General features: G+C 40.0%; 44 protein-coding genes, 1 other RNA gene and 2 pseudogenes (1 of these 47 cut by a window edge). 29 read left to right on the top strand and 18 right to left on the bottom strand.

The window, feature by feature from the left end; translation table 11 throughout:
- Positions 1–58: 58 nt before the first annotated feature.
- On the top strand, positions 59–496 hold the full coding sequence (gene fur / locus FTU22_RS00935) for a ferric iron uptake transcriptional regulator (protein ID WP_078193101.1): 438 nt from the start codon (positions 59–61) through the stop codon (positions 494–496).
- A 77-nt stretch (positions 497–573) separates the two neighbouring features.
- On the opposite strand, the gene FTU22_RS00930 is transcribed toward fur, so the two are convergent.
- Positions 574–1695: a PilT/PilU family type 4a pilus ATPase gene (locus tag FTU22_RS00930; RefSeq protein WP_078193100.1), complete on the bottom strand. Its 1122-nt coding sequence runs from the start codon at positions 1693–1695 to the stop codon at positions 574–576.
- Between the two features lie 27 nt (positions 1696–1722).
- Positions 1723–2760 (bottom strand): type IV pilus twitching motility protein PilT, encoded by a 1038-nt coding sequence (locus FTU22_RS00925; protein ID WP_078190026.1) that lies wholly within the window; start codon positions 2758–2760, stop codon positions 1723–1725.
- Positions 2761–2885: 125 nt separating this feature from the next.
- Here FTU22_RS00925 and FTU22_RS00920 point away from each other — a divergent pair, with 125 nt between their 5' ends.
- A complete protein-coding gene (locus tag FTU22_RS00920; protein ID WP_180026560.1) occupies positions 2886–3572 on the top strand; it encodes a YggS family pyridoxal phosphate-dependent enzyme in 687 nt (228 codons plus the stop codon).
- 193 nt (positions 3573–3765) lie between these two features.
- A complete protein-coding gene (locus tag FTU22_RS00915) occupies positions 3766–4566 on the top strand; it encodes a thioesterase family protein (protein ID WP_078193098.1) in 801 nt (266 codons plus the stop codon).
- Positions 4567–4614: 48 nt separating this feature from the next.
- Here FTU22_RS00915 and FTU22_RS00910 read toward each other — a convergent pair whose 3' ends face one another.
- From FTU22_RS00910 to FTU22_RS00900, 3 genes are all read right to left on the bottom strand, one after another.
- A complete protein-coding gene (locus tag FTU22_RS00910; protein ID WP_180092428.1) occupies positions 4615–8226 on the bottom strand; it encodes an AAA family ATPase in 3612 nt (1203 codons plus the stop codon).
- 9 nt (positions 8227–8235) lie between these two features.
- Complete coding sequence (locus FTU22_RS00905) at positions 8236–9483, bottom strand: exonuclease SbcCD subunit D (RefSeq protein ID WP_180092425.1); 1248 nt, start codon at positions 9481–9483, stop codon at positions 8236–8238.
- Between the two features lie 138 nt (positions 9484–9621).
- Positions 9622–9999: a VOC family protein gene (locus FTU22_RS00900; RefSeq protein WP_111885263.1), complete on the bottom strand. Its 378-nt coding sequence runs from the start codon at positions 9997–9999 to the stop codon at positions 9622–9624.
- 169 nt (positions 10000–10168) lie between these two features.
- Here FTU22_RS00900 and FTU22_RS00895 point away from each other — a divergent pair, with 169 nt between their 5' ends.
- The 3 genes from FTU22_RS00895 to FTU22_RS00885 all read left to right on the top strand — a co-directional run bounded on the left by FTU22_RS00895 (position 10169) and on the right by FTU22_RS00885 (position 12959).
- Positions 10169–11113: a GGDEF domain-containing protein gene (locus FTU22_RS00895; RefSeq protein WP_180092422.1), complete on the top strand. Its 945-nt coding sequence runs from the start codon at positions 10169–10171 to the stop codon at positions 11111–11113.
- 394 nt (positions 11114–11507) lie between these two features.
- On the top strand, positions 11508–11957 hold the full coding sequence (locus tag FTU22_RS00890) for an ABZJ_00895 family protein (RefSeq protein WP_180092419.1): 450 nt from the start codon (positions 11508–11510) through the stop codon (positions 11955–11957).
- A 66-nt stretch (positions 11958–12023) separates the two neighbouring features.
- Complete coding sequence (locus tag FTU22_RS00885) at positions 12024–12959, top strand: TIGR01777 family oxidoreductase (RefSeq protein WP_180092416.1); 936 nt, start codon at positions 12024–12026, stop codon at positions 12957–12959.
- A gap of 21 nt (positions 12960–12980) precedes the next feature.
- Here FTU22_RS00885 and thiO read toward each other — a convergent pair whose 3' ends face one another.
- Both thiO and hemB read right to left on the bottom strand, forming a co-directional pair.
- On the bottom strand, positions 12981–14105 hold the full coding sequence (gene thiO / locus FTU22_RS00880; protein WP_180092413.1) for a glycine oxidase ThiO: 1125 nt from the start codon (positions 14103–14105) through the stop codon (positions 12981–12983).
- A 137-nt stretch (positions 14106–14242) separates the two neighbouring features.
- Positions 14243–15256, bottom strand: coding sequence for a porphobilinogen synthase (gene hemB / locus FTU22_RS00875; RefSeq protein WP_180092410.1), 1014 nt, complete (start codon positions 15254–15256; stop codon positions 14243–14245).
- A 107-nt stretch (positions 15257–15363) separates the two neighbouring features.
- Here hemB and FTU22_RS00870 point away from each other — a divergent pair, with 107 nt between their 5' ends.
- The 3 genes from FTU22_RS00870 to FTU22_RS00860 all read left to right on the top strand — a co-directional run bounded on the left by FTU22_RS00870 (position 15364) and on the right by FTU22_RS00860 (position 18808).
- Positions 15364–15861 (top strand): thioesterase family protein, encoded by a 498-nt coding sequence (locus FTU22_RS00870; RefSeq protein WP_078193090.1) that lies wholly within the window; start codon positions 15364–15366, stop codon positions 15859–15861.
- Between the two features lie 262 nt (positions 15862–16123).
- Positions 16124–17275, top strand: a complete 1152-nt coding sequence (locus tag FTU22_RS00865) for an efflux RND transporter periplasmic adaptor subunit (protein WP_180092406.1) — start codon at positions 16124–16126, stop codon at positions 17273–17275.
- 6 nt (positions 17276–17281) lie between these two features.
- A complete protein-coding gene (locus FTU22_RS00860; protein ID WP_180092403.1) occupies positions 17282–18808 on the top strand; it encodes a DHA2 family efflux MFS transporter permease subunit in 1527 nt (508 codons plus the stop codon).
- 72 nt (positions 18809–18880) lie between these two features.
- Here the strand turns inward: FTU22_RS00860 and glpK are convergent, their stop codons facing one another.
- Positions 18881–20365: a glycerol kinase GlpK gene (gene glpK / locus FTU22_RS00855; RefSeq protein ID WP_180092385.1), complete on the bottom strand. Its 1485-nt coding sequence runs from the start codon at positions 20363–20365 to the stop codon at positions 18881–18883.
- 128 nt (positions 20366–20493) lie between these two features.
- Here glpK and ssrA point away from each other — a divergent pair.
- Both ssrA and FTU22_RS00845 read left to right on the top strand, forming a co-directional pair.
- Positions 20494–20853, top strand: a transfer-messenger RNA (tmRNA) gene (ssrA, locus tag FTU22_RS00850).
- Between the two features lie 182 nt (positions 20854–21035).
- On the top strand, positions 21036–22172 hold the full coding sequence (locus FTU22_RS00845) for a tyrosine-type recombinase/integrase (protein WP_180008250.1): 1137 nt from the start codon (positions 21036–21038) through the stop codon (positions 22170–22172).
- A 117-nt stretch (positions 22173–22289) separates the two neighbouring features.
- On the opposite strand, the gene FTU22_RS00840 is transcribed toward FTU22_RS00845, so the two are convergent.
- On the bottom strand, positions 22290–23051 hold the full coding sequence (locus tag FTU22_RS00840) for a hypothetical protein (RefSeq protein ID WP_180092381.1): 762 nt from the start codon (positions 23049–23051) through the stop codon (positions 22290–22292).
- A gap of 255 nt (positions 23052–23306) precedes the next feature.
- Between FTU22_RS00840 and FTU22_RS00835 the strand changes: the two genes are divergently transcribed.
- From FTU22_RS00835 to FTU22_RS00820, 4 genes and pseudogenes are all read left to right on the top strand, one after another.
- On the top strand, positions 23307–25670 hold the full coding sequence (locus FTU22_RS00835) for a hypothetical protein (protein WP_180008253.1): 2364 nt from the start codon (positions 23307–23309) through the stop codon (positions 25668–25670).
- A 526-nt stretch (positions 25671–26196) separates the two neighbouring features.
- A complete protein-coding gene (locus FTU22_RS00830) occupies positions 26197–27123 on the top strand; it encodes an inovirus-type Gp2 protein (protein ID WP_180008254.1) in 927 nt (308 codons plus the stop codon).
- A gap of 77 nt (positions 27124–27200) precedes the next feature.
- Positions 27201–28160, top strand: coding sequence for a hypothetical protein (locus FTU22_RS00825; protein WP_180008256.1), 960 nt, complete (start codon positions 27201–27203; stop codon positions 28158–28160).
- 141 nt (positions 28161–28301) lie between these two features.
- A pseudogene (locus FTU22_RS00820) lies at positions 28302–28544 on the top strand (helix-turn-helix transcriptional regulator).
- A gap of 14 nt (positions 28545–28558) precedes the next feature.
- On the opposite strand, the gene FTU22_RS00815 reads toward FTU22_RS00820, so the two are convergent.
- Positions 28559–28783, bottom strand: a complete 225-nt coding sequence (locus FTU22_RS00815; RefSeq protein ID WP_180008258.1) for a hypothetical protein — start codon at positions 28781–28783, stop codon at positions 28559–28561.
- Positions 28784–29524: 741 nt separating this feature from the next.
- Here FTU22_RS00815 and FTU22_RS00810 point away from each other — a divergent pair.
- The 13 genes from FTU22_RS00810 (at position 29525) to FTU22_RS00750 (ending at position 46533) form a co-directional block, all read left to right on the top strand.
- Entirely contained in the window at positions 29525–30676 is a 1152-nt protein-coding gene (locus FTU22_RS00810) for a hypothetical protein (protein WP_180092378.1), read from the top strand.
- A gap of 147 nt (positions 30677–30823) precedes the next feature.
- Positions 30824–31192: a hypothetical protein gene (locus FTU22_RS00805; RefSeq protein WP_180092376.1), complete on the top strand. Its 369-nt coding sequence runs from the start codon at positions 30824–30826 to the stop codon at positions 31190–31192.
- Positions 31193–31288: 96 nt separating this feature from the next.
- Complete coding sequence (locus tag FTU22_RS00800) at positions 31289–31636, top strand: hypothetical protein (RefSeq protein ID WP_180092373.1); 348 nt, start codon at positions 31289–31291, stop codon at positions 31634–31636.
- A gap of 78 nt (positions 31637–31714) precedes the next feature.
- Positions 31715–32761 carry a DUF932 domain-containing protein gene (locus FTU22_RS00795; RefSeq protein ID WP_180092370.1) on the top strand — a complete coding sequence of 349 codons (1047 nt, stop codon included), beginning with the start codon at positions 31715–31717 and terminating at the stop codon, positions 32759–32761.
- Positions 32762–32913: 152 nt separating this feature from the next.
- Entirely contained in the window at positions 32914–33957 is a 1044-nt protein-coding gene (locus tag FTU22_RS00790; protein WP_180092367.1) for a YqaJ viral recombinase family protein, read from the top strand.
- Between the two features lie 112 nt (positions 33958–34069).
- Positions 34070–34963, top strand: coding sequence for a hydrolase or metal-binding protein (locus FTU22_RS00785; RefSeq protein ID WP_180092365.1), 894 nt, complete (start codon positions 34070–34072; stop codon positions 34961–34963).
- A gap of 92 nt (positions 34964–35055) precedes the next feature.
- Complete coding sequence (locus tag FTU22_RS00780; RefSeq protein WP_180092363.1) at positions 35056–35286, top strand: AlpA family transcriptional regulator; 231 nt, start codon at positions 35056–35058, stop codon at positions 35284–35286.
- A 69-nt stretch (positions 35287–35355) separates the two neighbouring features.
- Complete coding sequence (locus FTU22_RS00775; protein WP_180092361.1) at positions 35356–35940, top strand: bifunctional 2-polyprenyl-6-hydroxyphenol methylase/3-demethylubiquinol 3-O-methyltransferase UbiG; 585 nt, start codon at positions 35356–35358, stop codon at positions 35938–35940.
- Complete coding sequence (locus FTU22_RS00770) at positions 35933–36940, top strand: HNH endonuclease domain-containing protein (protein WP_180092359.1); 1008 nt, start codon at positions 35933–35935, stop codon at positions 36938–36940. The genes FTU22_RS00775 and FTU22_RS00770 overlap by 8 nt, the downstream gene beginning before the upstream one ends.
- 123 nt (positions 36941–37063) lie before the next feature.
- Complete coding sequence (locus FTU22_RS00765) at positions 37064–38905, top strand: DUF262 domain-containing protein (RefSeq protein WP_180092357.1); 1842 nt, start codon at positions 37064–37066, stop codon at positions 38903–38905.
- Positions 38906–39008: 103 nt separating this feature from the next.
- Positions 39009–41888, top strand: coding sequence for an ATP-dependent DNA helicase (locus tag FTU22_RS00760; protein ID WP_180092354.1), 2880 nt, complete (start codon positions 39009–39011; stop codon positions 41886–41888).
- Positions 41889–43826: a site-specific DNA-methyltransferase gene (locus tag FTU22_RS00755; protein ID WP_180092351.1), complete on the top strand. Its 1938-nt coding sequence runs from the start codon at positions 41889–41891 to the stop codon at positions 43824–43826. It abuts the gene before it with no gap.
- Complete coding sequence (locus FTU22_RS00750; RefSeq protein WP_180092348.1) at positions 43819–46533, top strand: TnsA endonuclease N-terminal domain-containing protein; 2715 nt, start codon at positions 43819–43821, stop codon at positions 46531–46533. The genes FTU22_RS00755 and FTU22_RS00750 overlap by 8 nt, the downstream gene beginning before the upstream one ends.
- Positions 46534–46911: 378 nt before the next feature.
- Here the strand turns inward: FTU22_RS00750 and FTU22_RS00745 are convergent, their stop codons facing one another.
- The 5 genes from FTU22_RS00745 to FTU22_RS00725 form a co-directional block, all read right to left on the bottom strand.
- Positions 46912–48624, bottom strand: coding sequence for an electron transfer flavoprotein-ubiquinone oxidoreductase (locus FTU22_RS00745; protein WP_180092345.1), 1713 nt, complete (start codon positions 48622–48624; stop codon positions 46912–46914).
- A gap of 95 nt (positions 48625–48719) precedes the next feature.
- On the bottom strand, positions 48720–49910 hold the full coding sequence (locus FTU22_RS00740) for a CaiB/BaiF CoA-transferase family protein (protein WP_180092342.1): 1191 nt from the start codon (positions 49908–49910) through the stop codon (positions 48720–48722).
- A 1-nt stretch (position 49911) separates the two neighbouring features.
- Positions 49912–50754: a hypothetical protein gene (locus tag FTU22_RS00735; protein WP_180092339.1), complete on the bottom strand. Its 843-nt coding sequence runs from the start codon at positions 50752–50754 to the stop codon at positions 49912–49914.
- Between the two features lie 31 nt (positions 50755–50785).
- The gene (locus tag FTU22_RS00730; protein ID WP_257224550.1) at positions 50786–51598 is read right to left on the bottom strand and encodes a CoA ester lyase; all 813 of its coding nucleotides are present in this window, start codon (positions 51596–51598) and stop codon (positions 50786–50788) included.
- Positions 51599–51610: 12 nt separating this feature from the next.
- Positions 51611–52771, bottom strand: coding sequence for an acyl-CoA dehydrogenase family protein (locus tag FTU22_RS00725; protein WP_180007401.1), 1161 nt, complete (start codon positions 52769–52771; stop codon positions 51611–51613).
- 112 nt (positions 52772–52883) lie between these two features.
- Here FTU22_RS00725 and FTU22_RS00720 point away from each other — a divergent pair, with 112 nt between their 5' ends.
- Positions 52884–53819 (top strand): LysR family transcriptional regulator, encoded by a 936-nt coding sequence (locus tag FTU22_RS00720; protein ID WP_180007402.1) that lies wholly within the window; start codon positions 52884–52886, stop codon positions 53817–53819.
- A gap of 114 nt (positions 53820–53933) precedes the next feature.
- On the opposite strand, the pseudogene FTU22_RS00715 reads toward FTU22_RS00720, so the two are convergent.
- The 3 genes and pseudogenes from FTU22_RS00715 to FTU22_RS16445 all read right to left on the bottom strand — a co-directional run.
- A pseudogene (locus tag FTU22_RS00715) lies at positions 53934–55172 on the bottom strand (MFS transporter); the annotation flags it as partial.
- A 361-nt stretch (positions 55173–55533) separates the two neighbouring features.
- Positions 55534–56727 carry an acetyl-CoA C-acetyltransferase gene (locus tag FTU22_RS00710; protein ID WP_180007404.1) on the bottom strand — a complete coding sequence of 398 codons (1194 nt, stop codon included), beginning with the start codon at positions 56725–56727 and terminating at the stop codon, positions 55534–55536.
- A 12-nt stretch (positions 56728–56739) separates the two neighbouring features.
- Positions 56740–57671 carry the 3' portion of an acetyl-CoA hydrolase/transferase family protein gene (locus tag FTU22_RS16445; RefSeq protein WP_373687079.1) on the bottom strand. Its footprint extends 310 nt past the window's final position, so only the last 932 of its 1242 coding nucleotides appear in the window; the start codon falls outside the window, past its right edge; it ends in the stop codon at positions 56740–56742.

The raw sequence follows: 57671 nt of genomic DNA, 5'->3' as shown, positions 1-57671 counted from the left end.
ACTGCATCTACACTTTGTTGCATATTCCAACTTTAATTTTGTTGAGAGACCTTTTTTCATGCCTATTTCAAATCAAGATTTACGTAAAGCTGGACTTAAAGTTACACTTCCACGAATTAAAATATTGGAATTGCTTGAAAATTCAAGACAACATCACTTAAGCGCAGAAGATATTTATAAGACTTTACTTGAACAGGGTGAAGATGTGGGTTTAGCAACTGTGTATCGCGTGTTAACACAGTTTGAAGCTGCAGGTATTATTCAACGCCATCATTTTGAAAACAATCATTCTGTTTTTGAGATTATGCAAGAAGATCACCATGACCATATTGTGTGTCAAAACTGCAATAAAGTGGTGGAATTTACTAATGATGTGATTGAGCATGAGCAACATCAAGTGGCAGAAAAATTTGGTTTCCAACTTACAGGTCACTCATTAAATCTTTATGGCTATTGTGATGCGCCTGAATGCCAAGAAGCGTATCGTAAAAAATAATCCGATGCGGATGAGAATGAATAAAAAACAGACTTCATATGAAGTCTGTTTTTTATTTCCGAAAGCATTATGCAAATTTAATGTTGACCATCAAAGGTAATATTTGAATTTGCACGCAGTAAATGCTCACCGCCTTCTTCAGACAATTTAATTTGTAGACGCAGGTCGTTCGGTGAATCGGCATGTTTGAGCGCATCTTTGTAGCTAATTTGCTTGGCTTTATAAAGGTCATATAAAGCTTGGTCAAAGGTTTGCATACCCAGTTCACGAGAACGCTTCATCAGGTCTTTAATTTCGTGCACTTCACCCTTACGGATTAAATCTGAAATTAAAGGTGAGTTGATCAAAATCTCAATGGCAGCACGACGTGAATTACCATCAATGGTTGGAATCAACTGCTGCGCAACCATTGCTTTTAAGTTCAAAGATAAGTCCATGAATAGCTGACTATGACGATCCGCTTCAAAGAAGTGAATGATACGGTCGATGGCCTGGTTGGCGTTGTTGGCATGCAGTGTTGCAAAAACCAAGTGACCGGTTTCAGCAAAGGCAATCGCATAGTCCATGGTTTCACGTGAACGAATCTCACCAATCAGAATCACGTCAGGTGCCTGACGTAGCGTATTCTTTAAGGCAACTTCGAAAGAGTCGGTATCAATACCCACTTCACGTTGGGTAATGATACAGCCTCGGTGTTGGTGTACAAATTCAATCGGGTCTTCAATTGTAATGATATGACCTTTGCTATTTTCATTACGATAGCCAATCAAAGATGCCAAAGAGGTTGATTTACCTGTACCCGTTGCACCTACGAAAATGATAATTCCACGCTTGGTCATCGCTAATTCTTTTAAAATCGGCGGTAATTTCAACTCATCCATCGTTGGAATGACGGTTTCGATACGACGCAGCACCATACCTGGCTGGTCACGTTGTTGAAATGCGCTGACACGAAAACGAGCAGATTTACTGGTATTGCTAATGGCAAAGTTACATTCACGCGTATCGGCAAATTCCTTACGCTGTTTTTCAGACATTATCGAATGTAAGATTTGACCGACAGTCGGCCCTGGTAACTTAGTCGAGCCAATTGGCAAAATTTGCCCATTGATCTTAATCGAGGGTTCAACATCGGCTGTAATGAACAAATCCGATGCTTTTTTCTCCACCATATAATCAAGTAAGCCGTTAAAATCCATAACGATCGCCCCAAAAAAATAAAAAAATTACAAGAAAGATTCGGGTTGCTTCGCTGCAGTCCGTGCAGTCTGCGTACTAATAATGCCTTTTGCGACAAGATTTTTTAGGCTTTGATCGAGTGTGGTCATACCGTAGTTGGCACCCGTTTGAATCGCAGAATACATTTGCGCAACTTTGTTTTCACGAATCAAGTTACGGATCGCAGGAATACCAATCATAATTTCATGCGCAGCCACACGACCGCCACCATTTTTCTTGAGTAGGGTTTGTGAAATTACGGCTTGAAGTGATTCGGATAACATGGCACGAACCATGTCTTTTTCTTCAGCAGGGAATACGTCAATCACACGGTCAATGGTTTTTGCGGCAGAGGTTGTATGGAGTGTACCGAAGACCAAGTGACCGGTTTCAGCAGCTGTCAGCGCCAAACGAATGGTTTCAAGGTCACGCATCTCACCGACTAAGATAATATCCGGGTCTTCACGCAGTGCGGAACGAAGTGCTTCGTTAAAGCCGTGCGTATCACGGTGTACTTCACGTTGGTTGACCAAGCATTTTTTTGATTCGTGTACAAATTCGATCGGGTCTTCGACCGTTAAAATATGGTCATAACGGTTGTCGTTGATGTAATCAACCATCGCAGCAAGCGTGGTTGATTTACCCGAACCTGTTGGACCGGTCACCAATACGATGCCACGTGGATATTCACAAATATCTTTGAAGATTTGGCCCATGCCAAGATCTTCAATGGTTAGTACTTTTGAAGGAATGGTACGGAATACGGCACCAGCACCACGGTTTTGGTTAAATGCGTTCACACGGAAACGAGCCACACCAGGTACTTCAAATGAAAAGTCAGTTTCTAATTTTTCTTCGTAATCACGACGCTGTTTATCGTTCATGATGTCGTAAACCAATTTGTGCACTTCTTTGTGTTCAAGAGCAGGAAGGTTGATACGACGAACTTCACCATCCACACGAATCATTGGTGGCATACCAGAAGATAAATGTAAATCCGAAGCGTTATTTTTGGCAGCAAAGGCCAATAGTTCTGTAATGTCCATAAAATCCCCGAGATAAAAATTAAATCTTAATTATTTTGATAGAATAATAAGGCTTTCCCACAGCTTAACCAACACTTAGTTGCAGGGCAATGCAAAAAAAGATGAATGAAATGAGAACCCCGTCAATGAATAAACTTCAAGAAGCACGAAATCAAGTCTTGCAGCAAATTGAGCAGGCTTGCCAACTTGCGGGTCGACCACAGCAATCGGTTGAATTGTTGGCTGTATCTAAGACGCATCCTGCTGAAATGCTAAGAGAAATGTATGCAACGGGGCAACGCTCATTTGGTGAAAATTATCTGCAAGAAGCGCTTGAAAAAATTGAGGCTTTGGCAGATTTAGAGATTGATTGGCATTTCATTGGTCATGTACAGCGCAATAAAACCAAACATTTGGCTTCAAACTTTGCTTGGGTGCATGGGGTAGACCGTTTGATTATTGCGGAGCGTTTATCAAGCCAGCGAGAAGCGACGCAAGCACCTTTGAATATTTGCCTACAAGTCAATATTGATGCGCAAGATACGAAGGATGGCTGTCAGCCGAATGAAGTAGCAGATTTGGTCGCACAGATTTCTACGCTACCGAATTTACGCTTACGTGGACTGATGGTGATTCCTGCTCCAAACAATCCGCAAGCGTTTGCTGATGCCAAAATGCTCTTTGAACACGTCAAAGCACAGCATGCGAAACCTGAAGATTGGGATACATTAAGTATGGGGATGTCAGGCGATATGACTGATGCGATTGCTGCGGGTTCAACGATGGTTCGCGTGGGGACAGCATTGTTTGGCGCACGTGATTATTCAAAATAGGACAGAAGATTCAGCCTGCTTTCAAAAACTAGGCTTATAAAGTGTAAGCACAGCAGATAAATTTTCACAATAGATGAAACCTATGGGTTCAAAGTGAGCCTTTTAATTTGAACTTTCCATTAAAGTTGAGTACAAAATAATCAGGATGTTTTTGATATTGAAGTAATTCACACTTGGACAAATAGGGAAGTTCATGACGGCATATTATCAGTTGATTCAACGCGACGTAGATGCGCAAGGCTGTGTCACGGCACATTACCATTCGACCAATTTAGCACAAGGTGCATGGAATGCACATGAGCAACACATGGCACCAGCTACAGGCATTATTTGTGCTGAATTAGACCGTTTTTCACCACGTCATGATATGCGTATCGGGCGCATTAGCCTCGATATTTTGGGCTTAATTCCTGCTGGCGAGTTTGAAATAATCACGCAAGTGATTCGTCCGGGAAAAACCATTGAACTGATTGAATCTGAAATGCGGGCTCAGGGCAAAACCTGCATTGTGGCACGCACTTGGCGCATGATGACGCAAAATAGCCAGTCCGTGAAAGGTTTGGAGGATGCTGATGTGACTGGGCCAGAAACTGCGCCGATTTGGGACGGTATCCGTCAGTGGCCGGGGGGATATATTCAGTCGATTGAAGCAAGAAGCCATGGGCGCCGTGCAGGTCAAGGCATTGTGTGGCTGAGAACACAGCATGACATGGTTGAAGGTGAGCCGACTGCTGATTTTGTCCGTTTAATGGGCATGGTTGATACCGCCAATGGTATTGTTCCGCGTCAGGATTGGCCATTTGGCTGGGGCTTTCCAAATCTGGATCTACAAATCCATTTGCACCGTTTACCACAGGGACAGTGGTTAGGTCTGGAAACCGTGCAGCAGTATGGAGCGGATGGTGTTGGTTTGAGTAGTTCTGTATTGCATGATGTCCATGGCCCATTTGGGCGTAGTGAACAGATTTTAACGCTACGTCCACTCGGGACGTAATGATCTAGAGAATCAAAAATTATAAAGCCTGCTTTAAGCAGGCTTTTTTTAAGATACGATTTGGATGGTGCTTGTACCTGCTCCGACAGGATTGACTTGAATTTGCACAGGGATTCGTTCGTGCATTTCTTGAATGTGAGAAATTAGCACGACTTTACGCCCTTGGTTTTGTAGCTGATCCAGAGCATTCATCACCATATGTAACGAGGTAGGGTCAAGCGTACCAAAACCTTCATCAATAAACAGTGATTCGAGCTTCATGGAGCCTGACGCCATATTGGCAATCGCTAAAGCCAGCGCTAAAGATACCAAGAAAGTTTCACCACCAGATAGGGAGAGGACAGGGCGGACTTCGCTGTTCATATCGAGGTCGATAATCGCTAGACTTAAACTGTCAGGAATACGATGTAATTGATAGCGCTGTGAAAGAGGCTGTAATTGTTGGTTAGCATATTCCACCAAGATATCCAAATGATGCTCTTGGGCGATTTTCTTAAATTTCGTGCCTTCTTTGTGCCCAATTAAGTCGTAGATGCGACCCCAACGATATTCTTCAGTTTTGATTTGCTCAATCTGTGATTGATATTTGGCGTAGTTACTTTGATTATTAGCATTCATACGCAGTTGCGCATCAGCTTCGTTAAACGCATTTTGCTGCTGCGCTTTCTCCGATGCCAATGTCATCAGTTTGCTTTGTAGCTCTTCAAAGCTGAGTTCAGGCTGTTGTTTGAGATGCTTTTGATATTGTTCTTCAAGCGTTTGCCATGAAGTCTTGGCAGTATCCAATGTGTACTGATGATTCAATAAGTTGTGACGGATGTCTTGATGCTGGTCATGGTTAATCGTCAAACATTGTTCAATAAGACTTGGATAGAAATCAGGATGCGTTTCTTGCCATGTTGCAATGTGTTGGCTTGCCTGCTGAAGCTGTTGTGTATTTAAGCTGATTTGACTATTTAAATTTTGCTGTTTTAAAAGCAATTGCTGTAATACGTCTTCAGAGCCTTTGAGCTGCTGACGTATTTCAGTAATTGCGTGTTGTAATTGCTGCTGTTCTCGATCAAGCGTTGCTTGCCATTCGCTGACATACTGATACTGACGACCTGCATAGGTTTCGGTCAGAGTATTGAGTTGTTCACGTAAGTGTTTACCAGCGCTAGAAATCTCTGCCAATTGATCTAATTTTTCCTGAGATTGTTTTTGTAAAAATTCAAGTTTTAATTGCTGTTGATTCTGTTCAGCCTGCAACTGCTCACACTGTTTTTGTTGCTCATTGATCAGCGTTAATAATTGCTGACGTTGTTGTAATTCCTGCAAGATCTGTTGAGCATAATGAAGTGGATGCGCCTGCCAATGCTGTTGCTGCATGGTATTAAGTTGCTGAGTAATAGGTTCGATCAGGTATTCGAGTTGTTGTCGCTGTTGTAAACCATATTGTAGTTGTTCAGCTTGTCGCTGTGTTGAACGCCATGTTTGGAGGGTGTGTTGATCTTGCTGTAAATCATCAAGCAGTTGTTGCGTTGTTTGCGTTGTTTGCGCTAAAGCCACTTGAATCTGTTGTAAAAGATCAGCAGAAGATTGCTGTGTATCAAAGTCCAACTGCTGTGATCGTAGTTCATTGTCAAACTTATGCTTCTGCACGCTGATGCTTTGTGAGAGTTCATCAATTTGACGCTGTTGTTGCTGTGTCGTTGCTTCGATTTTTGAAGATTGTATTTCTAATTGATTCAGCTGTTTGCACAGATGCTCGTGATCTTTTTTGGCTTGCTGTAATTGTTGGTCTTGCAATTGTTCCAAAGCATGCTTCAGCAAATCTTTATGTTCCACAAAGGGATGAGCATGGCTACCACAGACCATACAGGCTTCATTCGGTTTCAGTTGGGCGCGTAAATCTTGCACACTCTGATGTTGCAGCAAACGCTGCTGTTCGAACATTTGCTCGAGTTGTTGCAGAGACGTTTGGCTAAGTTGTACGTGTTGCTGCTGTGTAATGGTCTGCTGTTTTAAATCCGCTGCAATTTTTGCATCGGCTTGTAATTGTCGTTGCAATTGCTGACATTGTTGCTCGTGCTGTAAGAGGTGTGTGGCTTGTTGTTCAAGACGTTCCAAAATGCGAGTAGCTTGATCTTGCTGCTGCAATGTTTGCTGAGTTTGCTGCGTTTTTTTCTCAAGTAAGGCAATGTCTTGGTATTGCGCTGACCATGACTGCATACGTTGTTTGAGGTCAGTGTATTGTTGTTGCAAGCTCTCTACTGACTGTTGCAATAATTCAGGTTGTTTGCTGTTCAAAGCTTGATATTGCTGTACATAATCATCTAGACGTTGTGCAGTGGTGGCAAATGTTGCATCAAAAATTGCCCATTGCTGTTGTTGCTGGAGTTGTTGTTCGAGTTGTTGCTTGCGTTGCAGCGCTTGATTTAAGTTTGCTTGCTGCTGAGCGCATTGTTGCTCAAGGGGTTGAACGTGGTGATGGGTAAATTGTTGTTGCTCAAGCTTAACACTCTGATGTTGCTTAATTTTGCTTTGAATATCGTGATCAAGTTGATACGCAATTTCTAATTGCGGTTTAAGCTGTTCGAGGTGTGTTTGCCATAATTGCGCATTTTGCTCAGCTTGATGTAATAGCTGTAGTGCTTGTTCGTGTTGCGATTGAGCCTGTTGTAACTGCGGCTGAAAATCTCTCAGTGCTTGTGTCAATTGATTAAGTTGCAGTTGAGCAGCATTTTGTCTCTCATACTGTGCACGAATCGGCTGAAATGAATCCAATTGTGCTAATAATTTTTTTTGTGGTTGCAGTTTTAGATCAGCGTCCACTTGAACATCATAGACTTCTTTTTTCGCTTGAACACTTGCATATAGCTCATGTTTATCTTTGTGCCATTTCAGATCATTTTCGAGCAATTTTTCGGATTGTGCTAAATGATGTAAGGCAAGTTTTATGGCGTGATGTTGTTGATTGAGCGTGGCGAGTTCATCTTCCGATAAAATCTCTAAATGTCCAATATGTTTTTCTAAGTCGGCACGTTGCTGTTTGATTTCACTATATTTATCTGCTGCTTTTTTACTCACTTCGCTAAAAATTTGCGAATTCGTGAGATATTCCAACAAGTCGGCACGTTCATGATCTTTGGCTTTTAAAAATGCCCCAACCTCAGATTGTGCCAATAACACCGCACGAGTAAATTGCTCAAAACTTAAACCAATCAGCTTTTCGATCAGTGGAGTGACTTCAGAGATTTTTTGCGTCAGGGTCGTACCGTCATCAAGGCAGATGACAGCGCGCTCAACTTTGAGATTACCATCGATTTTTTTACGCGCACGGCTAATGTCCCAACGCGCTTGGTAGCGTTTGCCATCCAGGGCAATAAATTCGAGTTCAGCAAAACCTGAAGTCGTCCCACGGCGCAAAATATTTTTGGAATCTTTAATGGAAATATCTTTACCACCAACATCACGAATACTGCCCGCAGCGCCACGCAGACGAGGTACTTCGTCATAGAGGGCTAAACACATGGCATCGAGTAGCGTGGATTTACCTGCACCTGTTTTTCCCGTAATCGCAATTAAACCTGCTTGAGATAATGGACTATTTTCAAAATGGATATGTTGTTCACCCGCCAAAGATGCCAAGTTGTTTAAACTGAGTCGTAAAATTTTCATGGCATATCCTTATTGTACTTTTTGATCCAAATCGTGTTGCGCGGCTTCGAGCAATGTTAAAAAATCACGTTTAACCGATTCATCTTGCTCATAGCCCATCTTTTCCCAAAGATTCAAGAACAGTCGTTCAGGCGTTGGTGGTTTAAGATCGACTGTAGTGAAAGTGTCATGTTGCTCAGTTTGCTTTTGATAGATGCGCGCAATCCGCAGCAAACGATAACGATTTGGAGGTAGTGCCATTTCAATTTGCTGACGTAAATCGACAGGGGGCGGTGCATCGGTGGTGTACTCGATCTCTAAAAAATGTCGCGCATTCAAATGTTCAATTTCACCTTGCGGTAAGGCTTGTACAGCACTAATCAAATCTTTTAATTCTTTACGAATCCGAATTAAATCAACGGTACGAGGAATAATCAGCGATTCGTATTGGCAGCGCTCAGTTACGCTTGCTTTAGGATCAATACGGACATCGACCACTTGATGTTTATAATTTCGTTCACTAAATGATAATGGAATAGGTGAACCACTATAACGAATATGCGTCTGTCCCACTTTTTGCGGTTTATGCAAATGTCCAAGTGCCACATAATCAATCACATCATCAAACAATGCTGTTGATAAGGCTTCTTCATTACCGACCACAATCGGGCGTTCCGAATCAGACGTTTCACCACCTTGCATATGTGCATGTGACATCAGAATCAAAGCCTGATCAGGCTGTTTACGAGCTTTTGCTGCCGCAATCAACTGCTGATGTAAATAAGCAATGGCATTTTGACTGTTGGTGGTTTGCTCATTTAAACCTGTGATTTCAGCACTGCGTAAATAAGGTAAAGTTAAACACCATGCAATGATGTTTTTATTAGCATCATAAATCGGGACAAGTAAACGATCGAGGTCAAATTGCTGGTTTTGTTTTGAAATAATCCCCACGGCTTTGGCATTAAACTTCGCTAAAAAAGGCTCAACCTGTTCAATGCGATAACCCGAATCGTGGTTACCTGCAATCATCAAGGTTTGCATATGTGGAGCAATAGCATGGGCATCGGTTAAAAATTGATACAGTTGTTTTTGTGCACTGGATGCTGGATTCACCACATCAAAAACATCGCCTGCAATGAGCAGGGCATGTGGCTGTTTTTGTGCTATTTGTTCAAGCAGCCAATTGAGAAACTGTTCATGTTCGTAGTCACGTGAGTGGTTATAGAAAAATTGTCCTAAATGCCAATCAGAAGTATGAAAAAAACGAACAGTCATGCAAGCCCCAAAAATCAAAAAAATTGATTGGGCTCTAAAGTATCACAGATGGTCACGTTTTCGAGGGCGATTAATCATTCATACGTCAAACTAAGTCGTTCTCGACAAGTAGAAGCTCCCCAATCAAAAACCAAGTGTTTACTGTGCATTTGGATCGACTTGCACAAGGCCAAAGGTATTGTGGTCTGGGTCTAAGAAATAGCCTTGCCAACATTGACCGGGGATCGCAAATTTTTCCATGGCAATTTGACCACCTTGCGCCAAAATTTTCTCAGCGATTTGGTCGAAATCTTCAACTTCAAAACTACAGGTAAATGCATTGGTGCCGCAGTGCGTCGGTGGCGTCTGAGCAGGGCGTTCTAACAAGCCACCATGAATACCTTGAGTTTCAATACGGAAGTACTGAATTGGTAGCCCTTCAACTGGGGTAAATGTCCAACCGAAAACTGCAGAATAAAAGGCCACTTCACGCTTTGGATCGGAACTTTTAATTTCAAAATAGTAGAGCTGGTTCATTGTTGTTATATTTTCTTTGATGGATTACACATTTCAAATAGTAGAGATCTGAAATTAGGTTAAAAAATACCAAGAACTAGGAATATAAAATGTTGTTCTAATCCTGTATATAGGTGAATTATTGTACAGCGGGTATATTGCCTGCATTTGGGGTAGCAGGAGATGCAACATGCCAAATAATCCTTTTGATGAAGAAAAACTTGCAAATAGTATGGTGTATAAGACTTTATTAGAGTTTACATTAGCCATTCCTTGGTGTATTGATTGGGACAGTAAAACATTTAGTTATATTGGACCGCAAATTGAAAAGTTACTCGGTTGGAAACAAAGTAGTTGGAAAACGGTAGATGATTGGGCATCACGTATGCACGAGGAAGACCGTAATTATGTACTGAATTATTGTGTTTCACAGTCGATGGCTGGTATAGATCATGAAGCAGATTATCGTGCACTTAAAGAAGATGGTTCATATCTTTGGATACGTGATGTTGTTCATGTCGTGCGTAAACCAAATGGTGATGTAGATTGTCTTGTCGGCTTTATGTTTGATATTTCCGAGCGGAAAAAACAAGAGGAACAACTACAAAAATTGCAACGTCAGCTCGAAGAATATTCATATAAAGATGGCTTAACTGGTATTGCAAATCGACGTTTGTTTGATGACTTTTACCAGCGTGAATGGTTAAACGCAATCCGAACGCAAAAGCCGCTGAGTTTAATTTTGATCGATTTAGATTATTTTAAACAATACAATGACTTGAATGGTCATGTGATTGGGGATACCTGTCTGCGTCAAATTGCTAAAAGTTTGGAATCTTGTTGTACACGACCTCGTGATTTAGTTGCGCGTTTTGGTGGCGAGGAATTTGCTTGGATTTTACCAGAGACCAATGAAGCCGCAGCAGCAGTGATGGCTGATAGAATTATGGATGCCGTGCGTGCTGCACGATTACCGCATAAAGCCTCAGCAGTGTCGGAACTCGTCACACTCAGCATGGGGGTAAAAACCATTATTCCTTCAGATCTGGATAATCCAATGCAATTTCTGGATCAAGTTGATAAAAACCTCTATGTAGCGAAAAGACAGGGGCGTAATCGCTACTGTGCTGCATAACATAGATTTGCAGTTGTGACTTATTTTAAAGTTGCATAAAATTTTCAGTCAGTCGATATTTTATCGGCTGATTTTTTTGGGTGTAGAATATAAAAATTAAATGCTGAATACATAAGGCACAAAATAAAAGACCGACGATTCGAGTGATGATGAAATCGTCGGTCAAAAAATCGATTTTAAATTTAAGTGATGGCTGCTGTTCATACTTAAATTCAAAATGAAACTTATTGCTTTTAAAAAGGCCACCGAAACATTGTGGATGCCGTCCAAATCATCGGTTGCTACAGACCTTGTACCCTATATAACGTAGTCGATTACAGATTGGTTGACATGAAAATGAAAAAAAATGCATTTTTTTTTATACTAGGTGTCAACTTCTTCTTGGGTTTGGGTCATGGTGTCTTTAACACGTTATTTTTTCTTATTTTTTTTCATTTGTTTAATCATGACCTGTATTTGCGGTGTGATCGCAGCATTATTGCCACGGGGTGTGGGTGGTATTTTAACGGTCGTACCCTACCTGATTGCCATGATCGTGGTGTTATTTCGGTTTTTAAATAAAAATCAGAGAGCACCGACACAGGCAGAGCGTAAAAAATTTACCTTAGGTTTTAGCCTGATTTTTTGGTTATATAATTTAGCTTTTGTACTTTTGGGTATCGCAATTTTTTCAAGAAAAGATCCTGAAATTTGGCAAAATTTAATGCTCTATGTTCAACATCCTCAGTTTATGAGTTTAATGGTGATCATGTTGTTACTGATGGCTATCCCTTTGTATTTAATCACCTATTGGTTTTATGGTCCGCAAGCACAGCGGATGGCTGCTCAAAAGTTTGGTGCATAAAGCTTGATCGTTTGGTGATCTTGTTCTATAGATAATAGTATTATTTCATATAGATAAGAACAAATTATGCATCAGCCCACAGTACTGATGACGGGTGGCAGCGGTTTTATTGGCACACATCTCATCAAGGCACTTTTAGCTGCGGATTATAAAGTGATTGGGCTCAGTCGTAAGGCTGAGCGTATTTCTAAATCACCACATTTAACTTGGGTACAGCAGCTCGATCAAATTCCTCATGACAGAATTGATTATGTGATTAATCTTGCAGGTGAAAGTATCGGCAAAGGTCGTTGGACAGAGACGCGTAAACAGCAATTATTAGAAAGTCGGGTCAAAACCACAGAAGCGCTGTATCAATATTTACGTAAACGTAAAATTTTTCCGAAATGCATTATTTCAGGTTCGGCTGTTGGCTATTATGGTATTGATATTGAAGAACAATGGACAAAAGTGTGCGATGAAAATACTGCACCACAAGCCATTTTTATGTCAGAGCTATGCCAAAGTTGGGAGCAAGTCACACGCCAATTTCCTGAACAAAATACCATTATCACACGACTAGGTGTGGTCTTGGCTGAAGGTGGCGGGATCTTACCGCAAATGTTGCGACCGATTCAGTTCAATTTGGTCAATAAAATAGGTTCTGGTCGGCAGCCTTTTGTGTGGATACACATACAAGATGTGATCCGAAGTATGCTGTTTTTAATGAAACAAGCAGAGAAAAAATATGGGTTGCTTGAACCTACGCCAATTGATCCGCATATTTTTAATTTAGTTGCGCCGGAAAAAACGACGCAGGCTCAGTTTGCGCAGATTGCAGCACGTCAATTAGCCAAAAAGCCGTGGCTCAATGTGCCTGCAATTGTTTTTAAAATTTTATTGGGTGAGCAATCGCAATTAATTTTAAATGGTCAACTGGTTCAGCCAGCCGCATTATTACAGCAAGGCTTTGAGTTTAAATTTCCGACGTTAAAAGAAGCCTTACAGGATTTATTGGCTTAGTTGAATTTGACGGATTGACCATTATTCGACACTTAATAATGCATCTTGAAACAGGCGAGTCGGACTATAGTGGTCTGCATTGAATGAAGGTGTTTCCCCAGTCATCAGTTCAGCCAATAACTGAGCTGAAGCAGGTCCCATGCATAAACCATTTCTAAAATGCCCAAAGTTTGCCCATAGATTGTCGAAATTTGGCATCTGCCCAATATACGGAATCCCTTCAGGGGAAGATGGACGCAGGCCAGCCCAAGATTTCACAATCGGAAAGTTGGCAAGCTCTGGTACCATGTCAAAGCACGATTTTTGAATATGCTGCAAGGTTGTGTTTGTTGTCTGAGTATCAAAGCCACATTGGCGCATACTTGAGCCGCAAACCACATGACCGTCTTGGCGTGGAATCAAGTACATGACTTTATTCATGCACATGGTCGGCAACCAGTTCTGCGGAGTTTTAAAGAGAAGCATTTGTCCTTGTACGGGTTGTACGGGTATCTCAATGTCTAGTTGTTCACTCCATGCGGCTGACCAAGCGCCCGTGGCAATAACGAATTGATCAGCTGTATGTTGTATGCCATCTGCGGTGGTGATGGACTGGATACGATTGTCCGAACGGTTTAATTGGTGGATAGGGCAATGTTCATAAATCTGAACTTTAGGATGCTGCTGTAAATAAGCCGTTAATGACTGCAAAAGTCGCGGATTACGGATGTTGGCTAATTGCGAAAAATAAATGCCATGTGCAAAGCGTGCTGAAATGTGAGGATTAATCTGCTCAATTTGCTCGGATTGTAAATATTCCGCCTGTTGCATTGGGTCTTGGTGCAAACGGGCATAATCTAAGCCAATTTCAAAATCATCTTCATCAAAAATCAACATGCCAGTTTCATGAATTTCAAAATCAATCCCAGTCATAGGTTTTAATTTTTCATTCCATTTTTGGTAGCTCTGCTTGCCATAACGTGCGAGCGCATTGACTTCATTGGGATATCGCCAAGGATACATCGGGGAGAGGATGCCACCACCAGCCCAAGATGCGGCAGAACCTGTGCGTTGTTGGTCGAAAATCGTCACCGTACAACCGCGTTCAACGAGTTCCAATGCGCTGAGTAAACCACTAATACCCGCCCCAATAATGGCAATATTCATGTTCTTTTAACCGATGAATGTATGAGTTTGATCTTAACTTCAGCAACGCCGAAGTTTTTCTTCCAAGACTGTTTTTTAAATTTTACAGATATAAAAAAGCCTTCCTGAACGTTACCATTTCAGGAAGGCTTTGCAGGTTATTTCATGTCTTTCAACATGAGTGCTGCATCTTCAGCAAAGTAAGTCCAGATCCCATCTGCACCTGCACGGCGGCAGCTCATAAGCGATTCGATAATCACGTTTTCAGATAGCCAACCATTTTGAATGGCACCTGCCAACATGGCGTATTCGCCACTCACTTGATAGACAAATGTTGGAACACCGAAATTATCTTTGACTTCACGGACGATATCTAAATACGGCATACCCGGTTTTACAATCACCATGTCGGCGCCTTCTTGAATATCGAGTGCGATTTCATGTAAAGCTTCAGCACGGTTACCGATGTCCATTTGGTAATTGTATTTATTGCCACCTTTGAGGTTGCTTGAAGAACCTACCGCATCACGGAATGGCCCGTAAAAGCTCGACGCATATTTTGCAGAATAAGCCATGATGTTGGTATAGATATGGCCATTGGCTTCAAGGGCTTGGCGAATTGCACCGATACGACCATCCATCATGTCACTTGGTGCAACCACATCTGCACCCGCTTCAGCATGGCTGAGTGCTTGTTTAATTAAGCATTCAACGGTTTCATCATTCAGTACATAGCCGGTATCATCAATGATACCGTCTTGACCATGTGTGGTGTATGGGTCGAGCGCACCATCAGTGATGAGAACCATTTCTGGTAGTTCTTTTTTTAATAAGCGGATGGTGCTTTGGACTAAGCCATCTTCATGCCAAGCTGCTTCAGCCGTTAAACTTTTATCTTCCTGTGGTGTAACTGGGAACAAAGCTAATTTTGAAACACCCAATTCGAGTAAACGTTCTGCCTTTTTTAGTAACAAGTCAGCAGATAGACGCTGTACGTTTGGCATGCTTGGAATATCTTGAGTTTGTTGCTGGCCTGGCAACACAAATACTGGATAAATGAGATGATCAGTCGTCAGTTGAGTTTCACGCACCATAGCGCGAAGCTGGTCATTTTTACGAATGCGACGCATGCGAGTGGCAGGAAAAGCTGCACGATTGAACGTATAGGTCATAACAATCTCATTGATCAGTATTAAACTTTGACTATTGTAGACGCATAATGAGGGTTTGGCGCACCCCGTATTATTTTTTTATTCAATGACAGCGATTCGAGTAGGCTATGACAGATGTAAATAAGAGTTGGACCGGTAATATTGACCTAAACTCGAAGAATGAAATCGATACTTTATTAAATAACATTGCTCAAGCATTTAACAGCTCCCCATTTTTTGTACACAATGCCATGAAAATGACGGTGATTGATGGTCAGATCGAAGCACGTGTCGACATGGCCAGTAATCTAATTGGAAATGTCGCATTCCAAATTTTACATGGTGGCGTCGCGGCAACCCTACTCGACAGTATCGGTGGTATCTCTGCGATGGCAGAATTGTATAAAAAGGCCACAGCTGAAGATATAGTAGAAACGAGTAAAAAGGTATCTCGCTTAGCGACCGTCGATATGCGTGTGGATTATTTGGCGCCAGGACGTGGACAGTATTTCGTTGCACGAGCAGAAACCTTACGTTTAGGCCGTAAGGGTTGCACTATGCGTATGACCATGGTCAATGATGAAGGTAAAGCGATTGCAACGGCGATTGCATCGTATGCTTATTAAGCCATTTTTAAGTTAACACATTCAAAATGATGAAAAAATAAAGTCCAGTATTGGCAGCAGGGCATGATTTTATCCTGTTGCCGACGAAAAAAAGACTGACGAGTTACATTTTCTATTCTCAGGATATGATTTTTTAGCTTTAAAATGCCGGAAAATTGAAGAAGATAGACTTTCTCACGACACCATTATCTGACAGCAAAGTTGACATGCTTTGCAAAGCTCATGATGCCATGACCAAGTCTGCTAGATTTAGGACAAATCTATGACAGATACCGTTAGTAACCTGCCAGAAACCCCATCTACAGAGCAGCCCACCGATCAGGAATTAAAAGCACGCAGAAAAAAAGGCCTTGGTATAGTGGCTGTATTGATCGTGATTGCTTTGGTGATGTATTTGATTTGGTCAATATTTCTAAATCATTCCGTCAGTACCGATAATGCCTATGTCGGTGCAGAAACAGCGTCGATTACCTCGATGGTCACGGGGCAAGTGGCAGAGGTTTTGGTGAGTGATACGCAGCAAGTGAAAAAAGGCGATGTGCTTGTTCGCATTGATGCTCGTGATGCTGAAATTGCCTTAGCTCAGGCACAGGCTGAATTACTTAAAGCAAAACGCCAATACAAACAAACTGCGGCGAATAGTAGCTCTTTAAACTCACAAATCTTTGTCAGTGATGATGCGATTCATAGTGCAAGCGCACAAGTCGCCAAGGCACAAGCCGATCTGAATAAAGCACAAGATGAATTACAACGTCGTCAACAATTGGCTGCTTCGGGTGCGATTTCTAAAGAAGAATTAAGCACAGCGCAAAGTGCTGTGAATACAGCTAAAGCCAGTTTTAATGTGGCTCAAGCAGGGCTCGCTCAAGCCAAATCTAGTCAAAAAGCGGCACAAAGTAATAAAGCTGCGAATGATGCATTAATTCAAGACAGCAATGAAAATTCAACCCCAGATGTTTTAGTTGCGCAAGCACGTCTACAACAAGCGCAATTGGACTTAGAACGTACACAAATTAAAGCACCCTTTGATGGTGTAGTGACACGTCGCAATATTCAAGTTGGGCAACGCATTGCACCGGGAACGTCATTAATGATGGTGGTGCCTGTCTCTCAGTTATATGTCGATGCCAACTTTAAAGAAAGCCAATTGGCAGGGGTGCAAGCGGGTCAAAAAGTTGAACTGACATCTGATCTGTATGGTGACAAAGTTAAATTTAATGGCATAGTCACTGGTTTTTCTGGTGGCACAGGTTCAGCATTTGCCTTGATTCCAGCACAAAATGCCACAGGTAACTGGATTAAAGTGGTTCAGCGTTTACCTGTGAGGATACGTTTAGATCCAAAAGAGTTGGCAGAACACCCACTACGTGTGGGGCTGTCTATGGAAGCGACGATTGACTTGAAATCGAAGTAATTGCCTATGAATCAGCAAATGCAAATGACTGACCTGAAAGGTGGTCGTCTGATTCTCGCTGCCTTGGTCTTGGCATTGGCGAACTTTATGGTTGTGCTCGACATGACCATTGCCAATGTATCTTTGCCGCATATTACCGGTAGCCTTGCAGTATCGGCATCCCAAGGGACATGGGTCATTACCTCCTATGCTGTGGCAGAAGCGATTTGTGTGCCATTAACCGGTTGGCTCGCTGGGCGCTTTGGTTCTGTACGGGTTTTTGTGATCAGCCTGTTTGGCTTTACTGTATTTTCGATACTGTGTGGTTTATCGACCAGTTTAGAAATGTTGGTGTTTTGCCGAATTGGGCAAGGTTTGTTTGGTGGTCCGATTATGCCACTGAGCCAAACGTTGTTAATGCGCATTTTCCCTCCTGAAAAGCAATCCCAAGCCATGGGGATGTGGGCGATGACCACCGTAGTTGGCCCTATTTTAGGTCCAATTTTGGGTGGTACGATCAGTGATAATTTATCTTGGCATTGGATTTTCTTTATCAATATTCCTGTCGGGATCGGTTGTGCAATCGCAGCGATGCGCTTACTGAAAACGGCTGAAACTCCAACACAGAAATTGAAAATTGACCGCGGTGGTTTACTGCTGTTGGTGTTGTGGATCGGTGCCTTGCAATTGATGTTGGACTTAGGCCATGAGCGAGATTGGTTTAATAATCCATTTATCGTGGTGCTGGCACTGACGGCATTTGTTGGACTGATCATTTTCACGATTTGGGAGCTGACTGAGCGGCATCCTGTGGTGAATATACTGCTGTTTAAGTACCGAAGTTTTACCATTTCGGTCTTGGCTTTGGCCTTTGGTTTTGGTGCCTTCTTTGGCAGTATTGTTCTGATTCCGCAGTGGTTACAGATCAACTTGGGCTATACCGCAACGTGGGCAGGTTATCTCACGGCAACGATGGGCGTCGGTAGTCTGACCATGTCGCCAATTGTTGCGAAGCTTGCAACCAAATACGATCAACGTGCTTTGTCGAGTTTTGGTTTAAGTATTTTGGGCGGAGTCACCCTTATGCGCGCCTTTTGGACCACGGATGCGGACTTTATGACTTTGGCTTTACCGCAAATATTACAAGGTTTTGCCGTGCCATTTTTCTTTATTCCTTTGTCCAATATGGCTTTAGCATCTGTACTGCCACAAGACATGGCATCAGCAGCGGGTTTAATGAACTTCTTACGGACCATGGCAGGGGCTATTGGAGCGTCGATTGCAGTAACCATTTGGGATGATCACACCAAAGTTGCACGCAGTGAAATGGTCAGTAATTTACATGTTACTGAGGTACAAAATACCTTGGTGAATCATGGAATGAGTTCAGAAGCCGCATTGGGTTACATCTCCAGTTTGGTGGATAAAGAAGCCTTAACGCTTTCAGCCAATCATGTGTTTTTAGTACTGGCCGGTGTCTTCATATTCGCTGCACTCATCATTTGGCTCTGCCCACGGCCTAAAGCAGGTGTGGGTGGTGGTCATGCACATTAAATATTATCAAGTATAAAAAAACCGCTCGAATGAGCGGTTATTTTTATTGCGCACGGTGTAGATTGAAAAAAATTAAAGGTCCGAGCGCGCCCGTTTGAGTGCAGATTGCCACTGGGCCAAATGAAATTCACGTTGATCGGCATTCATTTTTGGTTCAAAAGCACGTTCTAATTGCCATGAAGCGGCAATTTCATCAAGATTTGAAAACACACCCGCTTTGAGTCCGGCCATTGCGGCAGCGCCCCATGCTGTTGATTCTAAAAGTTTAGGACGCAGTACAGGCACATTTAAAATATCGGCCTGAAATTGCATCAGCATATCATTGCTACTGGCACCTCCATCGACCCGGAGTTCTTTAAGTGGACTAGACAGGTCTGACTGCATGGCGGTCAATACATCCGACACTTGAAAAGCAATAGCCTCTAAGGCGGCACGAGCTATGTGGGATTTATTGGTACCTCGTGACATTCCACAGAGGAGGGCGCGGGCATCACTGTCCCAATGCGGAGCGCCTAGCCCAGTAAAGGCGGGAACCAAAACCACGCCATCGGTATGCTCCACTTGGCATGCGAGTTTTTCAACATCACTGCTTTTTTGAATAATCCCTAAACCGTCTCTTAGCCATTGCACAATTGCGCCAGCCATAAATACACTGCCTTCAAGTGCATAATGGGTTTGACCTTGAGCTTGCCATGCAAGGGTCGAGAGTAATTTATTATGGCTATATTGAACTTCGGTGCCGGTGTTAAAGAGCATGAAACAGCCGGTACCATAGGTATTTTTTGCTGTTCCTGCGTCAAAGCATGACTGTCCAAACAGCGCGGATTGCTGGTCACCTAAGATGCCGGTAATGGGAATGTTTGCGCCAAGTAAACCTGTAGCGGTATCTGCAATATATTCATCTGAACTGATGATTTTAGGGAGGACCGACAGGGGAATATCGAATAATTCTAAGAGTTCTTCATCCCAAGCTTGTTGCTGTAAGTTCATTAGCATGGTTCGTGAGGCATTGCTGGCTTCAATCACATGCTCTGCACCTTGCGTCAGGTTCCACACCAACCAACTGTCAATCGTACCAAAAGCCACATGACCTTGCTGAGCGAGTTCACGTAGACCTTGTGTGTGTTCTAATAACCAGACCAATTTCCCAGCACTAAAATAGGGGTCGATACGTAATCCAGTCTTTTTGTGAATGAGGTCATTGAGGTTTTGTTGGGTCAGTCGTCCACACCATTCTGTGGCACGGCGGTCTTGCCAGACAATTGCAGGAGCAAGCGGTTGACCTGTGCGTTTATCCCAAACCACAGTGGTTTCACGCTGATTGGTCAGTCCAATGGCTTTAATATCTTTTGCGAGGATACGAGCAGAAGCGAGTGCTTGTTGCACGACGGCAATTTGTGTACTCCAAATTTCTTGAGCATCTTGCTCCACCCAACCCGAATGCGGGGTTTGAATATGGGTTTCCCGTTGAGCTGTAGCTTGAACTTGTCCATGTTCGTTAAAAATGATCGCACGACTTGAAGTCGTTCCTTGATCGAGTGCCAATAAATAGCTCATATATTTTTCTTTTGCGGTCTTGAAAAATAAAATATTAACGCAATTATGTAATTAAGCGCAGATCAATGTGTAATTGTTTCGAAATTGCATCGCAATTTTTTGAAGTTATGCTATGATGACGCTACTTTGGGGATGTTTCTGGCTTCGACGCTGGTGATGAAACTCATAGATGCATGTCGAGAGCGCATTTTCTCTCGTAAATCAAATTTGCATATTTTAGTCGCAAACGACGAAACTTACGCTCTAGCTGCCTAAGGGCAGCTTGTCCGCATCCCTGAATACTTGTGGTTAGGGGTCCCGACTGAAGCGAACGCACACAAGTCCGTATAAGATCAAGCCTTGGGGTCTTATACTAAATCTTAAAGGATCGCGATTTGTACCCTGTTCGTCGGGTCACAAAGAGCTAAATCAATAGACGATATCTAAGCATGTAGTATTCTCGAGCGTAGTGCTGGCGGACGCGGGTTCAACTCCCGCCATCTCCACCAAAATTTAATTCAGTGATGTTCGACTGAATGTAAAAAAGCCCTTAAATTCAATATTTAAGGGCTTTTTTATTGGTTGTATTGTCCGATACTGTCCTAAGCAGTGTGACCCAATTTTTGCCTTCTGCGGGTAATTATTGGGAAAATTTACCCAATTATTTTTAGTCTAGATAAAGGGTATACAGATGAAACTCACGGATACTGAATGCAGAAAAGCACAGCCCCAAGATAAGCGTTACCGCCTTTCTGATGAAAATGGCTTATCTCTATTGGTCACACCAGCAGGGCAAAAATATTGGAATGTGCGCTATACCGTTCATGGTAAGCGCAAGTCAGAGTCACTAGGTCCATATCCTGATATGAGCTTAAAGAAAGCAAGAGAGCTTGCCCTTGAACTGAAATACAAGCATTCCAAGTCAGTTTTGCATGAAGACATTAAGCCATTTTTTAAAGACGTGGCGGAAGACTGGTTTGAGAATCAAAGAGAAACTTGGTCATCTAAACATATCAGTAATGTGCGAGCATCTTTGGATGAGCTTTACATTACTCTTGCAAATAAGCGAATCAATCAGATTCAGGCACCTGAGATCTTGCAGGTTATTAAAAAAATTGAAGCTAGAGGTTCGACTGAAGTAGCTAAACGTACGCTATCTCGATGCGGTATGGTTATGAAATATGCCATAGCTCACGGCTATCGATATGACAATCCTGCAAGTGATTTGGTTTATGCGCTTAAGAATAAAAAAGTGAAGAATTTAGCATCATTACCTGAAAGTGAAATGCCTGAATTTCTTAGAAGGATTAAAGCCTATCCAGCAGATGCTCAGACTCACCATGCAATCATTCTGGTTATGTTGACTGGCGTTCGAGTAAGTGAGTTGTTGCAAGCACGTTGGGAAGAATTTGATCTTGAAGAACGTAAGTGGGATATTCCTGTTGAGCGTATGAAGAATGGTTTACCCCATCGTGTACCCTTAACAGATATGATGATTGATGAGCTTCAGGCACTACGTTTGACTCACAACCAAGATCTATTATTCCCACATCGTTTAAACAATAAAGAACCTATGCGTAGTGAAACAATTTTAGCTGTAATTAAGCGTTCTGGCTATTCAGGTAGAATGACAACCCATGGTTTTAGATCGCTATTTAGTACAGTACTGAATGAGTCAAATTTGTTTAATTCAGATGCAATTGAGCGTCAGCTTGCGCATGTGCCACAGAACCGTATTCGTTCGGCATATAACCGAGCACAGTATTGGGATGAGCGTGTAAAGATTATGGAGTGGTATGGGACAAAAGTGAGTGCTTGGTTAAAATAAATCACAAGGAGAAAAATCTAGCTCAAATTTAACCTGACAGACACAATAAAAAACGGGTAACTGTCAGGTTAAATTTGAGCTAGTACATTTTTTTATAGCCTTATCTGGCTCTGCTATTCACTCATTTTCAGTGGTTTGTTCACTTTGCTTATCGGCGTTAGGTTTACGCTTGGTTATAGAGATGTATTTGGGTATTTGTGTTGATCTCAAAGTCGAAACTTTTTTACGCTTGTTCGGACTTTGTGGGTTTTTACCATCATTTTGAGATGATGGTGGAGTACTTAAGAAAGCATTCTCTTTTTTCTCAATAACTTCATTTTTTTGTTTGCTAGGTTCACTCTTGATCTTATCTAAATCGGATAAGATTGGCCCATTATGAACAGATGCTATGGAGAGTGGTCGGATGCCATTCTCACTTGCAGATTCTGATTCTATATCGTTGCTATAACATGATTCTTTTGGAGCGTACATGTCGCTCTTTGGTTGTATAGGGTTTTGAGATTTTTCATCAATATTATTTTTAAGTACTAATTGTGCATTACCCTCATCTATAGAGGGGGTTGAGGTATTTTTTTGAGCCAGACTCTGTTGGTAATTCATAAGTTCTGAAAGATAGTTTTTTTCAAGTTCCCTGGCTAAATTTAGCTGTTTTTGTAGAGCATGATTTTGCAAAATTAGCATGTTTAAAATTTGTCTAAAATTTTTTTCATTTGCTTTTTTTGCTTTCTTTATTGTTAATGTGGTAATAATCGGTAAAGCATACTCATAATTTATTTTTTCATTTAAATTTATTAGGTTATGTTTTTTATTTAGGTAGTATATTTGTGATCTGGTGAGCCCGGTTAGTTCACATAGCTCAATAACAGTTAATTTTTTCATGATAAAACAATGTCTAAAATATGTTTAATTAGAAATAATTTTATTTAAAAATTGATCTTTTTGCCATAGCAACTTTAGTTGCGAAAAGTGTTTAAGTGCCTAGCTAGGGGGAAATTGTATTATTCACGGTGATTAATGTTTTTATTAACAGTGAATGATAGTAGAAATTGCTGTGATTAATAGGTATTTATTTGTTGTTAAATATGGCTTAATACCGCTAATATAAAGGGGGGTGAACAGGTATTGAGTATAATTGTGGAAAATTATAAGTTAATAATTAAAGATAAAGATCTTTATACATTATTTTTTAATAAAGTTCCTTATGTTTGGGAAAGCATAAATTCTTCTTTGAAGTGTGATAAGACAAACCAGCTTAATTGTTTATATAAAGAATCAGTTCGGGTCATTGAGGCTGTTGAAAAATTTGTTGATGATTTGAAGTTGGGGTGTTTGCCTCAAGTTAAACAGTTGAGAATAGATGTTACACAGCATGCAGAGTTTGAAGGTAACTTTTGGCCTTACTTTAATGGGCTTATGTTTGAACGTAAAATGTTCAATATGACTTGTCTTGAGCTTGGGTTGAATTGGGAATGTTTTCAAAAGTTTCTGGAAGAAGATGCGGCCAATCTACCAGGTAATACTTTAGGCATTGAAAAAGTTTTGATAAATTCAGCAGGTTTGCAAGAATATAGACAGCAATGGTCACCTTTAAAGTTCCCACATAAAAAAATATATAGATTAATTAATTTCTTTTTAGACTTGCAAAAAGATCCTTTATATATTGAGGAAAAAGATAAGCAGGCTAAGCAAGTCGCAGACAAAATCAATGATGCTTTTAAGCATTTTGATACGCTTTTATCAATACATCAGGAAGTATATATCTTAGTTCTTGATATTCGATTTGTGCGTATAGTGAATCAAGCAGAGAATGAACCATTAGAGCAATTGATTGAACAAGTAGTTAAAGATCGGGCTGAGATACAGAATACAATTTTTCAATTGATTCCAGATAGACTGCGCACATACACAAAACTTGAGCATGATTATCAAAAGGGTTTAAAGCTTTCATGTGTTTTTATCCTAAGACGATTCAATATTAATCAAGAATCTGAAATTGCTGCACATTTACAAGCAGCATTGAAAAAAAGATTTAGTCACTATGATGCTATTGAAGTCATTAATGGAAATAGGTTTGTAAGGACACATGGCAATAAATATGCTGTTGGTCGTATGGGAATAAAAACACCTAATTGGGTTGAACAATTTAAGTATTGGGTACTCAGCTATTTTTTTAAAATAGATTCAGTGGCTAAACTCATACATCCTCAAATAACTCTTGAGGTGAATGAGGTCTTTGACGATCTTAATTGGAAACAACCTGATATACATTATCCACCTGTGCCGTCTAAGAAAACCCCTCAACCTAAAAATCTTGCGCAGGTATTGCAGGAATGGAAGGCTTCTAAAAGTATATGGGACGTCAAACATCTTGATAAGCGGGTAGCTGACCGTCTGCTCGTTGGACAGATTTACTATAAAGAATTTTGTGCTGAGCAAGGGCTGCCAGAACTATATGGAGAGTGGCTGTTCCAAATTGAAGTATTTATTGAAACCTTGTTGCACAATCAATATCCCGCCTTTAATGAGGTGAGATCAGCGAATCAGATGCACTTTTTAAATGTTAAGGATATACAAACATCAGCCACGCAACTTGGTCAGCAGTATTGGTCACTTGTAAGGCAATTTGCATACGATCTTAGCTTTGTGGAACGGATTGATTATTTAATAAATCGTGGTTTACGGACATGGAGGTTTGGGCAGGAAGGCAATTTGATGTTGTGGAGGGATTTTCATCAGAATTTTATAGACTTCATATTTGATCTGCCAATACCCTGTACTGCATTAGGTCAGCTAAATATAAACCTTCAAAAATTACGGCATTCTTTTTTTACAACGCAAACTATAGAAATAGATAAACGTGAAATCTTGGAAAAACAATATACTCAATGTGCACGACGACAGTCAAATACACGGGAATATCTTGATCATGTGTTGGGGCAAAATTGTTGGGCTTATCGTATTTCTGTTAAGGCAAGTTCATCTAAGGGAAGCTTAGAACAGTCAGAATTCTCAAAATTGTTTACTGAGTTTATGCGTTTAGCAAAGCAAGCGAAGCCTTGTTACTGGTTGCGTGGCTATATTGGTATATGGCAAGAGAAAAAAATACAGGAGATGCCTGAGTTTACATTGGATGTAGTTTTGTTTTTTAATGATCGTTGTCAGGAACAATTATTTACTGTAGTCCAAGATTTGAATCAACGCTGGAACAATTTTCTGGATACTAAAGCAGTTCAGACTTTAAAATTGCAAGAAGCGGAAAATATAAAGTACTTTGGTTTAATCGATCCAACAATATTAATGCGTTCAGTTGAGTGCTTGAATACAGATAATCAAGCACTCAATAGTTATCATGTCTGTATTGAAGCATCTGATCGAAAAATGAAAAAAATGGTCCTTGAGCATGTCATACCATATTTTGTATATCGCAATGTATTTCAAGCTCCATTTAGCCAAAAAGTTCCAAAAGCTTTTATTAAGGGGGCAATACCAAAAAAATAGTACTGTTAACGTTGAGCAAGTTAGGGGGCGTGATCAACTGATTGAGTATTTGCTAAATTGTAGCGAATAGCGTGAGTTCGATTGGAGAACTCTGCTACTTCTTCATTACGAAAGTTGCTTAAGTTAAAGTTCCATTCGTGGTTTTTTACCTTTGAGAAATATATGTGCTTGTGCCCATACTATCAGCAATTCAATAAAAATATATGCTCGTAAATTGGAAATAGCTCAGAGGCTGTTGACAGTTTTACATTCATAGAGTTGTGTGCGTAACTTTAGCTTGTAGTTGTCGATTGCTCGGCTTGCTTAATATAGGCTCTTTTCGATATTGATTGTCTAGTTAGTAGGAAGCGGGAAAAGAAGATGTTAGTGGGTTTTTAATATTATTTATAATTTATTTCTATATATCTGAAACTAAATATCTCAATGAAAATATATGCTTATATTGGATTAGCCTAAGTCTTAGAGCGTACCTAATAAATAATATAGCACTCGTATTGGTATGTGAATAACCAATACGAGATTGAATATGAATACGCAATATCATTCAGAACAACTGATTCGAATAGACAATCTCATTCGAAATGTTCTTATAGGTAAGATATCTAATCAACAGATCAAAGAAGCCATCGCGTTTATTAGTCCTGATTTGGTGTTTAACTTGAGTGAAGACTTAAAGTATGCAGCAACTATTCAGATCTATAGTGAGGCACTTCATCTGCTTAAGCACAAGCATGGTATTTCATGTAACCCTATGGATTTGACCAGTATAGATATAGCTTACTTTATTGGCTATGTCTTAAATCAATCTCAAAGGATTGATTTAGAGGATGATCGTTTTGCTCGGCAAGAACTTAGAAATAGAGAAAGTTTAGAAACCTATTTACGTCAGCTATTGAAACACTACGCCCGATTGTTGTTTGTGAGAGTGGATTTTGCTATTCAGCAGCAATATCAAAGTGAAATTGATATTAGGCAATTTCACAGTTTAATGAAAAAGATGAGTAATCGATATTCGAATCGTGATAGGTGTTTTACTGGGTTGCAGGGTTTTGCTTGGGCGATCGAGCAGGGAGAGACTAAAGGATTTCATTGTCACGTTTTACTGATTTACGACGGCAGCAAACATCAGAATGATTTTGGGATTGGCTTAGCAGTTTCTCAATATTGGCATGAACTTACAGCAGGGCGAGGAAGTTGCTTTATATCTAATGCCCCAGAATACAAAGCACAATTTGAAGAGCAAGGTAAACTGGGCATTGGCATGATCCATCGTTCTCAAGCTCTTCAGGTTGAAAATGCAATCAATTCAGCCGTCTATCTGGTTAATCCTGAAAAGAAATATCAGAATCTGCGTGTCCGCGTACCCCGTATGCGAACATTTAATCATGGGAACTTTAATGTTCATTGGCGAAGGGGGAAAGTGGGGCAATCAATTGAAGTTTGTAATCCATAGCTGATTTGAACACTAATCTATAAAAAAATACAGATATGACAGTCCTATGAATGAATTCAATACATAGGACTGATCTAATGGACATGACTTACATCGAACACCAGACTGCACCACGCTTAGAGCAGGATATACATAGCATCTTTGCCCAAGTTCGCAATACTTCCCATGATCCTAAATTTGACAAAGCTGAGTATTCCAAAGATGTAATGGATCAATCAGCGAAAGTGTTATTGGCGTATTTTTTGGAATGGAATTTTCTGATGTTCTCACTTCGGGATTTGGATTGCAGTTTCTGGATTATGCAATTTAAAAAAGCTTATTTTTCTACTTTACAAGAAGAGAAGCTAGGTAAGTATTATTTTAGACCCACTGAGGTTTATACTGAACAATGGATGATTCAGTCGATTCTTCATAAACTGAAGAGCCTATTTAATACTACTGGTTTTATTGAGAATCTACGCCTGCAAAATGAACAACAAGATAAACAAATTACGCGTTTGGAAGATGCCTATATTCAAATAGGTAAGACCAGTGTAGACGCACCAGATCTCAGATTTTATCTGAGTTATCCCGATGGTACAGAACTGTTGCAGACCATAGAGCAAGTTGTTAAATCATTTCAAGCATTTGAAATGAAACTGAAATACCAACCGTGGTTTCAATCCCAAGTCATATTTAGCTATTACCATTTAATTCGTGATAGTTATAGAAACTGCTATGTGATTCGATTTTTCTTAACCTTTCAAAAGTCATTGTACTCTACCCATATCGATTATTCAGGTTTGTTGCTTCGGTTATGGCAAGAAGCAACTTATGAGATAGGTGAGTTATTACCAATTTCGAATGAAGCGTTTCAAGAATCGCATACGAATCCGTTTGGTTTTGGTCGTGAGGATATTGTTGAATTCCCTGAACCTCAAAATGCTTTTGAAGATTTGTCTGACTTACCGAAGCAAGTTTCTTGTGTAGACGAAAAGATGAATAAGATTTGTATCGCACCACGGGGATTTAAAATCTTTAATGGTAAGAAATGGTGATTAAACCTATCAAAGCCAATTGAAATGAACCGACCTCTGTATTCAATCCAGTGGATACAGGGGGGGCAGGCATATTTTTTTACGGTGATGAACATGATATGTGCAGAACGCACGCCTTCATACCACATCAGAGTCCATCAGATGAATGCGCTAAATTCACAAACATTTCAGATCAATCAAATCCTAAATATCAAGCAATTGGTTGAAATCACCGGATTGAGTCGTGCCACCATTTATTTACTGCTAGACCCTAAATCCAAGTATTACGATGCCAGCTTTCCTTAACAGATTAATTTAACCAGTAATCGAGTGGGGTGGGTTGCGCATGAGGTCAATGCATGGATCGGTCAAAAGATCAGTGAACGTAGTATGATCACAAATTGAAATAAAACACAAAGCTAAGAATGAGATTGTTGCCCCATCAGTTGTAATGCCAGTGCATAAGCAAAATCAGAAGAAATTGATTTTGCAATGAAGAATGCCTGCGGTGGGGTAAAGTCTAAGACTTGTTTGCAATAAAGGGTTTCTTTGCCCGTTTGTTTGTCAATGAATCTGAACTCATCCTGCGAATGCGAATATTCGAGCCCATACAGTGGACCTCCAATACATTTCAATCGCTGCATGCGCAGATTCCTTTAATAACGCTAAGCACTATTATAATTGAGTATGTTGTCTAATTCATGTTGAGATCGGAGCCTCAGTTGAAGTTTAGATGATGTTGATTATTCAATAGTCATTCTGAATCAGAGTGACTAGCGAAAATACTCAATTGATTGTTAAAGTAAAAATACAACGTTGACACTTTAAATCCTGCCAATTATCCTTGACCTGCTGACCCACATGGTCAGTTGGTTTTAGCAGACCATTTACACACAAGCACATCAAAAGAGTAATTTTTTGGTGGCGAACTCGTTCGTTCCTCCTCCGTTGCGGTAGGGCGAGGGAGGGACGCCTTGTGCGTGCTGATTCTTGTGTGTCAGTCTGCTAACCCTCTCTCGTTCTGCCACCATTATTTAGCAGTAATTTGGTAGAGCTCTTTAATACACACAAGGAGTCCGCCATGCGTACTACATTTTTAAATACTGATTCTCTTCTTTACTCCAGTACTTTCTATGGCGTTTTCTTCGCCAGATAAAACCGAATTTTAAAAATTTAGCAATTGGGGAACGCTCAATGAAGGCGCTTGTTCCTTTATTGGCCTGCACATCTGAATCATTTTATCGCTGATTTGTAGATCAACTCATTCTATGGAACAGCCACATCAGAAGAAAAGGCAGAACTCCAAGAGGAACATCAAACTACCATAAGTCCAGCTTTGCGATTTCTGAGAGGCACTTATGGACAATAAAAGAGAATGATGCAAGATGACAACAAAATTAAAGTATCTGTCTTTATGTATTTTATTGATGGGACTGGGCGCCTGCTCTAGTAAAGATCAGCCTGAAAGTGACCCTGCTGTAGAAGAGCAAACCACAGAAAGCAAAGAAGCTTTGCAGAGTGTTACTGAAACATCAGTCGTGATTGTACCGAAAGCTCAAATCAGTCCTGATCAAAGTTGGGAAAAAATAGACAGTGATGTACTGCGAAGTAATTTGATTTACTTTTACCCTGAAAAAATGAATGTGCTCCATTACAAAGAACCGAGCAATCTTGAGAATGATTTATTCTTCCCCGACAATCATGAATTTATCAAGAAACAATTACATTTAGATAAGAGTCAGCTTCTTGTTATTGGAATGCCGGGGCATAACTTAGACAACAATATGTTAGTCGATTTGAGTAATGATGAATATTTCAAATATGCTAACAATCTCGCCATAAACTATATACGTGCCTTACAAGTACCAAAGGTTAAACCCAAACAGGAATTTGAAAAAACACAGCATTATGAGGAACGAGTTAAGCAAGCTCAGCAAAACTCCCTAAATAATGTAATCGACTATGATGCTGAATTATTGGAAAGGGTGTTAAATTATATTGCTCCTGATATTACTTCAATCGGAAGCGAAAGCGCTTACCAATATAATGCTGATAAAGAGTTAATGACAATTAACTTTAAACAGAAAAGCCGATATGTTTCCTCTGTGGTTAAATCAGAACTAATCATCAAGGTTCCGCCTGATTTAGCAAAGACTCTCGCAGAAAACTTTGGACAACTTAACATCGGCTATGTATTTACACCGAAAAATAACACCTTGAATTTGGATGGGATATTTTTTTATTTAGTACGTTATGGCAATCCTGATCAGCAGAACTATACCTCTAGATTGTATCTCTCACCAATCATTAAGCCGAATACATTTAAGCAAAAAAGTGCGGTCAATGTATTCTGGAAAAACAATGATGCTGTTGAGGAAATTGACACACTACCTTTTAAAGACGTGCTGACATCACCGATATGGAAATTTAAGTTTGGCCTAGAAAACTATTTATCTCCAGAATCATTATTACAAAAATACGTTAAGCCAGAAATTCCTAAAGAATCTGATGAGCTTCAGTATTTGGGTCATGGGTGAAAATGAAAAATTTGTATTTTAGTGCTTTTTAAAAATAAAGAAATTTCAAATACATATTACCTAGATGTAATGGCTTTCTCTTCTCAATGCCAATTGACGGGAAAGTATATATCTACATTTGAATACACGATTTAGGAAAAATTTATAATGAATAACTTATTTAAAAATCTGAGCTTTGCTGTATTGGCATTTATATCTGTACTGACTTTACAAGGCTGCAGTTCAAGTCTTGATCCTGATACGTTTTCAGTAGAGTTAAATGAAGCGGGTTTGTACTCGTGGAGTACTCCAGTGATTTCTATTCGTTCTAATACAGCTGAACCGATAGAGGTGACGAATGTCATAGTCAATAACGGGCAGTGCAGCTTTATCGGTCATGATCGAAGATTTAACTTTCCATTGCATTTTCAGATGGGACAACTTGCTAGATTAAGAGTCACTAAATGCAGTTTTGCCAATGTGGTACAGGTGGATATTGAAACCACTGAAGGAACGGTAAGCTATAGCTTTAACTAGCCGATCTCATTTGTTAAGACAGTAAAATCAATGAATCAAAAAGCCGAGTCCATGAAGGACTCGGCTTTTTTATGTCTAAACTTTAAGGAAATAAAGATGAATTTAATTATTTGTCCTGCATGTGGCGGTGACGAAACTGAAATGGTCGGCCCTCAACTTTCTACATCCATTGAATTTCAGCAGCCAAGGTCTTTAAAGCCGCCTATACAAAATCTGATTCAGAACGTTGTGAATTATGCCGCGATGGGTGCATCTAGCGCTCGGCTGATTAAGGGGCAGCGTACGATGATTTATGTATTTGGGGCTTTAATCGGTGGGGCAGTTGGCTGTGCAGCCTGCATATTGAAACACATCCATGAACAGCATTCCGAAAACCCTATGAAAGATGAATCTCAGCCGCAAGTACATCACCATTGTTTGGAGTGCGGACACTACTTTAACTAGATTTGATGGAATTTAGACGGTAGTTGTTTTTAATCCCCTAATTTGAATAGTCAGTAAAAATTAAAAGGAAATAAGTATATGGCACATTTAATTGAAAAAATGGCTTATGTCGGTGAAACCCCATGGCACGGTCTTGGCAATCAGCTCGCGCAAAATCAGCCGATTGAAGTCTGGGCGAAACAGGCAGGCATGGATTGGCGTATCGAATCATCAAACGTCAGCTACATGGCACAAAATGAACGTGGGCAAAGCATCATCATGCCTTTCGAGGAACAGCGCGTACTTTACCGCTCGGATACCCATGCTCCTCTATCTGTGGTCAGTCAGCGCTATCAAGAAGTTCAACCCAAACAGATTTTAGAGTTCTACCGTGATTTAACTGAACAATCAGGTTTTGAGCTGGAAACGGCAGGTGTATTGAAAGGCGGAAAAAAATTCTGGGCTTTGGCTAAAACCGGTCAGACAGCAGCACTCAAAGGTAAAGATGTCAGTAATGGCTATATCTTATTGGCTTCGGGCTGTGATGGGACACTAGCGACAACTGCACAGTTCACTTCAATCCGTGTGGTGTGCAATAACACCTTAGCGATTGCTCTCAAAGGACAGAACAGCAGTGCAGGTGTGGTCAAAGTCCCGCACAGCACTCGCTTTGATGCCCAAAAGATTAAACAGCAGTTGGGAATTTCTGTCCGGGCATGGGATGAACATATGTATGAAATGAAACAGCTCAGCCAGCGTAAAGTCACTCAAAGTGAGGCAGCAGCTTATTTTGATGCTGTGTTTAACAATACCAGCTTGAGTCCAACGGAACAGGATGAAGGCATTATTCAGTTCTACCGTAATGTCGCTACCCAAGCTAATTCAGCCCCTAAAGCTGAAAACAAGACTGAGCCGAATGGCCGTGCCATGTCTAAAGTCATGACTATGTTTAATGGGCATGGACGTGGGGCAGAACTGAGTTCAGCTAAAGATACCGCTTATGGCTTACTTTGCAGTATCACCGAGTTTGCCGATCATGAACGCCGGGCTATGAGTCAAGATCACCGACTCGATTCAGCATGGTTTGGCGCAGGTGCTGGGTTGAAGCAACGTGGACTCGAACAAGCGCTGCGTATGCTTGCTTAAGCTCAATAGTTCTCTTTTTTATAAATTAGCCTAAGTATTACAAAACAAGGCCAAATATTTTTCTTCACTTATGAATCAAATACCAAGCTCTTAAAGCCGTGTCTTTAGGCACGGCTTTTTTATGCCCAAAATTTAAATTAGAGGAATTAACAATGAATCGTTTATCAAATCTACCTGCAGCATCTGCACAGCCTAAAGTATTCCGTGCTCCTAAAAATTTTACCGCAAAACGTTTTATGGCGACTAAAAATATGACTCAGGCCGAATGGCTGGAAGTGCGAAGGCAAGGCATCGGCAGCAGTGACTGCGCAGCAGCCTGTGGGCTCAACCCTTATATGTCGATGCTGGAATTGTGGATGATCAAGACTGGAAGGATCAAGCAATCGATTGAAGATGAAAGCGAAGGCCATGCTCCGCTGTATTGGGGCAAGCGTTTAGAGCCCTTAGTGGCTGAGTATTACAGCATGCATACCAACTATAAAGTCCGCCGCGTCAATGCTGTGCTGCAGCATCCTGATCCAGACAAGCATTTCATGTTAGCAAACTTGGATTACTCTGTAGTGGGTGACGCAGACGTGCAGGTTCTAGAATGTAAAACCGCAGGGGAATATGGCGCTAAGCTTTGGCGGGATGGTGTGCCTCTATATGTACTGTGTCAGGTTCAGCATCAACTGGCTGTGACGGGGAAGAAGGCAGCACATATCTGTGTGCTGATCTGCGGACATGAAACCCGCATATTTAAAGTGACCCGTTCAGAATCGGTGATTCAGCATATCGTGAATGCAGAGCGTTACTTTTGGGAGTGCGTGGAAAAGGATACACCGCCTGATGCAGATGCTAGTGAATCGGCCGCTAAAGCTTTGCAATTACTGTATCCAGAGCATGTACCGCTAAGTACGACCGATCTCTCGTTAGATGATCAAGCCAACCAACAGTTTGAGCAGCTGATTCAAGCACGCAATCAAATTGAAAAGCACCAAGAGCAATTCGATCTGCTGAAGCACCAGCTGCAGGCCAAGATGCAGGAGGCTGAGCGCGCAACCTTCAAAGCAGGTTCAGTCACGTGGAAAAAGGCCAAAGACTCGATTAGCTTAGATAGCAAAGCACTACTAAAACAGTACCCTGAATATCTGAACCAATTCCCACAAAGTAAATCTGGTTCAAGACGCTTCAATATTTACCCAGATGATGAATGAGATGAATTCATTCTTCGAGATACGCAAGCAAATCAATTTAAGGCCATAACGATCCCATGCCAAACAGCATGGGATTTTTTATGCCGATTTCATTGTTAAAAAGAGAAATATCATGATTAAAGGTTTAGCAATCACACCGCCTATTTTAGGGCGAATCAGCATTGGCCGAATGGTCGAAAAGAACGGAAAGCGTCTGCCTGAAAAGGATGACCAATTCACCATTACCAGTCAAATTCAAAGTAAAGATAGTGGTTGGATCAAACATCCGTTAGATGAACAGCTGCGGGCTAGAGCGTCCAATCAAAAACTCCGCTCAATTCCTGTACGGATGATCTTTAATGATCCTGAGCTGAATCTGCGTGCAGAGTACAGCTTATTTGACCGTCAAACTGGACGATCCGTTTGTGTGGGTAATGGTGAAACTTGCCAGCGATTGACCAATCAAGGTGTAGAGCAGCATCCATGCCCATCCCCTGATTTATGCTCAATGGCTCAAGGCGGGCACTGTAAGCCTTATGGGCGTTTGCATGTGAACTTGGATGAGTCGGATGAGCTTGGCACATTCATCTTTAGAACCACTGGCTTTAACAGTATAAGGACCTTGGCCGCACGACTAAGCTACTACCATGCAGCATCGAATGGTTTACTTTCATGTTTACCGCTACAACTCACTCTTCGGGGTAAATCCACGACCCAAAGCTATCGCCAGCCTGTGTATTACGTGGATTTAACTTTACGTGAAGGCGTTGATTTAAAGCAAGCTATACAGACTGCTAAAGAAATTGATCAGCAGAGTAAATCGAGTGGTTTTAATCAGGAGGCTTTAGATCACAAGGCGAGACAGGGTTATGCAAATGCAGTTTTTGAAATGGATTCAGGTGATGGGTTAGACGTCATTGAAGAGTTTTATCCATCTGATGAAGGCATCGATGATGCTCAACAAAAGAAAACCACAAGCTTGAATTTACAGAATGAGTTACAGCGTTCTGTTCAAACTTTGAATTGAATGATTGTTGAGGTTTAAGGAGATTAAATTTTTACGGAGCTGCATATCATTTGAGCGAATAACCGCTCGCATGAATGATTAGGAGTAAACTCATGAATGCGTTTGTTGGTCAAACTTTTCAAATGAATCAACTCATCAATATTAAGCAGGTTGTAGAAATTGTAGGTGTTGCACGTTCTACGATCTATGAAATGATGGATGAAAACTCACCGTATTACGATCCAACATTTCCAAAGAAAGTTAAAATTACCCAAAACCGTATTGGCTGGTCAGCTTATGAGATCCATAAGTGGATTGAAAATAAGTTGGCGAGTCGAGGATAAGGGATGCTTTGCTCCCTTATTTTTTTGTTTTTTAGTAGACTAAGCTTAGTTTGGGACTAAGTACTAAGAATGAAAACAATAGATTACTACAATAATTTTGCAGATGATTTTGCTGAGGCAACGTTACACGTTGATATGGAAAGATTGTACCAACCATTTTTAATTGAGTTACCTAAACAAGCTTACATTCTAGATGTTGGCTGTGGGTCAGGTCGTGACACTTTAGCTTTTAAAAATAAAGGCTATAAAGTCGATGCAATAGATTACTCAGAAGAGCTTGCGAAAAAAGCAACTCAGCTTACAGGTGTTCGAGTTCAGCTAATGAGCTTTTATGAGATTGATGAGCATGAGGTTTATGATGGCGTGTGGGCATGTGCCTCTTTATTACATTGTGAGCGTGATCGCTTAGCTGAAGTCATTGGCCAGTTGATAACAGCCTTAAAACCAAATGGTGTGCTGTATATGTCATTTAAGTATGGTGACAGTGACCGAGAAAAAGATGGGAGGGTTTTTACGGATTTAGATGAGAATCAGGCAAAAGCATTACTTCAGCTCTTTGAAGATGTTGAACAAAACCAGCAATGGATTACGCTAGATCAGCGACCTGATCGTCAAGAAAAATGGCTCAATTTACTTTGGAAAAAACATGGCTGATCTAATACCTACAGCACAAGAACAACTCAAATTTCTAAAGAATATTCAGCTGATTTTACAGTCAGGAAGTTTTAGCAGTACCTATAAGTTTGCGCTACTGATTAGCCTAAGCCGATTGGCGATTGAGAAAGGTGAAGACGCAGGTGGAAGTTTATCACTCGAATATACAGAGATTGCTGAAAAGTTTATCGAGCTGTATTGGAAGCAGGCTGTACCGTATGTGTTTAATGATGAAGGCCAGCTGATCTTAAATCAGAACAATGGCAAGCAAGCAGCCATAGTGAATCGCATTATTGCATTAAGGCAGAGCTACTCATCTCTTGGATTATTAAGACGAGATTCATTGGTGTGGCTGAAGTTAGTTAAAGATGTGGCTCGCACTGTGAGAGAAATGCCTGTCCGTTATCTGCAAAACATCAATGGTCAAAATTTTGAGTTTATATTTCAGCTTAATCAGTGCGGAAAGAAACTCATTCTTTTGCCTCAAGTGATGTATTGCTTACGCCAATTTAGCGAGATTATTGAAGAACTTTGTCAGAAACGGTGGATTGATTACATCCGAAAGAACAGCAGTAATGCACAAATTCTGAATCAATTACCGAACCTTGAACAATTCATGTTTGAGCCGAGTCGGAGCCAGTTAAATGCAGTAGCAAGCGTGTTGGTAGAGCTGCAAGACTGTAAATGCTTCTATTGCAATAAGCCGATGCGAAAAGGAAATTATGCAGTCGATCATTTTATTCCATGGTCTATGTACCCATCAGACACAGGGCATAATTTTGTGTTGGCAGATTCAAGCTGTAATTCTAAGAAAAGTAATTTGCTTGCGTCAGATGAGTTTTTGCATAAATGGCAGGAACGTAATGAAGAACAGGATCTGATCATCGTGGAGCGAATTTCAGTGCTAGGGTTTCTCACAGATAAAGAGCGTTCGCATAAGGTGGCGGAGTGGGCATATGCTCACGGGAAAGAAAATAATTATTTATTGTGGAACGGATAAAAAGTCTAAGAGTGCGAAATTAGTATTTGTGGTAAATTTAATTGTTAGTCCTAACTAGATAAATTTATTTTTATCAGCGTGATAGCTTGAAATCATAGCCATATTTAAAAGAGTAAAATCTGAATGGAAAATACAATCCATACTTTACAAAATATTTTTAAAATCTCTATTTTTAGTATTCCTCAATATCAGCGTGCCTACGCTTGGGAAAAAGATAAGCAACTCCCAACATATTTAGATGATTTAAGGCAACAAGCTTTCGCGACGGATCGAAATCAAGAAAAAAGTTATTTTCTTGGTACTTTATTGCTTCACCAAGTTGATCCTCTTAATAACGATAAAAATATTCATGTTGTGGATGGGCAGCAACGCTTAACGACTTCAGTCATATTTATTGCAGCAGCTTTAAATTTTTTAGAAAAAAATAAAGAAAAGATCGATGAACCAACGATAAAACTAAAATCCTTATATAGAAATTTTATATTCGATGATGATGAGGAAGTACATAAATTCAATACTATTCAGGAAGATAATGCTTTCTTCAGATCAGCAATTTTGAAAACTACAAAGGGAAATACCACTGAAGCATCACCTTCCTCAAAGCGCTTGAAAGAAGCCTATGATTTTTTCAGTAATGAAGTAAAGCCAGATGAATGGATTAAGTTGTTAAAGGTTCTCATCAATGCAAAAGTGATGGTCTATTCAGTACAAGATTCGGCTGATGCGACACTTATCTTTGAATTGCAAAATGATCGAGGCAAAAGGCTTACAGATTTAGAAGCTTTGAAAAGTTATCTAATGCACTTAATTTACCTGCATGCCAAAAATCCGAATGATAGCCTAGCGATTGTGCAGACTCATTTTTCAAATATCTATCGTTGTATCGAAAGACAGTTAGAAAATAAACTGATTCCAAATGAAGACTCTATTTTGTCTTACCACGCTGTTAGCTACTTAAGTTGGCAAGCAGATGAATGGCGTCATCCTAAGGATTTGATCAAAAAGATTATTCAAGGGATGGAGCCCGATTTAATTCAAAATTGGGTTTTAGAATTTGTATCGAATCTAGAAGAGACTTATAAAGTATTCACAAAGCTTTTTGATAGCCTTGATACCTATACTGAATTTACGCATCTACTTATGGTCAAAAAGATGGCAGTGTTTTGGCCACTTGTGATTAAAACATTTGCTCTAGACCAGACAGAGAATAAAAAGCAATTTTGCTTAGTGATGCGTCTAATGGAGGTATTTGCAGTAAGAGGTTATGCGTTGAGTGGAATTCGCTCAGATGCAGGCTTATCCACACTTTATGCAAGTGCAAGAGATTTCCAAGGTAATTATAAGGACTTACAAGATTTAATATTTTCGATGTCATCATGGTGGGGGATGGAAAATAGGTTTACTAATAGTATTGAAAGCCCTACTTTCTATAATCAAAATAGAATTGATGCGACATATATTCTTTGGCGTTATGAAAATTATTTACGCTCTCAGACAGGTCGGAAAGTTGAGCATTTGTCGTGGAAGCACTATTTAAAGCCTAAAGACAATGCTTCAAAACTAAGTTTGGAGCATATTGCTGCTAGAAATAACCCTATCAGTAATACGGTAGTTGAATGGGATCAGGGCGAACAGAAAAACTTCTATGAAGTTGCTACTCATCGAATCGGGAATTTAGTGATTGATTCCATCTCAGCAAATTCATTAAAAGGCGACTATGATTTTTCTGATAAATTAGATGCGTTAAGTACTCACTCTACATTCCTTAGCCAAGGAGAGTTAACGAAGTATGCTTTAAAAGAAGATGATATTTACTATTGGACAATTGATTCTATTAAGAACCGTCAAAAGGATCTTATAGCCTTTATTAAAGAGACTTGGAATCCTGAAAAATATTATCGATTGATTGATAGCATTGAGGAGGATGAGTTACAAGGTATGGTTACAGAGCATGAAGATGTATGAAGTGATCATTTGTAATAAGTGATTTGATGGTGAAGTCCATCTATATGGACTTCACCATCTATTAAATATAAAAATTACCAATTTTCTTGAAGAAGAGGGGAAGATGTCGAATATCAATAAGGCTCAACAAGAAGCTCTAAATACCTTAGATGGGCCAGTACTCATTATTGCAGGCCCCGGCTCAGGTAAGACATTTACCCTCGTTGAACGTATTGTGAAGTTGATACAAGTTAAAGGTGTTCAGCCTGAATCGATTTTGGTTGTAACCTTTACTGAAAAAGCTGCGAGAGAGTTAACGACACGTATTTCAAATCGTCTGCTTGAGTTAAAAATTGACCTGAATTTGAATGAAATGTATTTAGGTACATTTCACTCAATTTGCTTAAGAATCTTAGAAGAAAATCAGCAGTTTACTCGTCTTAAGCGAAGCTTTGCTTTGTATGATCAATTTGATCAGCAATTTCTAATTTATAAAAAGATGAGAGACTTTGCGGAGATAGAGGATTTCCATCTTTTAGTTAAAGAGGAACAGTCTAGGTGGAATAAGGCTAGCCAACTTATCTCACTTTTAAATAAGGTGACTGAAGAAGCACTTACGTCTGAAGAGTTAATAGAAGCATCTGATATTGAAGTTTCTGTACTTGGTCATTGCTTGAAGAAATATCATGAGTTACTTGAAGAAAATAATGCCTTAGATTTTTCAACCATCCAATATGAGACTCTAAAACTTTTAGAAAATCAGCCTCACGTATTGGTTGAGCTTCAGGAAAAATTAAAGTATCTCATGGTCGATGAATATCAAGATACGAATACGATACAAGAACGTATTTTAAAATTGCTTATGGGGCAAGCACAAAACCTCTGTGTGGTCGGTGATGATGACCAAGGTCTCTATCGTTTCCGTGGTGCGACTATTCGAAATATTTTAGAGTTTCCTAAAAATTTTGATGCAAATGCATGTAAGCAGATTCAACTCACCACGAACTATCGTTCCCATCCTGATATTGTGAATTTCTTTGGTCAATGGATGCAAAGGCTTGAATGGGGTTCAGGTGTTAATCGATTCCGTTATGACAAGAATATTCGTGCTCGGGATGACGAGTTTCCAGACGTTCCCTCTGTCATTAAAGTCACAGCAGAAGGCCGTGAAGAGTGGTATGAAGAAAATTATCAATTTTTACTCTCTTTAAAGAATGATGGTTTGACCGATTGGAACCAAGTGGCATTCTTATTCCGCTCTGTTCAAAGTGAACGTGCAGTAGGACTTGCTAATTACTTAGAAGAAAAAGGTATTCCTGTTTATTCCCCACGATCAAACCAATTCTTTGATCGTGAAGAGATTAAATTGGTTATAGGTCTCTTTATTTTCTTATTTCCTAAATATTTTGAGATCCGTAAGTGGACTGAAAATCTTAAATTGACCATCTGGGACTACTACGATCAGCAATGTATTCCGTTAATTAAAGAAGAACTTCAAAAAACTGAAAACCAAGACTTGTTTAAATGGGCAGTAGAGCGAGCAAGAACACATCACCAGTTGGTTGAGAATACAGACTATGGGTTTACGGCACTATTTTATCAAGCGTTGCAGTTTCCACTGTTCAGTCGTTATTTCACAGATGAAGCATTGAATGGCTTAGATAAAGGCCGTGCAGCACGTAACTTATCTAAATTTTCATCACTACTCGCCAAGTTTGAACATTTGCACTATGTAACAGTCATTTCAAAAGAGTTTATCGATAAAAACTTAACAGACTTGTTTAACCAATACTTCAGATTCCTGAAAGAGGGTGGCATTGGTGAGTATGAAGATGATTCTGAATATGCGCCAAGTGGTTGTGTATCTTTCCTGACGATTCACCAATCTAAGGGATTGGAATATCCAGTGGTAATCACTTGTAGTTTGGAAGGTGTACCTCGCAAGAGTCATAGCCAACTCGATGAGACTCTAGAGAATATCTATTTCAATAAACCACCCTATGAGCCATTCGACTTAATTAAGAGCTTTGATTTTTGGCGTTTGTATTACACAGCATTTTCACGCGCACAAAACTTACTGGTCTTATCTGCAGAAATTAAAACGGGTCATGGGGCTTCACCATCCAAATACTTTAAGCCAATTGTAGATGGCCTCGTGAACTGGAGACATCCTAAGCTTGATTTATCTCTAATTAAATTTGCTCAAGTCAAAGAGATGAATTTGAAGCGTGAGTACGCTTTTACTTCACATATTCTCTTATTCGAAGCATGTCCTGAACAATACCGATTCTTTAAAGAACTTGAGTTTCATCCTGTTCGAGCAGGTGCTCAGATCTTTGGTACGTTGGTGCATCAAACGATTGAAGACATTCATAAGGCAGTATTGCGTAACGAAAGTCATCTTGTGACTCACGAGCAGATTCAAAGTTGGTTGAACACCAACTATATATATTTGTCTAAGAAAGAGCGACAGTTCTTGGCGCCTAGTACCATCAAGGCCATTGAGAAGCATGTGCTGAACTACTACGATCGTGAGAAACAGCATTTACATCGATTACAGGAAGCTGAAGTTGAGATTTCTTTGGTGAAGGATCAGTACATCTTGAAGGGTAGTATTGACTTAATCCGTGGGGAAGATGGCACAGTTGAGATTATTGATTTTAAATCGGAGCGTAAGCCTGATTTAGAAAAAGAGAAGTCAAGACTTGAAACCTACCAACGCCAGCTTCAGCTTTATGCGCACTTGTTGGAAGAGAAGACAGGGCAGTCGGTAAGCCGTATGCACTTGTATTACACGGGTGAATCAGATGGCTCTCCGTATGTCAGCTTTGACAAGAAAACTGAGCAGATTGAAAGAACAGTGAAACAGTTTGATCAAGTAGTGTCTCGTATTGAAGCTAAAGATTATGGGATGACGTGTAGACCTGATAAGCTTTGCCCCAACTGTGACATGCGTTTTTACTGCGATCGTAAAAATTGGAATTTTGTGAAGGAAAGTCTTTAAATGACGACTGAAAATAATACTTTAGATTTGCCGGAAGAAAACCTTCAAGAGGGTGTATTTAAGTTTGAGCCGATTAAAGGCTACCCGATGTTGAATTGGAAAGGGAAACGTCCTTTTACGTCAACTCGCTATTACCCAGCACAATTAAAAGAACAACATGGTGAAGCGGTTAATGGTTGGCTGAATAAGATTTTTTGGGGTGATAACCTTCAGGTTATGTCACATTTGCTACGTGAATTTCGTGGCAAAGTTGATTTGATTTACATTGATCCACCTTTTGACTCAAATGCAGATTATAAAAAAACTATCCGTATAAAGACGACAAAGATTGATTCAGATTCGTCTTTTTTTGAAGAAAAACAGTATGCTGATGTTTGGAATAACGATAGTTATTTGCAATTTATTTATGAAAGGGTTGTCTTATTAAAGGAGTTATTGGCCGATACAGGATCTATATGGGTTCATTGTGATCCTACTCGAGGTCACTATATTAAATTGATCTTAGATGAGGTATTTGGTGCAGAAAATTTTGTTAATGAAATTGTTTGGAAAAGAAGTGGCGCAAAGGGTTTAACTTCTAACCAATTTCCTGATTCACATGATCTCATTTTCTATTTTGCAAAAAATAAAAATAAACATAGCTGGAAAAAAGTAACTGGTACATATTCTGAAGAACATTTAGCTAAGTATCGTTATGAAGAAGTCGCAGAGGATGGAAGTGTACGTAAGTATATGATGGATAATTTACAAAATCCAAATCCCGATAGACCAAATCTAACATATGAGTGGAATGGTCATATTCGTTGTTGGCGATGGACTAAAGAAAGAATGGCAGAAATGGATAAAGCAGGAGGGGTTGCGTATGCTAAAAATGGAATGCCGTATTTAAAACGTTACTTAGATAGATCATCTGGTCCTATTATCACCGACACATGGATTGATATAGCTCCGTTAAACTCACAAGCGAAAGAAAGATTGGATTATCCAACGCAGAAACCTGAAGCACTAATTGAGCGTATATTTAACTCAGCAACGGAAACTGATGCGTTAATTCTAGATTGTTTTATGGGATCAGGAACAACTCAAAGCACAGCTATGAAACTTGGTCGTAAGTTTATTGGTGCTGACATCAACTTAGGTGCGATTCAAACCACAACTAAACGTTTGATTAAAGTTGCTGACGAATTGAAAAACACTCAACCAGAATTATATGATGATCAAGCACTCTATACTGGTTTTGAAGTCTATAACGTTAACCACTACGATGTATTTAGAAACCCTGTTCAAGCAAAAGAACTGCTTATTCAAGCTTTAGATATTCAACCAATTCCTAACAGTATTTACGATGGAGAAAAAGACGGCCGAATGGTCAAACTCATGCCAGTCAATCATATTGCGACTAAAGCTGATGTAGCTGATCTCATTCATGGCGTAGACTACAAAGCTTTTGAAAAACGTAAAGAAGAAAAGCCAAACCAGGCTGTTGAAAAGATAACTTTAATCTGTATGGGGCATGAACCTGACTTAGCTGCATTTGTAGAGCAGTCTATTGGCTACAAACTTGATATCCAAGTGGTTGATATCTTACGTGACCGTTCAGATCTCCAATTTAAACGTGACTCCGAAGCACTGTTCAAAGTTGAAAATGGCCAGTTAGTCGTAGATAAATTCTATCCAATGAACTTACTACAAAAGCTTTCACAAACTAAAGATACTGTATCTGATTGGCGTGAGATGGTTGAAAGTATCATGATCGATTGGAACTATGATGGTGCGGTATTCCAACCAGCATTAACAGATATTCCTGCCAAAAATGAACTTGTTCAAGGTACTTATGCTATCCCTGAAGAAGCAGGTACGATTCGTATCAAGATCACAGATCTCCTTTCTGAGTCATTAGAGCGTAATTTGACAGATGAGGAGTTTGCGAATGGCTAAGGCTAAACAAAGCTCTTCTGCTGCTTTAGATTTTGCTTTCTTTAATTATCTTTGGGCTTTCTATGCTGAAAATAAGGGTGCGATAAGAAAAAATTATCGTGACTTGAGTAAAAAATTTCTTGATTACAATGATCCGAGTAATCGCCCTGATGCTTTCTTGCGAAGACCTCAATTTGAAGCTTTGGAAACTTATGTCTTTTTAAAAGAGTTTTTAAATAACGCTAAGGTTGAGAAGATTTTTGAGGATTGGTACGACTCAAAAAATCAATTTGAAAACAGAAAGGCCACTGGATTTGGCGAAGATGATTCATTGCAAGGAAGCTTATTGCTTGGTGATGTCATTGAACTTAAGAACTATCAAGCTGTTTTAAAGAAAATGAAGGATAACAGCAGAAGTTATCCTAACTATATCTTTGCGTTGACCATGGGTACGGGGAAGACCTTACTCATGGCGACGTGTATTTTCTATGAATTCCTATTAGCAAATAAATGGCCAAAGGATGAAAAATACTGTCATAACGCTTTGATCTTTGCACCTGATAAAACCGTATTGCAGTCTCTTCGAGAAATTGAATCCTTTGATATTTCAAAAGTTGTGCCAAAAGAATATGTAGGTATTTTTGATGCGAATTTAAAATTCCACTTCCTTGATGAAGCTGGCACTTCGCTCAGTACGATGGACGGATCTAAGTTCAACTTGATTGTATCGAATACGCAAAAAATTATTCTGAAGCGTCAACATGCTGAAAAAACGGCTGCACAGCAACTATTTGAAAATAGCCTACCTGATTACGGCGAGTTCGCAGAACTTTATGGTGATTTAGGTTTACCAGCTAATGAAGATGATTTAAAGACGAACCAACGTTTTGAGAAACTATCACGTCTGCCTCAGCTTGGTATTTTTGTCGATGAAGCGCACCACTCATTTGGTCAAGCATTGAAAAAAGACATGATGGGTGGTACGACAAAGACAGATAATAGTTTACGTCGAACGATCGATGAGCTTGCTAAAAATTTGGATGCAGCTGGTACTCGGGTTGTTTCATGTTTTAACTATACGGGTACACCATATGTAGGTAAGGATGTCCTGCCTGAAGTGGTCTATGCATTTAACTTAAAAAATGCGATTCAAGAACATTATCTAAAAAGTCCAGCAGTACACTCTTATACGACGACACGTACAGAAGAGTTTGTAAAGATCGCTGTTAAAGATTTCTTAGATGCGACAAAAGATATCAAGCCTGAAGGGTTATTGCCGAAGCTAGCTTTCTTTGCGTCAACAGTCGAAGAACTTACAGATGAGTTGAAGCCTGAGTTAGAACGTCAGTTGGCAGAACATGGTATATCAGCCGATAAGATTTTGGTCAACGTTGGTGATGATAAAATTACCAAGTCGGATGATATTCGTAACTTCAATAATCTCGATGTTGTAGGTACGGAAGGAGCAGAGAAGCAATTCATCTTATTGGTGAACAAAGGCCGAGAAGGATGGAACTGTCGCTCTTTGTTTGGCGTAGCAATGTATCGTTCACCAAAGTCTAAAGTTTTTGTGCTTCAGGCAACGATGCGTTGCTTGCGTTCTATTGGCAAACAACAATATACGGGTTCGATTTACCTAAGCAAAGAGAACTATGACATTCTTGATGCTGAGCTTCAGGCTAACTTTAGAATGACGGCTTCAGAGTTTAATGATCCTCAGCCTAAGACCAAGAATATGCTTAATGTTCATGTTCGGGAAGATGTCAAAATCAAACTTAAGCATGTTAAGCAAACCATTAAGCTAAAAGAGAAAGAGTTTGTAAAAGGCACTGCTCTTGAGCTTGATCCATCAAATACAGATGCTTGGAATGAGTTAACTAAAGATTACAAAATTATCCAAGTGACTACGACAAACCTCGAAGCCAGAGACTTTAATTCAGCTCAATATAGTAAGACGACAGATCGTACGAGTGAGAAGACTAAAGTTGAATATTCGGCTTTGACGCTAGTTGCTGAGATTTCACGTTACTTGAATAAAAGTCCTATTCGAATCGAATCCATGCTCGAGCAGACTAAAGAAGGACTTCAGCAAATCATAGACTGTGTGAATGAGTTTAATGAATTGCTTTATGATGTAGTTATTCCAAGACTCTTCAAAGCCCTTTACGATCAAGAAATTGAAAAAGAAACGATTGAAAAAGAAGTTCAGTTAATCATACCTCCAGCAGTTGGTGGCTTATCATTCTATGAAATTGCAGAAGGTAAGGGTGGAACAGCAAGCTACTCAACTACTCAGGAAGAGCTTAGAGACAAAAGCTTTAACTTGGATACTTATACTTTCGACTCTAATCCCGAACATGCTTTGTTCTGGGACTTATTAAAGGATGAAGATGTAGAGAAAATCTACTTTACTGGTATGTTCACGGATAAGTCGAAAACTGAGTTTTATTTCCAATATATTGATCCAGACTCGTATGCATTAAGAAACTACTACCCTGATTTTCTTGTGCAATTGAAAAATGGCCAATACATTATTGTAGAGGTAAAAGGCGATCATCAGTATGAAGATCCAACCGTTTTAGCAAAAGCTAAAGCTGCAAAAGAATACGCGAGTATGAGTGATATTGAATATCGAATGATCAAAGGGACAGATGCCGATGCTCATCTTTATCAGCATTTGATTGCTGGAGGGAATGCGGCGGAAAAAGCCGGGAATCTTCTTAGTTAAATAAAAGAGGCCGTGGCAAATGCCACGGTCTCTTTTATTGTATATGGGTAAATCAGGGTAAATAAAATTTTAAATAATACTGATGATTTAAAGGGTTAAGCGCTGAGTTAAACTGCCACCACCTCAAAAAAAGCTATTATTTAAAAACCGTTCATTTTTTTTGCAAAAAATCATCTTGAATTTATATATGAGCCAATGAATAAAAAATAATTATACTTTCTTTGAAGAGTTAATTTTTTATTATATTCCATACTGCAGTTATATTTTCAATCTCAGCACCCTAAGGCACTGAGATTACCTAAAAAATTAAAATGAAGAGCTAGTTATAACTCCACATGTATGGGTATATGTGAGCTTCCTCACAAGAACTATCTTAAATTACATATTTGGATAATTCGGACCACCACCGCCTTCAGGCGTTACCCAGGTGATATTCTGAGAGGGATCTTTGATGTCACAAGTCTTACAATGCACACAGTTTGCTGCGTTAATTTGGAAACGTTTAGAACCGTCATTCTCTTCCATAATTTCATAAACACCAGCAGGGCAGTAGCGCTGAGCAGGCTCATCCCATTTTGGTAAGTTCACATTTACTGGAATAGAGGCATCTGTCAGCTTCAAGTGAGCAGGCTGGTTTTCTTCATGTACTGTGTTTGAAACGAATACAGAAGATAGGCGGTCGAACGTTAACTTGCCATCCGGTTTTGGATAGTTTGGTTTCACATTTTTCGCTTCTACAGATTTCATTACGCTGTAGTCAGGCTGTAAGTCATGCAGCGTAAATGGCACTTTAAAGATGTTTTGATCGATAAAGTTGAATGCGCCGCCGCCGAATGTGCCGAACTTGTGCATTGCAGGGCTGAAGTTACGAGAGTTATATAACTCTTCTTTCAACCAGCTGTTGTTGAATTTGTCTGTGTACGCAGTTAATTCTTTAGTGAAGAAGTCTTCACCTTCAGTCACACGTGCAATCGCAAGGTCACCACCTTTTTCCACACCAGCAGCAATCGCTTCAAATACAGCTTCACCACAAAGCATGCCTGATTTCATTGCTGTATGAGAGCCTTTGATTTTCGCAAAGTTCAGGAAACCTGCATCATCACCAATTAAGCTACCACCTGGGAAAGTGAATTTAGGTAGAGAGTTGAAACCACCTTTCACAACCGCACGTGCGCCATAAGAAATACGTTTACCACCTTCAAGATATTGCTTGATCAGTGGATGTGTTTTCCAACGCTGCATTTCCATAAATGGATACATGTGTGGATTGGTGTATGACAAGTCAACGATCATACCCAACGTCACTTGGTTGTTTTCAGCGTGGTATAACCACCAACCGCCTGAAGAACCTGTTTCACTTAAAGGCCAACCTGCACCGTGCATCACCAAACCTAGCTTGTGTTTAGCAGGATCGATTTCCCAAAGTTCTTTAATACCAATACCGTAATGTTGCGGATCAGCATCTTTATCTAAGTTGAACTGAGCAATCAGACGTTTACCTAAGTGACCACGGCAACCTTCAGCAAATAATGTGTATTTGGCATGCAGTTCATAGCCAGGAGTAAAGTTATGCGTTGGTTCGCCATCTTTACCAATGCCCATGTCGCCAGTCTGAATACCTTTCACAGTACCATCTTCATGGTAAAGGATTTCAGAAGCAGCAAAGCCTGGGAAAATAGACACTTCTAATTCTTCAGCTTTAGCACCCAACCAACGAACCACGTTACCTAACGAAATGACATAGTTGCCATCGTTATGCATGGTTTTAGGCACCATCCAGTGTGGCGCTTCTTGTGATTTTTCATCAGACAACAAGAAATAAGTTTTGTCTTCAGTCACCGGCACATTTAAAGGCGCGCCTTCTTCTTTCCAATTCGGGAACAATTCATTCATCGCGCGTGGTTCAAGCACAGCGCCAGACAGAATATGCGCACCTACTTCGGAGCCCTTTTCTACGACACAAACGGACAAATCGTTTAGGTTATTTTCAATTGCAAGTTGACGAATTTTAATCGCCGCAGAAAGACCCGCAGGGCCTGCACCTACGATGACTACGTCAAACTCCATCGATTCACGTGTAATCTCTTCCATGATTTTTCACTCTATTTATCGCAATTTAAAATTCATCTTTGAAATATCAGTCTAAAAAAAGCGAGCTTGCTGACTTCAACAAGCCCGCAAAAGGGTTAAATCACGCCTGCAAGTATCAAAGATTGAATATATTCGGGGCTGAAATCTAATTCATTAAGAATAGATTGGGTATGCTGACCTAAACTTGGTATGGCTTGCACAGTAAAATCCTCAGCATTTGATAAGCCGACCGGTTTTAAGGTTGGAATTTTTCCAACAGGTGAATCCACCTCAATCCAGCGCTGACGTGCCTGAAGCTGCGGATGTTGCCATAGGTCTTGAACCTCATTGACGCGTGCATTGGCAATATTGGCGTTTTCTAAACGTTGCATAATTTCAGCTTGTGACCATAGGCTGAACTTTTGTTCGATCATTTGACACAATGTATGTCTGTTTTGCGAGCGTAGTGTATTGGTGCGGAACCTTGCATCTAAATAAAGTTCAGGAGCATCCAAGACCACTTCACAAAAGGCTTGCCATTCACGCTCATTTTGCACACCTAAAATCACTTGCTTTTGATCCCCAGTCGGGAACGGCCCATAGGGGTAAATGGTTGCATGTGAAGCGCCGCTGCGTGGCGGTGAGGATTCACCGTTTAACGTGTAATACAGCGGGTATCCCATCCATTCCGTCATGCTTTCCAGCATAGAGACATCAATGCGTTTGCCTTTACCTGTTTTACCGCGTTCAATGAGCGCAGCTAAGATATTGCTATAGGCATACATGCCGGCAGAAATATCTGCGATGGAACATCCCGCTTTCACACTTTGCTCATCAGTTCCGGTAATAGAGAGAAAGCCTGACTCACTCTGAATCAGCAAGTCATACGCTTTTTTGTCACGGTATGGCCCAGGATGATTAAGATCATCGCCATATCCAGAAATGTCGCAGACAATAATTCTAGGATTAATTTCAGCAAGCTCTTCGTATGAAAAGCCTAAGCGTGATGCCGCACCGGGTGCTAAGTTTTGTACTAAAACATCCGCTTTTAATAAAAGTTGTTTGACAATAGCTTTTGCTTGTTCAGTTTTTAAATCTAAAGTCAGGCTTTCTTTTGAACGGTTTGTCCAAACAAAATGAGAAGACATGCCATCTACACGTTCATCGTATTTTCGGGCAAAGTCACCAACCTGTGGGCGTTCAATTTTGATGACACGTGCCCCAAGGTCTGCGAGTTGCCTTGTACAAAATGGCGCAGCAATCGCATGTTCTAAAGAGACTACCGTGATTCCATCTAAAGCTGGCATGTTAACCCTCGTGATATTGTACAACGCCTTTCATTGCAATTTGCCCGTCGGATTTTTCAATCCATAATTCAGCTTGATTGAGCTGTACATCGCCACAAATTGAAAATGTATTGAAATCATATACAGGATTAACAGCTTTGAATTCGAAGCGCGAAATTTTTTTATCGCTATGTTCTTGTTTAAATGTATGCAGCAGCAATGTTGCTAATAGGGGACCGTGAACGACGAGTCCTGGGTAGCCTTCTGTTTCCATCGCATACGGACGATCATAATGGATTTTATGACTATTGAAGGTTAAAGCAGAATAGCGGAATAACGTAGTGGTATTCACTGAAAAACTTTTTTTGTATGAATATGACTTTTCAGTGACTGCAATTGGGGTAACAGCTTTAAGCGCTTGCGGCTGATTAGACGCAGCGCGATAAACGATATCCTGTTCTTCAACAATTGCTAAAGTATCATTGGAAAATATAGAGTGTTTTACAGTAACGAAGTACATATCACCGCTTTTGCCAGATTTAAACTGAATTTTAATAATTTCAGATTCTTTACGGACGTTGGTATTGAGCAGTACGGGTTCAATAAACTCAATTCGGCTGCCTGCCCACATGCGTTTAGGGAAGGGAATAGGGGGTAAAAAACCGCCTTTTTTAGGGTGTCCATCTTCAGCGAGGTTTTCTGAATTCACAATGGGCAGGAAATAAAACCATTGATATAAGTGCGGTAACTCACTGATTTTATTTTCTGTCTGATTTAGCAACGCTTGCATCATTGAGACAGAGCGAGGATGTGTAAAATCATTTAAAACTTCTTTTTTGCCAATCCAAGCATCAAAATTTTCCATATTCTTATCCTGATATTCCATTCTTTATTTCTTACGATGCGCGGTCAATAATTTTCTGTGCTTGTAAAATGACAGGCAGATCAACCATTTTTCCATTCAAACTGACCGCTTGTCCTTTCGCTTCTTCAACGGCTTGCATGATTTGGTTCGCCCAAGTGATTTCTTGCGAACTTGGATTAAATGTTTGATTGACAAGATTGACTTGGTTGGGATGAATACACAATTTGCCAGCAAAACCTAAATTTTTAGCTTGCTGTGTTTCTAAACGGATTAAATCTTCGTCTTTAAAATCAACCGTCACGCCATCTACTGGCGCTTGAATCTTTGCAAGTTGAGAAGCTAAAACAATTTCATTTCTAAATGACAACAGTTCTAAATAACCACCATTCATATTCATCTCAAGCTGGAAATCAATCGTGCCAAACATTAAAGCAATGACATGCTTGGTGCACGCAATTTGTCTGACATTAGCGAAGCCCAGAGGTGTTTCAATCAGTGGAAAAATACCGATATTACGAATTTTCAGCACAGCTTCAATTTCTGCGCTGGATTCAGTTTTAGGTAAAACAATTGCGCTTACATTTGGAAATTTCGCTAATTCGATATCTGCCAAGAACCATTCAGTTTGGCTTGAGTTAACGCGGATCATCACTTGAAGTTCAGGATGATCTTGCAGCCAAGCAGTAAGGTCATCACGTGAAGACTGTTTGAGATCAAAAGGAACGGCATCTTCTAGGTCTATGATCACAGCATCGGCATCAGTGTTGAGCGCCTTTTCGAAGCGCTCAACACGATTGGCTGGAACAAAGAGATAAGAACGTGCTGATTTCATCACTTTATTCATTGGCTTACCTCATTAGAAAGAACGTGGGAGACCAAGTAAGTGTTCAGCAACAAAGCTGTAAATTAAGTTGGTTGAAATAGGTGCAACTTGATATAAGCGTGTTTCACGGAATTTACGTTCGATATCATATTCATTGGCAAAACCGAAACCGCCATGGAATTGAAGGCAGTTATTTGCCGCTTCCCAACTTGATTTCGCTGCTAGATACTTTGCCATATTGGCTTCTGCACCACATTTTTCACCACGATCAAACATTTCACATGCACGGAAGCGCATTAGGTTTGCTGCTTCAATTTCAATGAAATTCTCTGCTAATGGAAACTGTACGCCTTGGTTCTGACCAATTGGGCGGCCAAATACCACACGGTCTTTCACATATTGTGTAGCACGGTCCATAAACCAGTAGCCGTCACCAATACATTCTGCAGCAATTAAAGTACGTTCAGCATTTAAGCCATCTAAAATATATTTAAAGCCTTTGCCTTCTTCCCCAATCAGGTTTTCTTCAGGAATTTCTAAATTATCAAAGAAAATTTCGTTGGTTTCGTGGTTGACCATATTTGGAATAGGGCGGACGATCATGCCATTTTTCTCAGCTTCACGTAAATCCACCATGAAAATGGACATACCTTCTGATTTTTTTGTGACTTCAGAAAGTGGAGTTGTACGCGCAAGCAGAATCATCCAATCACTGTGCTGTACACGAGAGATAAAAACTTTTTGTCCATTCACCACATAGCGGTCGCCTTTTTTTACTGCTGTGGTTTTAATTTTGGTGGTGTCTGTACCTGTTGTTGGTTCAGTCACACCCATGGTTTGTAAGCGCCATTCACCCGTTGCAATTTTAGGTAAATACAATTCTTTTTGTGCTTTAGAACCGTGGCGCAATAATGTGCCCATGTTATACATTTGACCATGGCATGATCCTGCATTGCCGCCGCTGCGGTTAACTTCTTCCATAATAATAGAAGCTTCAGTCAAGCCTAGACCAGAACCGCCATATTCTTCAGGAATCATGGCTGCCATCCAACCTGCTTTTGTCAACGCATCAACAAACTCTTCTGGATAAGAACGTTCTTCGTCAATTTTACGATGATATTCTGCTGGAAATTCAGCACATAAAGCGCGGACTGCTTCGCGGATTTCTTGGTAATTATTGATTGTGCTTTTCATTTGATGTCCTTATCGAAACAGGTTTTTAGTAACTTGTAACGATCATATATTGTTATTATGGAAATAATAAAATAGAATATTTTGATAGTCGTTATGCTAAAAGAATATTGAAATGGACATCAAACAATTACGATCTTTTATAACAATTTCAGAGACTAAGAATATTACTAAAGCAGCAGCTTTATTAAATATTGTACAGCCTGCTGTTTCACGCCAAATTCATTTGCTTGAGGATGAGCTTGGAGTGGAATTATTTGAGCGTGGCCGTCATGGCATGCATTTAACTAATGAAGGGAAAATTTTAGAAGTCTATGCAAGGCGTGTTTTAAAAGAAATTGAAACTGCCAAAATTGAATTAACTTCATCCGATGGTGCTCTTAAAGGCACTGTTAATGTCGGTATTTTAGCGAGTCTGAGTGAAGCATTATCTGTATCTTTAATGAGAGTGATTAAAGAGAAATATCCCTTTGTAAATTTAAAAATTACAGTGGGCTATTCAGGGCATTTGAAAGAATGGTTAGAGAGCGGGGAGATTGATGTTGCTCTGATTTATGGATCAGTATCATCCAAATTTTTAGATTTGCAACCGCTTGTTCGTGAGCAGTTATGGCTGATAGGTGCTTTTGATTCTAAATTGAATGAACTCGAAGATATTGAACTGAAGCAAATGTCTACATTTGAATTGATTCTGCCATATACACCACATCGTTTACGTACCCTGATTGAACAGGGCTTTCATAAAGCAAAATATGAACTCAAGATCAGTGCAGAAGTGAATGATTTAAATGTGCAAAAACAATTGGTGAAAGAAGGCTTTGGATTTACGATTTTACCGCTGGTTTCTATTAAAACAGAATTAGCGCAAAAGACATTGCAGGCCTCAATTATTAATCACCCAGATTTTATGCGAGAAGTTGGATTGGCTTTACCAAACACTCGTCATATTTCTAAATTGGTGCATACCATTGCAAATGAAATTGTCGAAAGCTCTAGACAGGCTGTGTATTCTGGTAAATGGCTTGGCTGTGAATGGATCGGTCAAAAATAAAAAAATGCTCCAAAGGGAGCATTTTTTTATGAATATATAAACTTATGTTGTCTTATTTGCAGCTACAGCTGTATTTACACTGGCATTTGCTGACTCTAAGTTTTGCGTGCCAGCTTGAGGGTCATACATTTTTTCTTTAATAAATAGTGTTGGTAATGCACATATTAAATATGCAATGCCCATCACTAAGAAGCCTAAACCAATAGAACCTTCTGTTGCAATGAAACCAATGGTTGCAGGCGCAATAGTCGAACCGATACGTCCAACATTATGTGCGGTACCAATTGCTGTTCCACGTACATTGGTCGGGAAACTTTCTGACATATATGTGGTATATACACCTAACGGCATGCCATATAAGAAACCAAAAATCACAAGCAAGTACAGAATATTGCTGGCATTATGGAACATTACAATGATGATTAAGAAAATTGCAGTAGAAATGGCACCGAACATGAAGGTAAACTTACGTCCGAATTTATCACCCATTACACCAGCCAAAATCTTACCGCCAATCATTGCTGTATAGCTGCCGATCAGGTAATTGGTCATAGATTTGAAGTTCATACCCAATTCTTGCTCTAGGTACAACGGCATCCAGTTATTTACACCGTAATAACCAAACTGCATGAAGCCTGCGACAATCATCCAAAACACCAGTGTTCTGAAAATTAATTTATCTTCAACTAAGGCTTTAAATACAGAGCGGTCAGTTTTAACCATTTTAGCTTCATTTTGGGTGCGATTCAGTCGTGCATTTTTCCACGATTCCGATTCTTTAACAAAAACGGGCATAAGAATACCGATGATTACCGCTGAACCACTTACCATGAATAGCATACGCCAGCCATGTTCTGGAATAATTGCACCAGCAAGTAATGAGGCCACAATATAGCCAAATGTCCATCCGGTAAAAATTGTCGCAATAATTGTAGTACGATATTTTGTAGGAACGAGTTCAGACATCAAACCTGCGCAAACCATATATACCGCACCTAAGCCTAAAGCGGATAGAAAGCGAACTGCAGCAAATTGATAGACGTCTGAAACGAAACCTAAAAGTGCTGTCAATATAGAGAACTTGATGATACTTAATGAAATAACACGAACACGACCGAATTTATCACTGGCCCAACCGCCAAAAATACCACCGATAGCCATACCAGCAAGAGTTACACTGCCTAGCATTCCAGCTTGAAATGACGATAATCCAAACTCTGCTTTTAAACTGGATAGGCTATAAGAGAGGAGCAACATATCTGCGCCATCAACTAAAAGAACTAAAAAGCAGAATATAAAAGCAGCGATCCACTTTTGCTTAGGCGGTGAACTGACTACATCTGTTGCTTGCATATAATTCATCCTTAAATGTTTTTTTAATATTTTTATAGCCTGCTATATTTGTAATTTTGATTAACCTGAAATAATAATCAGGCAATTATCAGATAGCATTATTGGCTATAATAAAATATAGATACGAACGTTATTTAAAATAGGTAAATTAATTTATCGATCCTGATTAAATTAATTTATTAGGAATATTAAGTTTGTCTGAAAATAGCGAGACGTCTTAATGTTCTATATTTAATATAACGATGCTTTATTTGAATTTAAATAGATATAAATATGTTATGTTTTGATCTATTTAATGTTGAAAATTGATCGCAGATCAAACAAAAAACCATCTCTGAAAGAGATGGTTTTTGCAGAATATTTAAACTTTTTCAAATAAAGCCGCAATGCCTTGCCCGCCGCCAATGCACATGGTTTCTAAACCATATTTTGCATCTCTGCGCTGCATCTCATGCAAAAGAGTAGTCATAATACGGATACCCGTTGCGCCAATAGGGTGACCGAGTGAAATGCCAGAACCATTGACATTAACACGCGAGTAGTCGTGTATATCTAATGCTTTTAACACTGCTAGTGCTTGAGCAGCAAAGGCTTCATTTACTTCAAGCAAGTCAATTTCATCTAAGCTGATATTGTGTTTTGACAGCAATTTTTGTACCGCCGGTACAGGGCCAATACCCATGCGGCTTGGTTCACAGCCGACTGCACTCCAGCCGACTATTTTAGCTAGTGGTTTCAAACCATGTTTTTCTGCATATTCGGCACTGACCACTAAACATCCTGCAGCCGCATCATTTTGCTGACTCGAATTTCCTGCGGTAGTGACACCATTTTCACGCAGATTACGAAGTTTGGCTAATCCTTCTGCTGTAGTATCAGCTCGAATCCCTTCGTCACGAAGTACTACAGTTGTTTGTTTTTTAGTTTTAACTTCGACAGGAATGACTTCATCTGCAAATAAACCATTATTCCATGCAGCATCGGCTCTTTGATGGCTTAGTGCTGCAAAAGCATCGCATTCTTCACGGCTGATATTGTAATCATGTGCTAAGTTGTCTGCAGTTTCAGGCATACCTGAAATATAGCCAAAGCGCTCTACAGGCTGTGAACGTTCACGGCCACGTTCTAAGCGGTCATAAAAAGTCACATTACCTGCGCGTGAGCCCCAGCGCATATTGGTCGAGTAATATTCAATATTACTCATGCTTTCTACACCCAGAACAAGAATAGATTCCGCTTGGCCAGTTTGAATATTCATTGCAGCATTCATTAAGGCTTGCAGACCTGAACCACAGCGGCGGTCAAGTGTGTATCCCGGAACTTCAATAGGAAGATTAGCTGCTAAAGCTGCATAACGGCCAAGGCAGGGTGCTTCACTGGATGCATACGACTGTGAGGCAATAACTTCATCAATAGTTGATGGATCAATTTGTGTCTTTTCTAGAACTGCTTCAATGACTTTCACCGCTAGATCTACAGCAGATAAGGATGCTAGACCTCCGCCAAATTTGCCAATAGGTGTGCGGATTGGGCTGACAATATAGGCTTCTTTCATCATTAACTCCATTTAAAGATAAATCGTATTTTGTGCATCTGATCTCAATTGTGCTCTGTACTCAGGTGCAGCAATCGCAATCATTTTCTCTAGACGCTGTTTAATGGATAAGCCACGTAAATCGGCAATGCCAAATTCAGTGACAATAATGCCAATGTCACATCGAGGTGTTGAAACAGGGCCGTTTAGGCGAGAGACAATGCGGGAAAAATTTTTGCCGGCCGCAGGCAGTGCGATAATAGAACAGCCATTTTTTGCCTGATTGGCTGCGCGGATGAAATCCAAGGCGCCGCCAATTGCGCCAACATAGACTCCATTTGCAACTTCAGCGTTAACTTGCCCAGTCAGATCGACTTCAATCGCTGAATTCACCGCGATTAAGTTGTGAATTTTGGTCAACACGTCGGCACTGTGTGTATAGGAGGTTGGCCGTAATTGAATCTCTGCATTCAGTTGCACTAACTGCTGTAATGCGTCTGAGCCATTAATTAAGCCGGTAATAGTGATACCGGTATCAATCGGTTTTTCAGCATTGTTAATCACACCAAGTTTGGTCAGTTCACCAACACCATCATTAATAATCCCGCTATGAATCCCTAAATTTTTGTGCTGATTTAAGGCATTTAAAACGGCTTCAGGCAGGGTGCCGATGCCAATTTGCAAGGTTGAGCCATTTGGTATGATTGAGGCAACATTTTCTGCAATTTTCAGATTAACTAATGAGTGTTCATTATTTAATTCAGCGCTATGTTTATAATTTGATTCTAAGAAATAATCAAAATCCGCTTGTTTTAAATATGTCTCTGAATATGTCCAAGGAATATCTGAATTAATTTGTGCAATAATGATTTTAGATTTAGGAATTAAATCTGAAATATAATCCTGACCATGCCCAAAACTATATTGTCCTAATTCATTTGGCGCAGAAACCTGTATTAATAAAA

It is taken from the genome of Acinetobacter sp. YH12076 (assembly GCF_013419525.1).
In the GTDB taxonomy this organism is placed as follows: Bacteria; Pseudomonadota; Gammaproteobacteria; order Pseudomonadales; family Moraxellaceae; genus Acinetobacter; species Acinetobacter amyesii.
The sequence above is the reverse complement of the archived record's forward strand: the minus strand, read 5'-3'. Positions and strand labels throughout refer to the sequence as shown.

Excerpts from the sequence above, each read along its gene's own strand:
- fur (WP_078193101.1), top strand. The coding sequence starts at position 59 with ATGCCTATTTCAAATCAAGATTTACGTAAAGCTGGACTTAAAGTTACA.
- FTU22_RS00930 (WP_078193100.1), bottom strand. The coding sequence starts at position 1,695 with ATGGATTTTAACGGCTTACTTGATTATATGGTGGAGAAAAAAGCATCG.
- FTU22_RS00925 (WP_078190026.1), bottom strand. The coding sequence starts at position 2,760 with ATGGACATTACAGAACTATTGGCCTTTGCTGCCAAAAATAACGCTTCG.
- FTU22_RS00920 (WP_180026560.1), top strand. The coding sequence starts at position 2,886 with ATGAATAAACTTCAAGAAGCACGAAATCAAGTCTTGCAGCAAATTGAG.
- FTU22_RS00915 (WP_078193098.1), top strand. The coding sequence starts at position 3,766 with ATGACGGCATATTATCAGTTGATTCAACGCGACGTAGATGCGCAAGGC.
- FTU22_RS00910 (WP_180092428.1), bottom strand. The coding sequence starts at position 8,226 with ATGAAAATTTTACGACTCAGTTTAAACAACTTGGCATCTTTGGCGGGT.
- FTU22_RS00905 (WP_180092425.1), bottom strand. The coding sequence starts at position 9,483 with ATGACTGTTCGTTTTTTTCATACTTCTGATTGGCATTTAGGACAATTT.
- FTU22_RS00900 (WP_111885263.1), bottom strand. The coding sequence starts at position 9,999 with ATGAACCAGCTCTACTATTTTGAAATTAAAAGTTCCGATCCAAAGCGT.
- FTU22_RS00895 (WP_180092422.1), top strand. The coding sequence starts at position 10,169 with ATGCCAAATAATCCTTTTGATGAAGAAAAACTTGCAAATAGTATGGTG.
- FTU22_RS00890 (WP_180092419.1), top strand. The coding sequence starts at position 11,508 with ATGGTGTCTTTAACACGTTATTTTTTCTTATTTTTTTTCATTTGTTTA.
- FTU22_RS00885 (WP_180092416.1), top strand. The coding sequence starts at position 12,024 with ATGCATCAGCCCACAGTACTGATGACGGGTGGCAGCGGTTTTATTGGC.
- thiO (WP_180092413.1), bottom strand. The coding sequence starts at position 14,105 with ATGAATATTGCCATTATTGGGGCGGGTATTAGTGGTTTACTCAGCGCA.
- hemB (WP_180092410.1), bottom strand. The coding sequence starts at position 15,256 with ATGACCTATACGTTCAATCGTGCAGCTTTTCCTGCCACTCGCATGCGT.
- FTU22_RS00870 (WP_078193090.1), top strand. The coding sequence starts at position 15,364 with ATGACAGATGTAAATAAGAGTTGGACCGGTAATATTGACCTAAACTCG.
- FTU22_RS00865 (WP_180092406.1), top strand. The coding sequence starts at position 16,124 with ATGACAGATACCGTTAGTAACCTGCCAGAAACCCCATCTACAGAGCAG.
- FTU22_RS00860 (WP_180092403.1), top strand. The coding sequence starts at position 17,282 with ATGAATCAGCAAATGCAAATGACTGACCTGAAAGGTGGTCGTCTGATT.
- glpK (WP_180092385.1), bottom strand. The coding sequence starts at position 20,365 with ATGAGCTATTTATTGGCACTCGATCAAGGAACGACTTCAAGTCGTGCG.
- FTU22_RS00845 (WP_180008250.1), top strand. The coding sequence starts at position 21,036 with ATGAAACTCACGGATACTGAATGCAGAAAAGCACAGCCCCAAGATAAG.
- FTU22_RS00840 (WP_180092381.1), bottom strand. The coding sequence starts at position 23,051 with ATGAAAAAATTAACTGTTATTGAGCTATGTGAACTAACCGGGCTCACC.
- FTU22_RS00830 (WP_180008254.1), top strand. The coding sequence starts at position 26,197 with ATGAATACGCAATATCATTCAGAACAACTGATTCGAATAGACAATCTC.
- FTU22_RS00825 (WP_180008256.1), top strand. The coding sequence starts at position 27,201 with ATGGACATGACTTACATCGAACACCAGACTGCACCACGCTTAGAGCAG.
- FTU22_RS00815 (WP_180008258.1), bottom strand. The coding sequence starts at position 28,783 with ATGCAGCGATTGAAATGTATTGGAGGTCCACTGTATGGGCTCGAATAT.
- FTU22_RS00810 (WP_180092378.1), top strand. The coding sequence starts at position 29,525 with ATGACAACAAAATTAAAGTATCTGTCTTTATGTATTTTATTGATGGGA.
- FTU22_RS00805 (WP_180092376.1), top strand. The coding sequence starts at position 30,824 with ATGAATAACTTATTTAAAAATCTGAGCTTTGCTGTATTGGCATTTATA.
- FTU22_RS00800 (WP_180092373.1), top strand. The coding sequence starts at position 31,289 with ATGAATTTAATTATTTGTCCTGCATGTGGCGGTGACGAAACTGAAATG.
- FTU22_RS00795 (WP_180092370.1), top strand. The coding sequence starts at position 31,715 with ATGGCACATTTAATTGAAAAAATGGCTTATGTCGGTGAAACCCCATGG.
- FTU22_RS00790 (WP_180092367.1), top strand. The coding sequence starts at position 32,914 with ATGAATCGTTTATCAAATCTACCTGCAGCATCTGCACAGCCTAAAGTA.
- FTU22_RS00785 (WP_180092365.1), top strand. The coding sequence starts at position 34,070 with ATGATTAAAGGTTTAGCAATCACACCGCCTATTTTAGGGCGAATCAGC.
- FTU22_RS00780 (WP_180092363.1), top strand. The coding sequence starts at position 35,056 with ATGAATGCGTTTGTTGGTCAAACTTTTCAAATGAATCAACTCATCAAT.
- FTU22_RS00775 (WP_180092361.1), top strand. The coding sequence starts at position 35,356 with ATGAAAACAATAGATTACTACAATAATTTTGCAGATGATTTTGCTGAG.
- FTU22_RS00770 (WP_180092359.1), top strand. The coding sequence starts at position 35,933 with ATGGCTGATCTAATACCTACAGCACAAGAACAACTCAAATTTCTAAAG.
- FTU22_RS00765 (WP_180092357.1), top strand. The coding sequence starts at position 37,064 with ATGGAAAATACAATCCATACTTTACAAAATATTTTTAAAATCTCTATT.
- FTU22_RS00760 (WP_180092354.1), top strand. The coding sequence starts at position 39,009 with ATGTCGAATATCAATAAGGCTCAACAAGAAGCTCTAAATACCTTAGAT.
- FTU22_RS00755 (WP_180092351.1), top strand. The coding sequence starts at position 41,889 with ATGACGACTGAAAATAATACTTTAGATTTGCCGGAAGAAAACCTTCAA.
- FTU22_RS00750 (WP_180092348.1), top strand. The coding sequence starts at position 43,819 with ATGGCTAAGGCTAAACAAAGCTCTTCTGCTGCTTTAGATTTTGCTTTC.
- FTU22_RS00745 (WP_180092345.1), bottom strand. The coding sequence starts at position 48,624 with ATGGAAGAGATTACACGTGAATCGATGGAGTTTGACGTAGTCATCGTA.
- FTU22_RS00740 (WP_180092342.1), bottom strand. The coding sequence starts at position 49,910 with ATGCCAGCTTTAGATGGAATCACGGTAGTCTCTTTAGAACATGCGATT.
- FTU22_RS00735 (WP_180092339.1), bottom strand. The coding sequence starts at position 50,754 with ATGGAAAATTTTGATGCTTGGATTGGCAAAAAAGAAGTTTTAAATGAT.
- FTU22_RS00730 (WP_257224550.1), bottom strand. The coding sequence starts at position 51,598 with ATGAATAAAGTGATGAAATCAGCACGTTCTTATCTCTTTGTTCCAGCC.
- FTU22_RS00725 (WP_180007401.1), bottom strand. The coding sequence starts at position 52,771 with ATGAAAAGCACAATCAATAATTACCAAGAAATCCGCGAAGCAGTCCGC.
- FTU22_RS00720 (WP_180007402.1), top strand. The coding sequence starts at position 52,884 with ATGGACATCAAACAATTACGATCTTTTATAACAATTTCAGAGACTAAG.
- FTU22_RS00710 (WP_180007404.1), bottom strand. The coding sequence starts at position 56,727 with ATGAAAGAAGCCTATATTGTCAGCCCAATCCGCACACCTATTGGCAAA.